At 38.6% G+C, this 57,671-nt stretch carries 50 protein-coding genes (1 of these 50 cut by a window edge); 24 read left to right on the top strand and 26 right to left on the bottom strand.

All coding sequences use genetic code 11. From position 1 onward, the window contains the following. Positions 1-488, top strand: partial view of a nitroreductase family protein gene (locus PVK63_RS05630; RefSeq protein ID WP_130043477.1) — the 3' portion only. Its footprint begins 172 nt before the window's first position; only the last 488 of its 660 coding nucleotides appear in the window; the start codon falls outside the window, past its left edge; its stop codon occupies positions 486-488. A 96-nt stretch (positions 489-584) separates the two neighbouring features. On the opposite strand, the gene PVK63_RS05635 is transcribed toward PVK63_RS05630, so the two are convergent. The 4 genes from PVK63_RS05635 to PVK63_RS05650 all read right to left on the bottom strand — a co-directional run bounded on the left by PVK63_RS05635 (position 585) and on the right by PVK63_RS05650 (position 4,433). After that, entirely contained in the window at positions 585-1,541 is a 957-nt protein-coding gene (locus tag PVK63_RS05635) for a LysR family transcriptional regulator (protein WP_130086182.1), read from the bottom strand. A gap of 137 nt (positions 1,542-1,678) precedes the next feature. After that, the gene (locus PVK63_RS05640) at positions 1,679-2,602 is read right to left on the bottom strand and encodes a Gfo/Idh/MocA family protein (RefSeq protein ID WP_130086181.1); all 924 of its coding nucleotides are present in this window, start codon (positions 2,600-2,602) and stop codon (positions 1,679-1,681) included. Positions 2,603-2,713: 111 nt separating this feature from the next. Next, the gene (locus PVK63_RS05645) at positions 2,714-3,250 is read right to left on the bottom strand and encodes a GNAT family N-acetyltransferase (RefSeq protein ID WP_130086180.1); all 537 of its coding nucleotides are present in this window, start codon (positions 3,248-3,250) and stop codon (positions 2,714-2,716) included. A gap of 4 nt (positions 3,251-3,254) precedes the next feature. Next, positions 3,255-4,433 (bottom strand): MerR family transcriptional regulator, encoded by a 1,179-nt coding sequence (locus tag PVK63_RS05650; protein ID WP_130086179.1) that lies wholly within the window; start codon positions 4,431-4,433, stop codon positions 3,255-3,257. A 135-nt stretch (positions 4,434-4,568) separates the two neighbouring features. Here PVK63_RS05650 and PVK63_RS05655 point away from each other — a divergent pair, with 135 nt between their 5' ends. Together PVK63_RS05655 and PVK63_RS05660 are read left to right on the top strand one after the other, a co-directional pair. Beyond that, positions 4,569-5,258 carry a DNA-3-methyladenine glycosylase I gene (locus tag PVK63_RS05655; protein ID WP_130086178.1) on the top strand — a complete coding sequence of 230 codons (690 nt, stop codon included), beginning with the start codon at positions 4,569-4,571 and terminating at the stop codon, positions 5,256-5,258. Positions 5,259-5,522: 264 nt separating this feature from the next. Beyond that, positions 5,523-7,304, top strand: a complete 1,782-nt coding sequence (locus PVK63_RS05660; protein ID WP_130086177.1) for a methyl-accepting chemotaxis protein — start codon at positions 5,523-5,525, stop codon at positions 7,302-7,304. A gap of 54 nt (positions 7,305-7,358) precedes the next feature. Here PVK63_RS05660 and PVK63_RS05665 read toward each other — a convergent pair whose 3' ends face one another. Continuing rightward, positions 7,359-7,481, bottom strand: a complete 123-nt coding sequence (locus tag PVK63_RS05665) for a hypothetical protein (protein WP_274440005.1) — start codon at positions 7,479-7,481, stop codon at positions 7,359-7,361. Between the two features lie 453 nt (positions 7,482-7,934). Here PVK63_RS05665 and PVK63_RS05670 point away from each other — a divergent pair, with 453 nt between their 5' ends. Continuing rightward, a complete protein-coding gene (locus PVK63_RS05670; RefSeq protein ID WP_130086176.1) occupies positions 7,935-8,420 on the top strand; it encodes a hypothetical protein in 486 nt (161 codons plus the stop codon). Here the strand turns inward: PVK63_RS05670 and PVK63_RS05675 are convergent. The 3 genes from PVK63_RS05675 to PVK63_RS05685 all read right to left on the bottom strand — a co-directional run bounded on the left by PVK63_RS05675 (position 8,412) and on the right by PVK63_RS05685 (position 11,315). After that, positions 8,412-8,840: a hypothetical protein gene (locus tag PVK63_RS05675; RefSeq protein WP_130086175.1), complete on the bottom strand. Its 429-nt coding sequence runs from the start codon at positions 8,838-8,840 to the stop codon at positions 8,412-8,414. The two genes, PVK63_RS05670 and PVK63_RS05675, sit on opposite strands and share 9 nt — an antisense overlap. A gap of 35 nt (positions 8,841-8,875) precedes the next feature. Further along, complete coding sequence (locus PVK63_RS05680) at positions 8,876-9,163, bottom strand: hypothetical protein (RefSeq protein ID WP_130086174.1); 288 nt, start codon at positions 9,161-9,163, stop codon at positions 8,876-8,878. 268 nt (positions 9,164-9,431) lie between these two features. Then, on the bottom strand, positions 9,432-11,315 hold the full coding sequence (locus PVK63_RS05685; RefSeq protein ID WP_165371149.1) for a methyl-accepting chemotaxis protein: 1,884 nt from the start codon (positions 11,313-11,315) through the stop codon (positions 9,432-9,434). A gap of 449 nt (positions 11,316-11,764) precedes the next feature. Here PVK63_RS05685 and PVK63_RS05690 point away from each other — a divergent pair, with 449 nt between their 5' ends. Beyond that, complete coding sequence (locus PVK63_RS05690) at positions 11,765-14,173, top strand: beta-mannosidase (protein ID WP_130086173.1); 2,409 nt, start codon at positions 11,765-11,767, stop codon at positions 14,171-14,173. A gap of 69 nt (positions 14,174-14,242) precedes the next feature. Here PVK63_RS05690 and PVK63_RS05695 read toward each other — a convergent pair whose 3' ends face one another. After that, the gene (locus PVK63_RS05695) at positions 14,243-14,917 is read right to left on the bottom strand and encodes a nucleoside-diphosphate sugar epimerase (RefSeq protein ID WP_130086172.1); all 675 of its coding nucleotides are present in this window, start codon (positions 14,915-14,917) and stop codon (positions 14,243-14,245) included. A 152-nt stretch (positions 14,918-15,069) separates the two neighbouring features. Beyond that, complete coding sequence (locus tag PVK63_RS05700; protein ID WP_130086171.1) at positions 15,070-16,440, bottom strand: NCS2 family permease; 1,371 nt, start codon at positions 16,438-16,440, stop codon at positions 15,070-15,072. A gap of 261 nt (positions 16,441-16,701) precedes the next feature. On the opposite strand from PVK63_RS05700, the gene PVK63_RS05705 reads away from it, so the two are divergent. Beyond that, on the top strand, positions 16,702-18,552 hold the full coding sequence (locus PVK63_RS05705; protein ID WP_274440006.1) for a M3 family metallopeptidase: 1,851 nt from the start codon (positions 16,702-16,704) through the stop codon (positions 18,550-18,552). 62 nt (positions 18,553-18,614) lie between these two features. Here the strand turns inward: PVK63_RS05705 and PVK63_RS05710 are convergent, their stop codons facing one another. The 4 genes from PVK63_RS05710 to PVK63_RS05725 are packed head-to-tail and all read right to left on the bottom strand — an operon-like array spanning position 18,615 to position 20,984. Next, complete coding sequence (locus PVK63_RS05710) at positions 18,615-19,448, bottom strand: CsgG/HfaB family protein (protein ID WP_130046755.1); 834 nt, start codon at positions 19,446-19,448, stop codon at positions 18,615-18,617. A gap of 22 nt (positions 19,449-19,470) precedes the next feature. Beyond that, positions 19,471-19,872, bottom strand: coding sequence for a curli assembly protein CsgF (locus PVK63_RS05715; protein WP_130043464.1), 402 nt, complete (start codon positions 19,870-19,872; stop codon positions 19,471-19,473). A gap of 9 nt (positions 19,873-19,881) precedes the next feature. Next, positions 19,882-20,343, bottom strand: coding sequence for a curli production assembly/transport protein CsgE (locus PVK63_RS05720; protein WP_274440007.1), 462 nt, complete (start codon positions 20,341-20,343; stop codon positions 19,882-19,884). Further along, on the bottom strand, positions 20,340-20,984 hold the full coding sequence (locus tag PVK63_RS05725) for a LuxR C-terminal-related transcriptional regulator (protein WP_130046757.1): 645 nt from the start codon (positions 20,982-20,984) through the stop codon (positions 20,340-20,342). Before PVK63_RS05725 ends, PVK63_RS05720 begins: the two co-directional genes overlap by 4 nt. A 262-nt stretch (positions 20,985-21,246) precedes the next feature. Here PVK63_RS05725 and PVK63_RS05730 point away from each other — a divergent pair, with 262 nt between their 5' ends. Both PVK63_RS05730 and PVK63_RS05735 read left to right on the top strand, forming a co-directional pair. Continuing rightward, positions 21,247-21,816, top strand: a complete 570-nt coding sequence (locus tag PVK63_RS05730) for a curlin subunit CsgB (RefSeq protein ID WP_130046758.1) — start codon at positions 21,247-21,249, stop codon at positions 21,814-21,816. Positions 21,817-21,837: 21 nt separating this feature from the next. Continuing rightward, positions 21,838-22,854 carry a curlin associated precursor, CsgA like protein gene (locus PVK63_RS05735; protein ID WP_274440010.1) on the top strand — a complete coding sequence of 339 codons (1,017 nt, stop codon included), beginning with the start codon at positions 21,838-21,840 and terminating at the stop codon, positions 22,852-22,854. A 79-nt stretch (positions 22,855-22,933) separates the two neighbouring features. Here the strand turns inward: PVK63_RS05735 and PVK63_RS05740 are convergent, their stop codons facing one another. Next, positions 22,934-23,905: an esterase/lipase family protein gene (locus PVK63_RS05740; protein WP_274440011.1), complete on the bottom strand. Its 972-nt coding sequence runs from the start codon at positions 23,903-23,905 to the stop codon at positions 22,934-22,936. 424 nt (positions 23,906-24,329) lie between these two features. Between PVK63_RS05740 and PVK63_RS05745 the strand changes: the two genes are divergently transcribed. From PVK63_RS05745 to PVK63_RS05775, 7 genes are all read left to right on the top strand, one after another. Then, positions 24,330-24,854, top strand: coding sequence for a pilus assembly FimT family protein (locus tag PVK63_RS05745; RefSeq protein ID WP_274440013.1), 525 nt, complete (start codon positions 24,330-24,332; stop codon positions 24,852-24,854). Then, the gene (locus tag PVK63_RS05750; protein ID WP_274440014.1) at positions 24,844-25,392 is read left to right on the top strand and encodes a type IV pilus modification PilV family protein; all 549 of its coding nucleotides are present in this window, start codon (positions 24,844-24,846) and stop codon (positions 25,390-25,392) included. The genes PVK63_RS05745 and PVK63_RS05750 overlap by 11 nt, the downstream gene beginning before the upstream one ends. After that, positions 25,392-26,186 (top strand): PilW family protein, encoded by a 795-nt coding sequence (locus tag PVK63_RS05755; protein ID WP_274440015.1) that lies wholly within the window; start codon positions 25,392-25,394, stop codon positions 26,184-26,186. The genes PVK63_RS05750 and PVK63_RS05755 overlap by 1 nt, the downstream gene beginning before the upstream one ends. Further along, complete coding sequence (locus PVK63_RS05760; RefSeq protein ID WP_274440017.1) at positions 26,158-26,589, top strand: MSHA biogenesis protein MshP; 432 nt, start codon at positions 26,158-26,160, stop codon at positions 26,587-26,589. The genes PVK63_RS05755 and PVK63_RS05760 overlap by 29 nt, the downstream gene beginning before the upstream one ends. After that, entirely contained in the window at positions 26,582-30,994 is a 4,413-nt protein-coding gene (locus PVK63_RS05765; protein ID WP_274440046.1) for a DUF6701 domain-containing protein, read from the top strand. The genes PVK63_RS05760 and PVK63_RS05765 overlap by 8 nt, the downstream gene beginning before the upstream one ends. 36 nt (positions 30,995-31,030) lie before the next feature. Beyond that, entirely contained in the window at positions 31,031-31,951 is a 921-nt protein-coding gene (locus tag PVK63_RS05770) for a M14 family metallopeptidase (protein WP_274440018.1), read from the top strand. 264 nt (positions 31,952-32,215) lie between these two features. Further along, on the top strand, positions 32,216-33,691 hold the full coding sequence (locus tag PVK63_RS05775; RefSeq protein ID WP_274440019.1) for a peptide MFS transporter: 1,476 nt from the start codon (positions 32,216-32,218) through the stop codon (positions 33,689-33,691). Positions 33,692-33,758: 67 nt separating this feature from the next. Here the strand turns inward: PVK63_RS05775 and PVK63_RS05780 are convergent, their stop codons facing one another. After that, positions 33,759-35,495, bottom strand: coding sequence for an ATP-binding protein (locus PVK63_RS05780; protein WP_274440020.1), 1,737 nt, complete (start codon positions 35,493-35,495; stop codon positions 33,759-33,761). 19 nt (positions 35,496-35,514) lie between these two features. Then, entirely contained in the window at positions 35,515-36,048 is a 534-nt protein-coding gene (locus PVK63_RS05785; protein ID WP_274440021.1) for a heme NO-binding domain-containing protein, read from the bottom strand. 295 nt (positions 36,049-36,343) lie between these two features. Here PVK63_RS05785 and PVK63_RS05790 point away from each other — a divergent pair, with 295 nt between their 5' ends. The 6 genes from PVK63_RS05790 (at position 36,344) to PVK63_RS05815 (ending at position 43,313) form a co-directional block, all read left to right on the top strand. After that, on the top strand, positions 36,344-36,808 hold the full coding sequence (locus tag PVK63_RS05790; protein WP_274440022.1) for a hypothetical protein: 465 nt from the start codon (positions 36,344-36,346) through the stop codon (positions 36,806-36,808). A gap of 133 nt (positions 36,809-36,941) precedes the next feature. Continuing rightward, on the top strand, positions 36,942-37,124 hold the full coding sequence (locus PVK63_RS05795; protein WP_146864443.1) for a hypothetical protein: 183 nt from the start codon (positions 36,942-36,944) through the stop codon (positions 37,122-37,124). 9 nt (positions 37,125-37,133) lie between these two features. Beyond that, positions 37,134-38,342 carry an MFS transporter gene (locus PVK63_RS05800; RefSeq protein WP_274440023.1) on the top strand — a complete coding sequence of 403 codons (1,209 nt, stop codon included), beginning with the start codon at positions 37,134-37,136 and terminating at the stop codon, positions 38,340-38,342. Positions 38,343-38,584: 242 nt separating this feature from the next. Continuing rightward, complete coding sequence (locus tag PVK63_RS05805; protein ID WP_274440024.1) at positions 38,585-40,795, top strand: TonB-dependent receptor plug domain-containing protein; 2,211 nt, start codon at positions 38,585-38,587, stop codon at positions 40,793-40,795. A gap of 2 nt (positions 40,796-40,797) precedes the next feature. After that, entirely contained in the window at positions 40,798-41,379 is a 582-nt protein-coding gene (locus PVK63_RS05810; RefSeq protein ID WP_274440026.1) for a YfiR family protein, read from the top strand. After that, positions 41,376-43,313 carry a diguanylate cyclase domain-containing protein gene (locus tag PVK63_RS05815; RefSeq protein WP_274440027.1) on the top strand — a complete coding sequence of 646 codons (1,938 nt, stop codon included), beginning with the start codon at positions 41,376-41,378 and terminating at the stop codon, positions 43,311-43,313. The genes PVK63_RS05810 and PVK63_RS05815 overlap by 4 nt, the downstream gene beginning before the upstream one ends. Before the next feature lie 22 nt (positions 43,314-43,335). On the opposite strand, the gene PVK63_RS05820 is transcribed toward PVK63_RS05815, so the two are convergent. Together PVK63_RS05820 and PVK63_RS05825 are read right to left on the bottom strand one after the other, a co-directional pair. Next, a complete protein-coding gene (locus tag PVK63_RS05820; RefSeq protein WP_274440029.1) occupies positions 43,336-44,637 on the bottom strand; it encodes a diguanylate cyclase domain-containing protein in 1,302 nt (433 codons plus the stop codon). A 146-nt stretch (positions 44,638-44,783) separates the two neighbouring features. Then, positions 44,784-45,674 carry a LysR family transcriptional regulator gene (locus tag PVK63_RS05825; protein WP_165367112.1) on the bottom strand — a complete coding sequence of 297 codons (891 nt, stop codon included), beginning with the start codon at positions 45,672-45,674 and terminating at the stop codon, positions 44,784-44,786. A 164-nt stretch (positions 45,675-45,838) separates the two neighbouring features. Here PVK63_RS05825 and PVK63_RS05830 point away from each other — a divergent pair, with 164 nt between their 5' ends. Beyond that, on the top strand, positions 45,839-46,558 hold the full coding sequence (locus PVK63_RS05830; RefSeq protein WP_130087920.1) for an SDR family oxidoreductase: 720 nt from the start codon (positions 45,839-45,841) through the stop codon (positions 46,556-46,558). A 136-nt stretch (positions 46,559-46,694) separates the two neighbouring features. Here PVK63_RS05830 and PVK63_RS05835 read toward each other — a convergent pair whose 3' ends face one another. The 4 genes from PVK63_RS05835 to PVK63_RS05850 all read right to left on the bottom strand — a co-directional run bounded on the left by PVK63_RS05835 (position 46,695) and on the right by PVK63_RS05850 (position 52,506). Continuing rightward, on the bottom strand, positions 46,695-47,111 hold the full coding sequence (locus tag PVK63_RS05835) for a VF530 family DNA-binding protein (RefSeq protein WP_130045962.1): 417 nt from the start codon (positions 47,109-47,111) through the stop codon (positions 46,695-46,697). A 198-nt stretch (positions 47,112-47,309) separates the two neighbouring features. After that, complete coding sequence (locus PVK63_RS05840; protein ID WP_130087919.1) at positions 47,310-50,372, bottom strand: efflux RND transporter permease subunit; 3,063 nt, start codon at positions 50,370-50,372, stop codon at positions 47,310-47,312. After that, positions 50,372-51,433, bottom strand: a complete 1,062-nt coding sequence (locus PVK63_RS05845; protein WP_130087918.1) for an efflux RND transporter periplasmic adaptor subunit — start codon at positions 51,431-51,433, stop codon at positions 50,372-50,374. Before PVK63_RS05845 ends, PVK63_RS05840 begins: the two co-directional genes overlap by 1 nt. Continuing rightward, a complete protein-coding gene (locus PVK63_RS05850) occupies positions 51,433-52,506 on the bottom strand; it encodes an efflux RND transporter periplasmic adaptor subunit (RefSeq protein ID WP_130087917.1) in 1,074 nt (357 codons plus the stop codon). Before PVK63_RS05850 ends, PVK63_RS05845 begins: the two co-directional genes overlap by 1 nt. Before the next feature lie 242 nt (positions 52,507-52,748). On the opposite strand from PVK63_RS05850, the gene PVK63_RS05855 reads away from it, so the two are divergent. Then, positions 52,749-53,477, top strand: a complete 729-nt coding sequence (locus tag PVK63_RS05855; RefSeq protein WP_130087916.1) for a TetR/AcrR family transcriptional regulator — start codon at positions 52,749-52,751, stop codon at positions 53,475-53,477. A gap of 334 nt (positions 53,478-53,811) precedes the next feature. Here the strand turns inward: PVK63_RS05855 and PVK63_RS05860 are convergent, their stop codons facing one another. Further along, on the bottom strand, positions 53,812-54,651 hold the full coding sequence (locus PVK63_RS05860; RefSeq protein WP_130045969.1) for a LysR family transcriptional regulator: 840 nt from the start codon (positions 54,649-54,651) through the stop codon (positions 53,812-53,814). A 255-nt stretch (positions 54,652-54,906) separates the two neighbouring features. Between PVK63_RS05860 and PVK63_RS05865 the strand changes: the two genes are divergently transcribed. Further along, the gene (locus PVK63_RS05865; protein ID WP_130045970.1) at positions 54,907-55,743 is read left to right on the top strand and encodes a delta-class carbonic anhydrase; all 837 of its coding nucleotides are present in this window, start codon (positions 54,907-54,909) and stop codon (positions 55,741-55,743) included. A gap of 189 nt (positions 55,744-55,932) precedes the next feature. Here PVK63_RS05865 and PVK63_RS05870 read toward each other — a convergent pair whose 3' ends face one another. Both PVK63_RS05870 and PVK63_RS05875 read right to left on the bottom strand, forming a co-directional pair. Continuing rightward, positions 55,933-56,970 (bottom strand): alkene reductase, encoded by a 1,038-nt coding sequence (locus PVK63_RS05870; RefSeq protein WP_130087915.1) that lies wholly within the window; start codon positions 56,968-56,970, stop codon positions 55,933-55,935. Positions 56,971-57,078: 108 nt separating this feature from the next. Continuing rightward, positions 57,079-57,615, bottom strand: coding sequence for a nuclear transport factor 2 family protein (locus PVK63_RS05875; protein WP_130046024.1), 537 nt, complete (start codon positions 57,613-57,615; stop codon positions 57,079-57,081). Positions 57,616-57,671: the final 56 nt, after the last annotated feature.

Raw genomic sequence — 57,671 nt, forward strand, 5'->3', positions numbered from 1 at the left:
CAAAAGAGCGTTTCCACGGTACGTTTGCGAATATGTTCCAGTTTAACCAACCGCACGCAAAAGAAGCATCACATACCATTTTATTTGCACACAACCCTAAATTTGATAAAGACCAATACCGTAAAGTGGTTGATGCTGAAGTAAGCTCTGGTCACCTTCCTGCTGAGCGTTACAACGACATGCTTGATGGTGCTTACGGTTTTGTTGAGTTGAATACTGATGAAAATGGCTTTAATGGCAACTGGACTAAAGCACAATCTTACATCGCTTTAGGTAATACGCTGCACACACTTGCACGTATGGGTATTGCTTCTACTTCTATGGAAGGCGTTGATGCTCAGCTAATTGGCGAAGAGTTTAAAGACGAACTTGGTGGCTATGTGTGTGACTTTGCTCTTGCTCTGGGTTATCACAAAGAAGTTGAAGATTATAACCACGGCCTTCCAAAAGCACGTTTAGCGATGGAAGATGTGATTACGGTTCTTTAAGAACGAATACCAATCTACATAAGTATTTGATCATTCTTGCTTGTTAACACAACCCTGCTCTTTTGAGTGGGGTTGTTTTTATTTATTGAGCTGTTTCTATTTATTGATCTGATACATGGTATCGAAGTTTGGGATATGTTGCTCCCAACGAGGTGGTTCGCCTATATACTCCTTCACGGCTGCAATAAACTCTCTCACTAACGCGGTCTGCTTTCTGTGCGGATATAAGGCATAAACCGCAAGCCCCTTATTGCAAATGGCATAGTGTGTTAATAACGGTTTTAGATTCATCTCTTCAATTGAACATGCCAAATTAGAAGACGCAATTGCGGCATAACCTAACCCATCTTTCACCCCTTCCAATAGCGTTCTTACGTCATTCACTTTGTAATTCCCCTTCATCTTGTAGTTTTTAAACTGCTTTGAATCAGGGCTTTCACTAAACCTAAGTGTATCCACCGTTAAGGTACCGTTGCTGTAGATAACCGAAGGTAGGCTAACTAACTCTTCTGGTGTGCTTGGTTCGCCATATTGTTCAATGAATTCATGGGAGGCTAAAACAATCGCACGAGTGTCTGCTATTTTTTTTGCAATCAAACTTGAATCATCTAAACGACCTAAGCGAAAAGCAACATCGAAGTGTTCGCTTATAATATCAGAGCGTTTGTCGTCCATTAGCAGCACAATCTCTACATCTGGGTACGATTTCATGAATTTACTGATCACAGGTTGCAGATACTGTTGCCCAATGTGCACAGGGGCAGTAATTCGAATACGACCTTTTGGCTCTGCATGATAAGAATCAGCAATAGTTTGTACATGGCCGATAGTATTAACCAATTGATGAGCTTGCTCTAAGATCTCTTCGCCGGCAGGAGTTAAAGAAAAGGAACGGGTGGAACGGTTGAGTAGTTGCACTCCAAGCTCTGTCTCTAATTTTTTGATCTGCTTAGAAAGCGTTGAATTGTCCATATCATGCAGCGCAGCGGCTTTGGTAAACGAGCCTTGTTGTACAACATCAATAAAGAGTGAAAGCTGATTAACCAGAGACATGACGGATCCTTTGTTTAAATAGAGAGGCGTTAACTAATGACATTATAAATCATTAACTAAAGCCTATTATACTGGTCTAAGAGTGAGATGGTATCAACGTATTAGCAGATAAATGACATTTATAGCTGTCTTCTATTCTACTTAGCAAGGATCTTTTGATAAATGCGTTCTGCTAATTGATGGCTGGCAATATTACGTTCTACCGTTGTTGTGGCTAACTTCCCTTTCTCTACAACACTGATCCAATCTTGGATCATATTCTCAAACCCTTTACTGGTTAGCATTGGCGTCCAATCTTTAAGAGAAAGCTTTTGCTCTGTATTATTTTGCCAGGTTTTCCCTTCTACAAAAGAGCTAAATTCAACGGCTTGATTCACATAACTTGCCGATACTCGCTCTGTTGTGATGCCAAAATGACGATCCATTGAAGCATGTAATAAAGTCTCACCAACTTGCCATTGCACATCTAATCTTGCTAGTTGATTGCCTTGCATTTGATGCGTGATATACAGATCATCTATCGTCGCCTGAGCGTTTAAGTTGATACTGTCTAATGGATGGATAAAATCATCAAAAATAAAAGTGCGAAGATCACCCGGCAAAGCATGACGGTGTTTCTCCCAGCGCAGTGAGCGTAGCTGACCTACTTCTCCGTTTGCCAACTCTGGTAAATATTGATTATAGAGCGGGATGTGGCGACGATTAAAACCAACATAAAGTGGCTGATTATGCTTGGCAGCAATAGAGTAAAGTTGCTCAACCTCTTCTGCTGAATCCGCTAACGGCTTATCTACAAAGGTAGGAACCCCGTTTTTAAGAAAGAAGGAGGCGATATCAAAATGCACCTGAGTAGCCGCATGGATCATTACCGCATCAACGCCCAAAGTTAATAGCTCTTGGTAATCTTCACAATATTGATCCACACGATATTTCTGTGCCAATTGTTTAAGTACTTCAGGATTACGAGTACAAAAAACCGGCTGAACATTCTCAAGCTGTGTGATGATAGGCAGGTACGCTTTTTGAGCAATATCACCCAAGCCAATGATTCCAATCTTCATGATGGTCCTTGTTTAAATACGATAGGTATACTGCAACGCTATCACAACTTTATAAGGCTGCCATCATTTATCAAATAGAAAATTAACGCTAACGAATAACAAAAACTACAATCACCAAAGTTCTGGTTTATTAAACGCTGGAACACATGAAGAGTCACCATCAATCCCGATCAGCTCTTGACCACTTAGAGATTGTGCTAACCAACCATGAGGGTAGCTAAGTGTAAGCGGTGCTTTAAATTGCGCTTCTGTTACTGGTTGGAAAGCCACTTTTGAATAAAAGCTAGGATCACCATAAGTAAACGCTAATTCCACACCTTCTTTTTTCATTGCTTGAAGGCCAAAATTAATCAGCGCCTGACCAACGCCTTTGCCTTGATAATCCGTATGTACAGCGACTGGCGCAAGTAAGAAGACACTGATAGCCGCTTCAAAAGTCAGTCTGGTGAATAAAATACTGCCTATCACTGTCTCATTTTCTGTTGCGACAAATACGTATAAGTCTTCAGCTTTAGTGGTTCCAATAAGGTCTTCTACTAGCTGACCAATTAACAGCCCCTCTTGCTCTCCTTCTGAGTCAGAAAAGGTTTTAGTAAATAGTGCGTTAATCTCGTTTGTTTGTGCTGCTGTATATAAAGAATATTTCATTGTCTTATCCTATCTTTGAATTTTTTAATATAAACATTTGGTAATCATATTCACCGGCTCTTTGGTGAAAGATTGCGATTTCACGCTCGATATCAGTCAAAACAGAAGAGCCGTATAATTCTTCTTTTAGCTCGTTTAATCTTGCTTCTAATGGGCGGTAATAGGCTTGCCAAGCTTCTTCACTGAGTGCGAAAGTATCAATCAATTCATAACCCGCGGCTTCTGCCTGCTTGATGCGATCAGCCGTAGTTGTCATGTCTGGATACTCTTTTTGCCAAAAATCGACGCTCTCTTGCTTTGGCTTATCAACGCTCCATACGGCGTCACTTAATACAAGTACACCGTCTTCTTTCAGTAATGGTTTCCACGCTTTTAGTGCCGCTTCAACTCCCATGATATAAGCACTGCCCTCTGACCAAATAAGATCAAAACTTGCAGCCTCACAAGGTAGGCTTGTCATGTTGGCGCAAAGCGTTGAGATCCTATTATCGAGGCCTTTTGCTTTCATTTTTTGCATTAACGCGTCTAGGGCAAACTCTTCATTATCTACCGCTGTGATTGTGGCTTGGGTATTCTCTGCTAATATCTGAGTCGCGATACCTTGCCCACTCCCAATCTCCAGTATGGTATCAATTTGGTTCGGTACTGTATTTAATGCTTTTAACGTATCTGCTTTACTGCCTGGCCCCCACGTTTCTAACGCTTCAAATACCAAGTTAAAATCTTGCATATAACGATCATGTTCATTCATGTCTTTTGATAACCACTTTAATCTCATGGCTTGTTTTTCATCAAACCCTTGTTTTATTAACCACTCTAAATGTGCTGAAGGCGCTTGTTGCTCAATGGTTTGATGCCACTCTCTCATTGAATTCATGCCAAGCATTGAGGATAGAAGATCTCTCGCTTTTTGTTTCTTTGCGATTTCATCATCTAATACGTCTAATCTATGCAGCAGCTTCTCTCTGTCTATTTTTGCCTCTAAACAAGCCTGACACTCTTTTAGTGACAAACCTCCTGCTTGCAGTTGCTGCAATAGCACTAGACGCTGAAGATCGTTTTCTGAATAGCTGCGATAACCATTGGCTTGTCGTTTTGCTGAAATAAGACCTAACTTCTCGTAATACAACAAGGTTGAACGACTTAATCCAACGTGCTGCGCTAACTCAGAAATACGATACATAAACTCTTTCCTCTTGGTTGATAACAAACACTATAAACTATGAAGCTTTAGACAGGTCAAGCGTTCACTCTTTTTAATACAAAAATAGATCCATTTATGCTTCAATCTCTTCATGCTTTTAAATCAGAGACAATCATGACTATTGAAAAATTTGAATCCATTTATCAACGAGCGGCGCAGCGTAAAGGTGGGGAAGCACAACTAGAGCTGATGCTACATAGGCCATTATCACCAGAAGAATTAGCCGCGATTCCGGATGATCGTTGGTTAGCAGTGTTTACAGAAAAAGTTTTTCAGTGTGGTATTTCATGGAATGTAGTTCGTAAAAAATGGCCGGAATTTGAAGAGGTTTTCTTTCAATTTCGTATTCAGCCTCTATTACTTCAACCTGATGAAACATGGGAAGAGAAAGCTAAAGATCCACGAATTATCCGCCATCTAACTAAAGTAATGACTATCCCAGCCAATGCCTTGATGATAAATATGGCAAGTCTAAGATATGGTTCGTTTGGCAAGATGGTTGCAAATTGGCCTAGTGACGATATTACGGGCTTATGGGCATATCTTAAAAAACACGGGAAACGCTTAGGCGGTAATACGGGTGCTTATGCATTACGCCAAATGGGTGTCGATACCTTTATTTTATCTTCCGATGTTGAGTGGTATTTGCGTCATTGCGATATTATTGATAGTGGTCGAGATACGAAGCGAGCACTTCAAGCAGCAACTCAAGCATTTAACCAATGGAAAACAGAATCAGGACGATCTTTGTCTGAAATTAGCCAAATAATTGCTTATAGCTGTGGGGATAATCGAGTCGTGTAATTTTCTTGGTTCTTAGGGAGATCATTCTGATCTCCTCTAAATTTATTCTTATTTTGTGTTGGAAATTAAATTTATCCACATGATATATGTAAGATTATCGTCTTATTTCTAATTCAAACCGAAAAACTCTATCCATTAATTGTCTTTTCCTCCTTGCATACATTAATAAATCAGATGAGTTTAATTGCCACATTTACGCTATTGATAATTCACAAAATAGTCGGTATGGTCGCAAAGTAATCGAAATTATGGACAGCCAATAAAATGAAAATTAAACACATACTTTACTCTTTATGCCTAGTCGGCGTACTCGGTATGATCTTTACCCTTGGGTATGCTTACAAGATAAGCCAAGATTCAAATCAACTCAATCAAGCCCGTTTAGATTTAGCAGAATTAGAAATTAATTTGCTTAATATGCGTCGTAATGAAAAAGATTTTATGGCAAGAATGGATTTAAAATACCTTGCTAAGTTTGATAAAAACGCCAATAAATTCATGGATAAAAGCCAAGAGATTTCTCAAATATTTGATGATTTTGACATAAAACTTGAGCGTAATGATCTGATAAAAAAAGAGTTAGAAGAGTATCAAACTACTTTTCAGCAGTTAGTGAGTGCCTACCAAGTATTGGGGTTAACTCAACAAGATGGATTGCTTGCGAATTATCATAAAAATCGAAAAGTATTATTCTCGAAAGCGTTTCGTCAGCAAAACATCAGTTTGTTAGAAGGGATTTTACGCTTTGATGAAAGTGTTGCTAACGGTAACCCTATTACTTTAAATAATTATACGGGTGAGCTATTTTCATTGGCTTCTAATGCGAACGCTGTTATCCAACAAAACATCACATTAGGCTTAAAATACGATCAAGGATTAAAAGGCGAAACTCGTACAGAGTCTTCTGAAGTTGAAAGTAATTTCTCTCTGTTAGCTAAAGAGTTAAACGAGAAAGTGGATGAATATATTGCCTATTTAAATTGGCAAAAATACCTTGTATCTGGCTTTTTAATCATCATATTAATTGCTCTGTCTATTTCTCTCTCTTTGATGATTGTTCGCCGTATTTCAAACCAAGCTAATGTTATTAAAGAAATTACTGATACTAATAATATTTCATTACGAGCTCAAAATATGGGCAATGATGAGATCAGCCAAATAGGGTTAAGTTTTAATCAATTACTGGATAAAATTCACTCTCTGCTCGGTGATACACAACAAAAATCAGTTCACTTAGCAGGTAGCGCATCTTCAATGAGAACTCAATTGGAGGGAGTATTACGCGATTTTGACCAGCAGTCACAGCATACAATGATGATGGCTACGGCCGTCAATGAAATGAGCCTAACTGTCGCTGAAATTGCAAACAATACTGAGGCAGCAGCAAGCAATGCTACCCAATCACATCAGCATGCGACAGAAGGCCAAGAGACCTTGCATGCCGCATCTCAAGAGATCACTCAGTTATCGAGTACTCTGATCTTAAGCCAAACAGACATTTCGCATTTAAGTGGCTTAGTTGGTCAAGTAGGTAGTGTGGTTGAGATGATTCAAAGCATTGCAGAGCAAACCAATCTTCTAGCGCTTAATGCCGCAATTGAAGCGGCTCGTGCCGGTGGACAAGGCCGTGGGTTTGCAGTTGTTGCTGACGAAGTTCGTTCTTTAGCAACAAGAACCCAATCATCGACTGAAGAGATAAGAGCAATCATTGAATCCATTCAAACTCAAACCGATAAAGTAGTTACTAATATTGAGAAATGCAGCGAGCAAGGTGAGAGCTCTGTCGAGAAAGCCCGCAGTGCAGAAGCGATATTAAATAAAATCATCATTGATATGTCGACCATTTCTGACTCATCAATTCAAATCGCCTCAGCCATTGAAGAACAAAACACAACAACCAACGAAGTAAGTCAAACTATCACTGAACTTAATGACTTAACTGACAGTAACATTCACTCAGCACAAGCTTGTTTAACTGAACTGCAACAGGTAGCAGAGCAAGCTGAGGAGATGAAAGAACAAGTGTCGCAATTTAAGACCAGCTAAAAATTAATGCTAAATTAAAAAAGACAGCCATATAAAAATATCGCTGTCTTTGTTTTATTCTTTCTTATTAAGTTCAAGTAATATGCCAACAGCCAATACTGCTATCACTATTGTCACGGCATAACTCATCCATATAACAAGCTCTGTTAGCGGGCTTAACCCATCTGAGATAATCATCACTCCTCCTTGAGTAATATCTGTTTCAGAACTCTATTCTACTCTTATTTGTTACATTCAAAATGTGACGTTAGCCAAAAACATGACTAAATACCGAGCATTAATAGCTCATTTTTTAAGCTCTTGTTATTGTTACTTCTGACAATTACATAAAAACACAAGTTAACTCTAAATGAGCCTCATAGGCTCACATTTTGATTTGCTAAACTAAAATTTGATTCCATAATTAAATACAAGAATAAAAACAACAAAAGAGAAGATGATGGATAAACCGATTTGCCCATGCTGTCGCCAACAAAAAGAATGGTTTTATAGTGAAACAAGCGGCATTTGGTATTGTATTTGTGGCCATGTCATTTTTATAGCCTAACGCCAAAAATTTATAAATAAACAAGAAAAATCAATATTATCAGACTACCATTACAGCTAACCCTCTCACTTTTAGGTGTCTGAATGAAATGGATTTCACTGTCTGGTTTACTTTTAATTTTCGTTACAACAAACGCCTTTTCAACCTCTCTAGAGGTCGCTTTTTTAGGTTACAGTAACCATTATGTGGACCGAGATTATAATTACAATGAAAGCCACCAGTTAATTGGATTAAGCATCAATAATGGCTTTAGTATTGCTCATTTTGTCAACTCTTATCACAATAAGTCAACATTGATAGGTTGGAAGTTTAGAATGGATGACGAGATAAAAATGTACGATCTATCCATTCATTTAGGAGCTGTCGTTGGCGTTGTTACAGGCTATGAGCAGGACCAAATCATCACTTACATCAATGAAGATATTAGCTTGTATTTAATACCTCAGCTAATCTTTACTTACCCTATTACCGACACAATCGCCCTTTCTGTTGTAAATGGTATTGTGCCAGATTCAAAAGGCATCATTTTGATGCACCACCTGCAATTGTCTTTTGATGATTTATTTTAATTTTTTCGCTCTTACAAAAGCCGTTAATAATTTATCAAAGTCTAACCGATGAGTACTTTTTCCTATGGTTCCTTTATTTCCATTCGTTTTCTCTATCTCTAATGTGTATCCCTTACGAGAAAGATAACCTAACACGCTAAAAAAAATAAACACAACGGATGTCACGGCTTCAACTAAATAATCAGATAATTCATCCCCACTTAACGCATCTAATATTGGCAAGATTAAAAACCACCCAATGGTGTAAAACATGATGACACTAAATATGCCAAGCCCCATTCCATACTTAACACGATCTTTTCTTTGCCATTGAATTATATTAAGACCTAAAATATTCTCTAACTTTTCCTTATGGCCTTGATAGGTAAAACTGCTTTCTGTGAGCTGATATTTCTTCGAATCAAATAATATCTTATCCATGTTTGTCCCTTCTAATTTATTATTATTGCGATAAGTTATTTAACTTTCTTAGAAAAAATCATTTTATAGATAGATTGAAGAAAGACGACAAAGCCATAACTAACATCCGTTTTTCCATACTCATCAACTGCATAAATAAAGTTTGATTGAAATTTTTCTACCGCTTCTTTGGAAGAGTCTGCATAGATAACATCATCCTCGACTTCAAAGCCTTGATCTAAGATCGCAGACTTCTCTTGTAAGAACGAACTTGATGCCATATCAAGAAAGGTGTATTGCTTACGATTGCTATTGGGAATGCAAAAGAATTGATATTTAGCCATAGCTAGTTTCCTCTATTAAATAAAACGTCTCAAAAATGATTTAAAATTGGATGTGATATTTTATTATTTAGAGTTAACAAATATTTTTATAAAGCTCATGAATGAATCTATTTATTTACAGTAAAACAATCAATCAATAAATCAGTAGAAGTTGATCTAACTCTCACTATACTCAGTTTATGTATACAAAAATGCCTCCATTAAATCTTATTAACAAATAACATTATTAATAAGTTCAACAGAGGCATAAGTACTTTTTTATTAAAATCTAATATTTAAATAAGTTCACTTGGTTATTTAGCTGTGTTGTTATCTCACGTAATTCTTCTGATAATTGTTGAGAATTTTTCGCTTCAGTTGACATTTGATCAGACACGTCACTTGCCGACTGAATATTTTGACTCACTTCATCAGTCACTGATCTTTGTTCTGCTGCTGCATTTGAGATCTGCATTGCCATGTCAGATATCTGCTGGATAGAGAATGAAATCTCTTCTAATGCGGTGGTTGCATTATTCGCATCATCAACACTTGATTGAGCAAATTTCTTACTCTCATCCATGCTGTGTACTGCACTATTAGTATTGCGTTGCAGTGTTTCAATCATCTGGCGGATCTCATCCGTTGAGCTGTGTGTTCGCTGTGACAGCACCCGAACCTCATCAGCAACAACCGCAAAACCACGACCTTGATCACCAGCACGAGCGGCCTCTATTGCCGCATTTAGCGCTAATAGATTTGTCTGCTCAGCGATATCACGAATCGTTGAAAGTATCGTGTTAATTTGCTGTGCGTTACTTTCAAGCTCTTGAATTATTCCTGATGCATTATCAACTTGGTTAGCTAGGTTTGTAATTGATTCTTGATTGCGAATAATGACTTGCTTGCCTTGCTCACAACTTTGAGTTGAGCTAATTGCTGATTCTGCCGTTAGCTGCGCATTGTTAGCTACCTCTTGAGCCGTCGCTGACATTTCATGTACCGCTGCTGCAATTTGAGTAATTTCATTTACTTGAACTGCTAGGCTGTCATTGGTTTTAGATGCCACCTGCGTGCTGACTTTTGATTGAGAATTTAACTCTGATGATGACGTCGCTATGTCTTTAATTATAGTATGTAGCTTTTCAATAAAGGCATTTACATGAATAGCTAAATACCCTATTTCATCTTTTGTATCTACTTTAATACGTTGGGTTAAATCCCCTTCGCCTTTAGAAAGGTCTTCCATCGCTTTACTTAAGACATTCAATGGTGCCAGTGCTTTTTTAATCAAGAACATTGCTAAAACAGCAATGATCATTAACTGTAAAACAACCATAAACGCAGAATCACGGATCACACTACGAACCGAGGCAAACGCTAGATCTTTATCAACAACAGCGATGAAGTACCACCCAGTTTTAGATATTGCAGCAGCCGTTACAAATGCTTCTTTACCATTAACTGTAGTTTCACTCTGGCTGTTATTTTTTGATAGTTGCTTCACTTTATTTAAAGAAAAATCTGGACCCAATACTGAAACCGATTTTTGAGTCATATTGCGATCTTCATGTGCAACAAAGTTGCCTTGTTCATCAATTAAATAAGCTGAAACACCCTCTTGATTTATCGATAAAATATCATCCACAATAGTTTGAATACTAATATCAGCACCAATAACACCACTAAACCCATTCGTATGAAATGAATCAGCAATGGTCACAATAAGATTGCCAGTTCCCACATCCATATATGGGCTTGTAACAATAGGATCTGATGATTTTTGTGCCGCTAAATACCAATCTCTAATTCTTGGATCATAATCATCAGGAATGGGCAAATCACGGCTTTGATAAAATTTACCCGTTGATAAACCAGCATAAGCGATATCAAATTGACCTGATTTTTCTGCTTGAGTAAAATAGCTAATTGGTTTATCAGAATAAGAAAACGACTTTTCTGTCGCTAATAAGATCTGTATCTTTCCATCAATCCACTTCTCAATACCCGCAATACTGGATTGCGTAATGGCTAATGAGAATTGCTCAACAGACCGATGTGTTTCTTTCATCAATTGCTTACCTGTCATATAAGTTTGAATTGATGCCATAAACAAAATAACCACCACAAACATGAGAGTTAACTTATTTTTTATTGATATATTGTTGTACATGATCGTGCCTAATTACTATAAATTCCATTTAAACTCAAAATAACAGCGCTCTGCTACTTCATTTTGGACTACACCAAATAAAATCCTGAATGTCTTATACAACTGACAGAGAACGAATGCATTCACTAGAATTATATATCATGATTTACATCAATAAGATTAAATTCGAAATTGAACCAAGAACACATTCAAGCAATTTATACTTCCAAACAAGTCTATTAATTAGGCTAGTATATTGCGTCCCGCCCCAAAAAACAACACACCACTCCGTTTATATTAAGGGTAGATAATAAACAACACACATTTGAATTGTGGTTACGCTCTAATTTATTAAAATTAATAATAAAATTTCCATCTTATCCGAGAATATAGTCACATATTTTCTTTTATTACAGACATACACTCCTTGCCATTCTCTCTTTATTAATACGGCATCAGAAGGATTTTTTATGTCGCAAGTTTCTCTCAATGGCGATTGGACACTAACTTCACCTACGCACCCAACAATTTGCATTCCGATGGTCATTCCTGGTGATAATTATCAAGCCCTTTATCGCGCTAACCTTATCCCTCACCCTTATCAAGACACAAACGAACAAGATGTACAGTGGGTTAATCAATGTGATTGGCACTTATCTCGCACCTTTTCTTTATCTCAATCTAACCTAGACGCCTCTTCGTTACTTTTGAATTTAAGCCGTTTAGATACCCTTGCTGATGTTTTCATTAACGATGAACTCGTATTACGCAGTTCTAACATGTTTCAACTGCATCGCATTGATATCACTCCATTTGCTGTTTTAGGTGAAAATAGGATCTCGATTCATTTACATCGAGTTGATGAAGAAGCAAAAAAACGAGCAGAGACCTTACCTATGCCAATTCCATGGGCTATCGGTAATAATCAAATCCCACATATGAATTTAATCCGTAAAACACAATGCCACTCTGGTTGGGATTGGGGGATCTGTTTATTGGTTTCTGGAGTGTATGACCCTATCACGATTGATGTGATTAACTCTATCGCCTTACATTCTGTGCACACAGAGCAAATTTGGCATCAAGGCAGTGTCGATGTTGTGGTTTCCATTAGGCATGAACCCATTGCGGAACAGCAATTGACAATAACTTTTGCAGAACAAACTCAAACACTACTTAGCAATAGTAGTGGTGAAAGTAGCACGATTTTTCATATTGAAGATCCAAAGCTTTGGTGGCCCGCAGGCTATGGAGAACAACCGCTTTATACACTGAATGTTGAACTTGATAACCAATCCATATCTAAGAAAATTGGGCTTCGTCAGTTAGAGTTAAATAATAAAGCAGACCACATAGGTTCTGCGATGGAGTTTGTTATTAATGGGTTTCCTATTAATTCAAAAGGGGCAAATTGGATCCCGATGGATGCCATGCCAAGCCTCGAATCAGAAGCTCGCTATCGTGAATTATTAAGCAGCGCAAAAGACGCGAATATGAATATGATCCGCGTGTGGGGTGGTGGGCAATATGAATCAGATATGTTCTATAATATCTGTGATGAATTAGGGCTAATGATTTGGCAAGACATGATGTTTGCTTGCTCACTATATCCATCAACTGAAACTTTTATGAATGATGTTGAGCCCGAGATCCGCCAACAAATTCAGCGTTTAAAAGATCACCCCTCTATTGTGCTTTGGTGTGGCGATAACGAAGTAATTGGTGCCATTGGTTGGTACGATGAATCCAAGAATAACAAAACTACCTACACGGTTAATTATGACCGTTTAAACCGTAAGATTGCTCAATGGATTGCAGAAGAAGATCCTAGCCGTCGTTTTTGGAGCAGCTCACCGTGCAATGGAGATATGGATTTTGGTGATGCATGGCACAATGATAACCGAGGCGATATGCACTTTTGGGATGTTTGGCACTCTGGTAAATCATTTAATGCGTATTTAGATATCAAACCTCGTTTTTGCTCTGAGTTTGGTTTTCAGTCATGGCCTTCTTTTGCGGAAGTAAAACGTTTTGTTCCAGAGCAAGATTGGAATGTCACCTCTCCAACCTTTGAGAGCCATCAAAAGAACGGACGCGGCAATAGCATTATCACCGAAATGTTTACTCGCTATTTTCGCTTCCCATCTAGTTTTGAGAATATGCTGTATTTAAGCCAAGTTCAGCAATCTATTGCGATCAAAACAGGGTGCGAATATTGGCGAGCTATCAGCCCTATATGTCGTGGAATGCTGTATTGGCAACTTAACGACAACTGGCCTGTCAGTTCATGGTCTAGTATTGAATACAGCGGCCGATGGAAACAACTTCATTACCACGCGAAACGATTTTTCGCGTCGACCTATGTGCCTTTTGAAGAAACAGAAACCGAGTTACGTATTCGAGCAGTTAATGATAGCCGTGATGAAAACCATCTTGATGGCACCGTTTATTGGATGGATTTTGATGGTGAGATATTAGGCCAATGGTCTATGAATTATACGATTGAAGCAGATGGTAATGATGTTATTTGGTCGTTATGCAAAGAAAAATTCCAACTAAATGCCAACAATAGTTTCTTTTTTGTTGAGACGAAAGTGAACGGTATTCAAAATGAAAATACATGGTTTGCAGCCCCAACCTTCAAACCACTTACGCTTAAAAAAGCAAAAATTGAGGTGGCACTAAATGGCCCTGAAATTACCTTACGCTCTGATAACCCTGCATTTTTTACCCACTTAGAGCACGATGGTAATGGTCGTTTCACAGATTCAAGCTTTACATTATTACCGAATACACCGCGAATTATTCACTATATTGGTGATGATATTGAAACACTTAAGCAAACTCTGCGAGTGTATGATTTATCCAATAGCTATTAAACGCTGCAATATTGGACTTTATCGATAATCAAAAGCCAATGGAATATACCATTGGCTTTTTTATACTAATTACTTTTGCAACCCAAACATCGCTTTTGATGTATAATGGTGTATGCCTCTCAGCTGATTATTTTCTAAGGCCAAACCAAGCATGCATTGAGCCACTTTTTCCCCTTCAATTGGCTTATAATTAAGTAAAAAGCCTTTCATAATAGGTGTGAATACTCTTGCTACTGCCTGCAATAATACTTCGTCTTTTCTTGGCTCATCCCTGTCTCCTGCTAATGGACCAGGTTGCATAAACGTCACACTCTCAAACCCAATGCATGATATCTCAGTTTCCATTTGTCCTTTGCATTTTAAATAGTGAGATAACGCTGAAGGTGACGCCCCGATGCATGAAACCACATAAACATGCTTAACACCTATATTATACATTTCCTTGGCAGTATTAACGACTAAGGTGAGATCAATCGCTTTTAATGCGGCTTTGCTGCCTGCTTTTTTTAGCGTAGTTCCCAAAGTAATAAAGCCTATTGTTGGTGAGGCTTCTTGTACTTGTTCTTTATTGATTTTCAACTCTGAGTCTATCATTTGAACTAGCTTTGAGCTACTCGCATCTAATGGACGACGACTGACACTGTATACGCGGCTTATATCGTCACTCTTCAATGCAAAGTTCAATAAATGGTTCCCTATGAGACCGGTAGATCCCGCAATAATAATCGATGTTGGATTAGACATAATTTACTTCTTAAGCCGTTATTACTGATACTTTTAGCCTAACCCTTAATGGCCAAGCTGTCTTGTTTTTATATAAAAAAAGCCAGCGAACTCTCTCACTGGCTTCTAAAAATGTTAATTTCAGTGCAATTACGCTTCTCGGAATGGAACGATTAAATAGCCCAACCACCCACATAGAATACAATTAAAGCAACAGTAATAGAGACAATACCCACATTCAGCTTCTTAAGCTCGCCAGCAAATACACGGCCAACAACAAGCGTCGTAAAACCAATCATGATACCCGTTACGATGTTGGCAGAAAGAATAATGAATACCGCACAAACAAGGCCAGATAATGCATCTACCGAATCTTCAAAATCCAGCTTCGACACGTTACTTAGCATCAGTAAGCCAACGTACATCAGTGCAGGAGCCGTTGCGTAAGTAGGAACTAAGTAACTAACTGGCGATAAGAAGATCATCACTAAGAACAACACACCAACAACCGTTGCTGTAAGGCCTGTTTTACCACCCGCTGCAGTACCTGCTGCAGATTCAATATAAACAGCCGCTGGTGCACCACCAACAAGACCAGCCACCATTGAACTTGCAGAATCTGCAGTTAAGGCTTTACCGCCATCAATGATCTTGCCATCTTTATCTAGTAAGTTCGCTTGACCAGCTAACGCACGAATTGTACCTGTTGCATCAAATACCGCTGTCATAACCAAAGCAATAACAACAGGAAGAATCGCAGGTGTTAATGCCCCCATGATATCCATAGAACCAATTAACGAACTGCCATCTGCGGTTTCTAAACTCGGTAAAGCAAAAAAGCCATTGTAAGTTACGCTTGGATCGAAGATTAAGCCGATAACGGAAATAGCCACAATCACCAACAGAATACCACCAGGAACACGCTTCTTCTCTAAACCAAAAATAGCAGCAAGACCAAGAACAGACATGATCACAGAGAACGACTTAATGTCACCTAACATAATAGGTAGGCCTGCGTGTGCATTTTTTACGATTAAGCCTGTACCATCCGCAGCAATCAGCAATAAGAACAGACCAATACCAATACCAGTACCGTGAGCAATACCTGATGGCAGGTTATTTAAGATCCACTGACGAACGCCTGTCACCGTAATAAGCGTAAACAAAGCCCCCATGATAAATACAGCACCAAGCGCAACCGGAATACTCACCCCTTGCCCTAACACCAGACTAAACGCGGTAAATGCCGTTAATGAAATAGCACAGCCAATCGCCATTGGAAGATTTACCCATAACCCCATTAGCAATGAACCAAATGCCGCTACTAAACAGGTAGCAACAAATACAGCACCGGTATCAAACCCTGCGGCACCTAACATGCTTGGCACAACGATAACCGAGTAAACCATCGCTAAAAATGTCGTTAGACCTGCGATCATTTCTGTTTTCACGCTGCTGCCACGCTCAGAGATCTTAAAAAAGCCATCAAGTTTTTTATCTAAATTAGATTGTGGTGCCGTACTCTGTACATTGCTCTGCGACATTAGAACATTCCTTAAAATAGGTAACCGTAAGTGGAGTTAATTTTCTGCGCGCATTTTTGCATAAACTGAGAGAAATATAAATAAGCAATCGTTACCGTCTCAGTATTGCAATGAGTTACTGTAAAATATTCTAATTTTTTATAACATCTTAAAATCTGATCCTAACCTTTAAATAAACGAGCTTTTTAAAGCCTACTTATAACTTGTATCTTATCTGTGTCATAATTCATCTCCTACAAGTCTGTATTTAAAGGGAAGAAAATGACTGCTACTGCTTATCTTAATGACTTAAACCAACGTTATTTATCAATTCATCGCACTAAAGAAAACTTCTTTTGGGACACCTATATGGGGTTAAGTGATGATCACCAAGGCTCTACTGAGGCCGAGACTTCATGGACTAAATTTTTAAGTAATGCAGAGCAAATAACTGCAATTAAAGAACAAATCACTCTTGCAGACACAATAGAAAATATCGAAGAAAAAAAACAAACTCTAATTGGGTTAGCGGGGTGGTTAGACACTTTTGAATCTCATGCAATTGAATCTGAACAAGCTCAAACTCTAAAGTCAGAGTTAATTAAGTTTGAAGCTGGGCTGTTTGAGAAAAAACAAAAACACACCATGACGTATGTGAACGAAGAAGGAAAAACAGTTGAAGGTTCTCTTCCTGTGCTCGCTTCTGTTGTTCGCACTAGCTCTGATGAAAATACCCGCCAGTCTGCACACCAAGCGTTTCTTGGCTTAGAGCAATGGCTATTACAAAACGGATTTATTGAATTAATTAAACTACGCAACAAATTTGCTCGATCTCAAGGTTTTGATACTTTCTTTGATTACTCAGTAACCAAAAAAGAGAAAATGAGTGCAGATGAACTGTTTGCCATTTTGGATGATTTTGAAATCCGTACTCGTGATTGTAATCAAACCAGTTTAAATCAACTCGCCTCAGATAAAGGCGATAATGCGTTACTGGCTCATAACTTTGTATTCTCGTTTGCTGGCGATGTCATGCGTGAATTAGACCCTTATGTGCCGTTTTCTAAATCGCTGCGTCGTTGGGTTGAATCATTCGGACGCTTAAACATCGAATTCTCTGGCGCAGAATTAACCCTTGATTTATTGGATCGTAAAGGCAAATACCCAAATGGTTTCTGTCATGGTCCTATCCCTTCTTTTTATGATGAAAAAGGTGAATGGGTTGCTGCAAAAGTAAACTTCACTAGTAACGCTAAACCAGACCAAATAGGCAGTGGTTATGATGGTATGAACACCTTATTCCATGAGGGCGGGCATGCTGCACATTTCTCTAATGTAAAAATGAATGCTCCGTGTTTCTCACAAGAGTTTGCACCAACATCAATGGCCTATGCTGAAACACAATCTATGTTCTGCGACAGCCTATTAGAAGATGCCGATTGGCTAAAACAGTATGCTCTCGATGCCGATGGCAATTCAGTTCCTGATTCAATAATCAAAGCGATGATCGACAGCAAACAACCTTTCCGTGCATACCAAGAGCGCAGTATTCTTGTTGTTCCTTATTTTGAACGAGCGCTTTATCAATTATCGGATGAAGAGTTAACGCCAGAAAATATTACGGCACTGGCTCGTGCAACAGAGAAGAACATTCTTGGCCTAGCGTGCAGCCCACGTCCATTAATGGCAATCCCACACTTGGTTTCTGATGAAGCCGCTTGCGCATACCATGGTTATTTACTTGCGCACATGGCGGTATATCAAACTCGTGCTTATTTTACAGAGAAATTTGGTTACTTAACCGACAACCCTAAGATTGGTCCATTATTAACAAAACATTATTGGAATGCCGGTAACAGCGTTAGCCATAATGAGTCAATTATTGCTTTAACTGGTGAAGGTTTTAACGCAAAGTATCTCGCTGATAAGTGTAATTTATCGGTTGAAGAGGCATGGAAGTCGGAGCAAGAGAAGATCGCAGAATTAGCTTCTCGAAGTCAAGCCGAGGTAGCGCCATTAAACGCTTCTATCACTATTATTGATGGCGCTAAAACGCTAGCAAGCAATACAGATTCAAACGCAAAAATGTGTGATGACTTTGAGGCCTATATTATGGAAACATACGGTCGTTAATATAGATAAGTAATCCGTTTATCATCACATAATGGTAAACGGATTACCTCACAATGCCGGCATTATAATACTTGGTGAGTTTCTGAAGCGTATTTAATGAAAATAGGATTGTCTTTACTGTCTTGATTTTCTGGACGCCACAGCCCTTCCTCTATTCCTTTCACAATTAAGTGAATAACAGCAGAATCAATCGCTGACATTAAGGCGATATTTACAGGCTCGTTGTTGGTATAACCTAGCTCAACCTCTAACAACTCCTTGTAATCTACAAACCGAAAAGCACCTGCTGATACTTCATAAGACAATATGGTTTTACTGGTTGTGACACTCGTTAAAATCTTACCGCTACGCACATCAACCGCTCGAATATTTACCGTCACTTGATCCGCTCTATATTGCCCTGAACCTCCAATACCTAAGTATCTAGCCCCTGCACCACCTGTTTTAATATTTGAATCATACGCTACGATTCCCCCCTCAATCATAACATTTGCAGATAATAAAGATGGAAGCGTAGAACCATGATTAGAAATCGATTCTTGCTTTTTTTGAGCCGCTCTAATAATTTTTCTTTCCGTTAATAAGTTTTGCAATCCTTGACGCTCTAGCGGGTGAAACCATTCTGAGTCCAGTAATGCCATCGTTAAAAGCGCTGTCCCACCTTGTGGTACTGCCGTTGAGAAGTTACTGTTTGGTTGTGGTTTATACTGTCCCGTTTGGTCTCTAAAATCATATACAGAGACAAAAATTTTCCCTCTTGGTTTAGGTAAAGAAATAAGGTCTACATAGCTCGCACCGCGCTGCATTAATGTTGGCGATTCTGAAGTTTCAGGCACGTCAATAGAATTAGAACAACCCGAGATAATAAAAAGTAATAATAATATTGAATATTTCATTGCTGATTCCTTAGCTTAGAAATTAATCGGGAGTAAGACCACTCACTTGTATTTCTGAGGTTTCACCGGTTTCTTTGTCTACAATCTGAATCAGTAAAGCGCCAGAATCATCAACAATGTTTAATATAAAATCATCCGTAATAAGCTGTCCTGTATTACCATTACCTACATCCGCTAATAGCTGACTTATTAGACGAGATTCCAAACTAGAAGTGAGGCGATCTAGTGCCGATTCTTGCTCAAATAATGAATCATCTTGCGGACCTTTATAATCATTAATTGCATTAGCACCAGCAAAAAGGTGCGATGTATTTAATGGGTTTCCACCAAAATTAGGATTCACAGGTGTGTACACTAATTCACTGGCTTGGCTTAACGGTATAAAGCTAGCTATTATGATGAAAAATATATTCCTTATGGCCATATTAACCCCTTAGATCTCAGGAAGTTCAAGATCATATGTATCTCTAAATAATTTCTCAGTTTGCCATTTTATGATGTATTGATTTACAGCCTCTATCGCTTGATCCGCTTTTTCGTCTGCTTGCCTTTGCCCTGGAGAAAGCGCTCCTCTGTAAACCACTTTATCAAAATGATAAACCCCTATAATGCTGCCAGATAAGGCCGTCGGCCTCTCCTTTACTGTCAAATTCACATCTATATCGTCATATTTGCTGTTCATTTTCATCGAAAAAGCAAAATAAAAATCACGGCCTAATCGCGTTAATGTCCGGTCAATGATCAAGCCTTCAATCTCAATTAAGTCATCAGACTCATCCACCTTATTGGTTTCTAATGGTGTTTTTGATTCGAGAGTGTCTTGAGCGTTTGATGCATTAGAAAACAATGACGTAAAGAACAACAACATGATTAAGAATATCGAGAAAAATCTCATAAAAAATCCTCTTTAAAATCAAATCCTTTGGCCCACATCATTGCTTGTAATCGGTTTTTAACATTTAGTTTTTTAAATATATTATAAAGGTGTGTTTTAACTGTATTTTCACTAACAAAAAGTTCGTTTGCTATATCTATATTTGACGCACCTAGTGATAACAACTTTAATATTTCCTTTTCTCTGCCTGTCAATGATATCGATGTTGACAATATTCCATTTTGTTTCTCTCGATATGAAAATATAATTTCTTTGGTGATTTCTCTAGTAAGCCACATTTCACCACCTATTATTTTTCGAACCCCTTGAGAAATAACATCAATGTTATCAGTCTCATAAAAAGCACCAACAACATTTGGATACTTCATTATATCTTTAGACATATTAGAATCAGTAACATTAAATAGAATCTCTTTAAATCTTAATTTTCTTTTATTAATAATAGATAAGTAGCGTTTGTATTTTTTATCTGTTTGATTTTTTAAATCTAAAATTATAAAAATATCTTCACTGGACTCACCTATCGAACTTAATTCATCAAAACTTAGCGCAACGATATTCATACACGATGATTTCTCTATTAAATCAACAAGTAACGAAGAGTATAAAGTTTGACATGATGATAAGTAATAAAAACTCATACCGAACCCCCGCGATGAATGTTATTTAAATCTAGTTTCATAACTCAACTATATCCAATAAATAACTAATAAACTAATGACTACCTACACCAAAGTCTCACTATTGAGAATACTATAAGAGCAGTAAAAATGAGGGGCCTAATACTTTAGTTTGTTTTTATTTATTCTAAATATCATAAAAAAGTTCATGGTTGTTATTTCTTTAAAAACCATACTTTTTAGGTAACAAAAAACATATTCACAAGAAAAGAGGGATACTGATATGATAAAATTATCAGTAAGTTATCTCTATTTATTACTAGCTGTAAGTAGTTATACCTATGCCACTGGTGATCTAGGAATTAATGAATTTAATGCGCCTGATGAATTGACTCTATTATCTGAACTAAACACTGGTCATGATAATAATGCCATCGTTGAGCTTACTAATTCGACTAATTCTCGGGTAATTATTTTACAGCATAACGTGAATGGAGCAGGAAGTAACAAAGCTAAAGTACAACAAGCAGGTTACAACAATAATGCCAATATAGTACAGCTGGGAAGCAATAACACAGGCCTAATTTCCCAAAATGGAACAAATAATAGTGCTTCTCTTGAGCAATGGGGAACAAACCATGAAGGTGCTATTTTACAAAATGGGAATGACAATATCGCTCATTTAACACAAACGGGTAACGGTAAACAAAATGTAGTAAATCAGACAGGTGATTCAAACATTGCAGCGGCAGTAAATAAAAATAATGGAGCAGGTTTTTCCATTAATCAAACTGGCAATCAAGGAATTATCTTAGTCAATGGTATGGATAGATTTATATCCATCATAAATTAAAGTATTTCAAGGAAGTTTATTATGAAAAATCTAGCTATCGCAATCTCAACCATCTTACTTTCTGGTGCGGTATATGCCGGAAACACGGCCGATGTTGAATTAGTTAACGCTGATGATAACACTGTGGATATTTTCCAGATGTCACCAGCACTAGGTAATGATGCTGACGTATTAATTAAAAACTCAGATGATAATAACGTTGATGTTTATCAAATGGGCCGTCATAACGATGCTGTCGTTAGAGCTCGTAATAACAGTGATGACAATGATCTATTCATTGGTCAACAAGGTCGACACAATGAAGCAGTAGTAAAAGCTCGTCGTCATAGTGATGACAATAACCTTGCTGTGGAGCAACAAGGTCGTCGTAATTTCGGTAAAATTGAAGCATACGACAGTGATGATAACATGGCACTGATTGACCAAGATGGACGCCATAACGATGCTCTAATTGATATGGATTACTCTGATGGCAATATGGTTAATACTATTGAACAAGATGGTCGTCGAAATGATGCGGCTATTTATCTAGATGGTGCCGATGACAATGCGAGTAATACCATTGTACAAGATGGTCGTCGAAATGATGCCACCATTGGTATTTATGGTGGTTCTAGTAATGATTCTCTTGCCATTGTACAAGATGGTCGCCGAAATGACTCAACGATTAGTGTTTATGGTGGTTCAGGTAATACTGCTTTAACTGACATCGATGGTCATGATAACGAGACTTATACTGCCTTTTATGGTGGAGCATCGGATAATGACACTGAAATCCTACTAGAAAATGGAGCACTAGAGAATACAGTTTACGCCGTTGTTGTTGGCGGAAATGATAATGAGGTAGATGTACTTATTGATGCCAGCCACGATAACTTTGCTATGGTTAATCAATGGGGCAGTGATTCTGATGCAACCATTAGCCTAGTTAATGATTCTAACAGTAACTTTATTATGGTTAATCAAACTAACAACGATTCAGCAACTGTTATGGCAGATAATAGTAGTGGTAACGGTGTATTTATTACACAATTCTAATTCCATGTTGATAAGTTAATATAATTACAATCCCTATCTATTTTGATAGGGATTTTTATTGTAGAAGCATTAATGATGTTTAATCCAAGTACAATTGTTGAATTAAACGCGCTTGCTCTAATTGATCAATAGTTCCATTATCAATCAGCAATTGTTGATCTTTTAAAATACTAATTAAATCTGTCGGCACAGAATCTCCATTACCAACAATTTCTACGTGACCTGCTTGTACCGTTACCAAATCCGTATTAGCCCTATTATCTACCTGATTATTTGATTGCTCATTGACGCTGAATACATAATCATCTTCAAGGCAAACACCTTCATCATTGGTTCTTCGGCACGTATTACGCTCATCTGTTTTGATAACTAAATGTTGAGATACAGAAGCAACAAGCTCTCCCGGTTGCTCAATAAAATCAGCATTAGGGGGGATCTGTTGGTACTTCTCTCCAGTAACTGCATAACAAATTAAATCGACAATCCCCAAAGAAAGAATTCTTAAAGGCGTGATACCACAATGTGACGATATTTCAATACCATTAAATGGCGAAGATATGGTTGTAAGTTGCAGTTGTTTTGTAGCGACTTTTTTCTCATCCTCTCTATCAACCGTAAGTGCCCGACGAGCGACCAAACCACCTTGACTATGTCCAATTACATGCAGGGATTGATTAGGGTTTTCATTTGATAATTTATTTAAGGCAGAAACCAGTTCGCCGGAGGTCTCTTCTAAACTTTTTCTATCATCGTATTCAAAACAAATGGCTTGTTGATCATATAAACCATAGACATCCGCTAAGGTTTTAAATTGGCCAGCAGAAGCGAAGCAGCCATGAGCGATAATGGTTAACGGTTCATCTGGATTTAAGTGAATGCGATTATCACTCGTATTATTACAATGCTTTAAGCCATCAATCTGTAAGGTTTGTTTGGTTAACATGGTTGGTTCTTCAACCTTATCAATATCATTGACTGAAGCTGACGAACAACCAACCAGACCGAAGAATACTCCAACGCTGGCACATCGCAAAAAGTCGATTTGATTCATTAAGTTCATCCATAAACACAATATAAAATAATAATAGAGTATTTTTTATTCCATTATTACCCTTAGATGAAGAACATTAACAAACTATTCGACAGCTCTCTTGTTATTGCCGCAGATCAAAGCCAAGAAGGTAACAGCCCAATAACTCTAAATGGGGATGAAAAGCTCACCTCACGCTTTCTTTCTATTTATTTCTAAAACTAATAAATACCCATTGACAGTTTATAAAAAGCGAGTATTTTCAATGAAGTTAATTTTTTGAAGTCAATCGCAAAAAAATTTAGTAAAAACAATGAATTTTTACATTAATAAATCATAAATCACATAAAATATCCATTTGATTAGCGCTTATTTTACTTCCATTAAAAACTTTTATCCGTACACTAACCGACCTATTTACAGTTAATGTTTTGTAACATAAAAAATGACTCGAAACCATACATCAGGATTCACTTTAATTGAGCTAATTGCTGTCATTATTTTGCTCTCAATCATATCAATTAGCGCAAGTAGCTATTTCTCTGGAATTAGTAGCGTTTCTGCGCATACATTACAAACTGAATTACTACATTCATTACGCTTAACTCAAACTCGCGCCATGAATAGAAACGGTTACTGTAACCGGTGGTTAATTAATTCAAACCGAGCTCAACAAGTTAGCCTTGATAAAACAATTGAATGCGCCAGCTCCTTTCCAAATACCCAACGTAGTAATAAGTATCTTGAAAACGAAGACATTACTTATGTGGCTATTTTAGAAAAACAAAGTGCCGACTTCGCCTTACAGATAGGGACCCAATACAATGCATTAGCAACACCTTTTGCTTTTGATTTTGATGTTATGGGGCGAGTAAAGCAGTGCAAAAACACAGTTTGCAAAATTTTCATTAATGCTAAATCACAAACTAAAATCTGCATTGAAAAAGAAGGATATATTCATGCTTGCTAAACACCAAAAAGGATTTAGCCTGGTTTCAATTGTTCTCTCAATTGTTCTAATGAGTTTTGCCTTAATTATCGTAACCACCTCACTCGTTCCTCGTTCACAACATAATGCCGAACTAATGTACTCAACAAAAGCCGCTGAACTTGGTGCCGCGGTAATGGATGAAATTGTAGGTCGCCAATTTGATCAAAAAAGTGGCCCTAATGGCGGGTTACCTGTATGCGAACCGACCAAAGAACCTTTTTGCACAACTCCTGACAAATTAGGACCAGATGAAGAAGCTAACGAAGATAAAACAACACGAACGCTCTACAACGACGTCGATGATTTTGATGAGTTAACTGGCTCTGTAAAAGATGTGTTAGGCAATGATTTAGCAGGTATCTACCCTAACTTTTCTCTTTCTATTGAGGTTTTCTACGACGCTAATTTAGATGGAAAACCGGATGCTATCAGCGGAAACTTAAAGCGTATAGTTGTCGATGTGGTAGACCCATCAGGTCAGCATTACGCTTTTTCAGTAATTCGAGGTAATTTTTAATGAAACGCTCCCTTGGGTTTACTCTACTTGAAATGATTGTTTCAATTGTCTTATTGGCCATCGTTGGGCTTTCTCTCAGCGCGATTATTCAGCACAGCATGTCTATTTATACCGATACAACCACCCGTGAAGAGTTGCTATTACAAGGCCGTTTTGTCACAGAGCGTATGCACAAAGAAATTCGTGATGCCGTACCAAACAGCGTACAAATCAACCAAACAACACAATGCATTGAATGGTTACCAATCACCAATACCGCAGTCTATGAAGCACTACCATTAGCACCAGAATCTGCAAATACGATGAGAGTATTACCAGAGCATGGTTTTGTTCAATCAGAGCGCGTGGTTATTATGCCAATTAATACTCAAGACTTACTTGATGATATACCAAGCAATGGCGTAGATCGCGTCGCTGAGATTAAAAACAATATCGATTTTACGCCAGCCCCTGAAGCTACAACCGTAGAAATTGAGTTTACTCAAGAAACCAGTTTTACGGCAAACTCCCCTGCCCATCGCTTATTTGCCTACAAAACCCCTGTGGCTTATTGCTTAGAAGGCAGCCTATTATATCGTTATGCAAATTATCCGTTGTCTCGCAGTGAACTTTCTCCTGCTGAATTAAGTGCGGGAGATCGTGAGTTAATGGCTGAAAAAATCAAAAGTGTTCAATTTGATGTTAAGCAAGCTTCTCTCGTGCGTAATGGCTTAGTAAAACTGCAATTTGTCTTTAGTGATAATAATGAAGAAGTGAGGTTGGATCATGATGTCCTTATCGCAAACACGCCTTAGTCGTCAAAATGGCTCAGCACTTATTCTTACTGTTTTTGTTATCGTTATTGTTGGTTTTCTGGCTCTTATGGCAACGAAAAACCAACAGAAAATGAGTACGCATATCGTGACTTCTATTATGGGCACGCGAACTAATATGGCAGCTCAATCTGGCTCTAAAATTGAGATCAGTCGTTTCTACATGGATAAATCAGGTAGTTGTTTTACTACTGATAATCCAGCAAGTATTTATACATTTAAAGGCGAAGGCTTATCGCAATGTACAGCAGAAGTAAAATGTACACCTATTGGCAAACTAGATTCAGGTAGAGCTGTGTATAACCTAACCAGTACAGCAACATGTAAATTTGGAACCACCACCTTACAACGTATTATTGAAGTAGGTATTCGCAGTGATGACTAAACTTTTCTCTCGCTCACTCATTATTTCAGTCTTTAGCTTATGTTTGATGCCACTGAGTGCATTTGCTTTTCCGACCATAAATCCAAATACTTACTTTCCGGGGATTGCACAAGGGCACTCAATGAAATGCTCTAATCCAAAGCAGCTAACCATGTATAACGATGCCAAAATCGAGGGTACTCAAGGCCATAGCTTAGATTTTTGTTCAAGTATTAGTCATTACGAATTACCTGATGATAGTTGCGATAATGGTAATGGTGGCTATCACCAATGTTCAATCACTGGAAAAAATACACCAGCCCTACCGTTACCTTCTTTTCAATTAGGTAATTCAAAAAAGGATCAAACGTGTGACTCTGGAGTACTGACTCTTAATAATAGAAAATATAGAAATATAACAATCCGAAACACCTGTGATGCCAATATACCAACTCATAGTGGTACAACGTATATCCATAAACTAACGCTTGAAAGTACAACTATTACACTAAATGCTGGTGACTATTGGGTCGAAAATTTATATATGTTTGGATTTGCAAACATTAACGTGACAGGCAATGCACGTTTATTTGTAAAAAATGACATTGAATTAAACAACGATGCAAAAATAACAAAAACAGGAAACGGCTCACTTTTCGTTGTTGGCTATGATGATATTTCCCTCCACGATAACAGCTATATCGAAGGCTATGTTTATGCGAATGATAAACTCACATTAAACAACCAGTCTCATATTGATGGTCGAGCTTCTAGCCGAAGTTTATTTATGGAAGGTGATGCCTATATTAATAAAACACTAACCCCTCCTCCAACCCTTCCAGCTGCGGCATTATCTCTACGCTTAGATGAAGACTCGTGGAACGGTTCGATTGGTGAGGTTAAAGACAGCTCTGGCAACGGCTATGACGGTATCGCTATTAATAACCTTGCTCCTCAAAAAGACAACCCAGCCCTACCTATCGATGTAGCCAAGATGGGGACTTGTGGCTATGGCGCTTTTAATAAATCACAACAACAATACATTGAAGTTCCGAATAACAGTAAACTGTCTAATGAAGATACCATTACGGTCAGCGCATGGATAAACCCAAGCTCATACCCTTCTAGCGGTCGCCTTAATACTATTGTCTCGAAAAATGGTAATTATGAATTTCATTTAAACTCACATGGCCAAGTCAATTGGTATTGGGAGTTAAAAAACTCTCGCTACCCTATGAACCTAACGACGACACAAAGTATTCCCAAAAATCAGTGGTCGCACGTTACCATTCGTTATAACGCTCACGATAGAAATAAAGCCTCGATTTTTATTAATGGCGAAAAAGTAAAATCCATTACTGAAGACGTCTCTCCACTAAAGCACTTACAGGTAAATAATCAGCCACTACAAGTAGGTAATGATTATGATTTAACTCGTACTTTTAATGGCTTAATTGATGAAGTAAACGTATTTGAACAAGCCTTATCTGACGAGCAAATTGAACAACTATACGAGCAACGCCACCCATGCCCTGATGTGGTTTTACCTACTTGTTATGAAGATAATTTTAATAGTGGAAATTTAGACAGCAATTGGGTGACGAGCTCTAGTAGTGGCAGTTTTATTCCTAAAATAATCAATGGTCGATTACAGTTAACTCAAGCAAGAAGAGCACAATCAACGGCTTCTTCTTATCAATATTTATACCCTGCTCTTGGTAACAAGATAGAGGTGGAGTTTGATTACATGGCGTATGGCGGCAATGGTGCTGACGGCCTTGCTATTGTATTTTCTGATGCAGAAATCACCCCTCAAGCAGGCGCATTTGGTGGGCCTTTAGGTTATGGATTCAAGAAGAACTCAGAAGCGGTAAAACCTGGTTTTGCTGGTGGTTGGTTAGGTATTGGTTTAGATGAATACGGCAACTATTCAAAAGAAGGAGGGTCAAAAAACCACAACTCTTACTATACTAATCAATCAGTTGTACTTCGAGGATCAGGCCAGCAATACTCTGGATATAACTATATAGATGGAGAAAAGGTTTCTCCAAATATTGACGGAAATAATGGCAACTATAATACCCATCGTTATCGTATTACTATCGACTCAAGAAGTAATAATACAGCTAATGTAACCGTTGAACGAAGTGTAGAACCTAAGGGAAACACTCCTCGTTTTAACAAAATCATTGGACCGATAAATGTACTGAGCTCTCAATACAATCAAGATGAAACACCTGAAAATTTCATCATGTCTTTAACTGGTTCAACAGGGCAGTTATATAACACTCATGAAATAGATAATTTCAAAGTGTGTGCTCTGTATTCAAAACCGATTGGAGAGCAAATTGACCATTTTGAATTTGACCACTCAGGGCAAGGTTCTACTTGTGATGTATCTAACGTAACATTGCGAGCGTGTGCTGATGCCTCTTGCTCAAGCTTATTTACCGATGAGATTGATGTCACTCTTAATACCAGTAACTTAAGCTCAGATGGTTATTGGCTTGGTGGAAACAATATCACAATGAAAAATGGTATTGCGAACCTGTCCATAGGTAAACCAACTCAAGGGAATGTGAGCTTGAATGTTGATAGCTCATCTCCCTCAACAAAACCATTCAGCAACACCTTATGCAGTATCAATGGCGGTTCATTAAGTAGCCCAAACTGTACTCTCAATTTCAAATCTGAGGGGTTAACCGTTACTGTTCCTGACAAATTAGCCAATAAACCCGTGACAGCAACCATTAAAGGCTGTGGTAATTCCTTTACGGGCACAAAGAACATTCAATTATGGTCTGATTACATTTCACCAACTAAACAAAATATTATTGGTTCACCAAGCCTATATGGACTCGTTAATAATTCATGGCGTGAGATAGGAAAACAAGAAGCGTCTCCCACTACATTCACGTTAAACTTTGCCAATAACGAGGCTCAAATTGCGTTAAATTATATCGATGCTGGGCAACTGCAACTCAATGCTAAATACGCAAAATCGTATAACCAAGATATTGAAGGGAGCGATCAATTTGTCAGTTTTCCTGTTGGCTTAAGTGCGTCAGTAAGCGATAAAAACAATTCAAATTCTAACAGTCGTTGTCAATCAGAAGACACAAGTTGCTCCATTTTTGCTCATGCTGGTGAAGAGTTTAACTTAAACATTAAGGCTCACGCATGGGAGAAGGATAACGACACCAATTTAACTGATAATCCAGTAACTCCAAACTATGCTCAAAATAATTTAATATTAGACCACACACTTATTGCTCCTGCCCAAAACATTGGTGGCAATACAGGGAATTTATTGGTTAATACTTATAATCATGCTGCAAAACAAGACAGCACAAATTCGTTTAAGCAAAGCATTAGTGAGGTCGGTGTTTTTGATATATCAATCACGCCACCACCCGGATACTTAGGCAGTAATGCATATCAGATTAAAGCCGCGAATACGGGGGCCATTGGTCGATTTATTCCGGCGTATTTTAGTTTATCTGCCGAACAACCTACCATCAAAAATGCTTGCAGAACTTATACTTACATGGGACAAACGTTCGTGTTTGATACCTTGCCAACGTTAGAGATAACGCCTCTCTCATACACAGGTGGTCGTTTACAAAACTACAGTATCGGCCAATGGTGGCGCTATAACAAAGAGTGGGATTTTAGAACCTATTCGGCTTCACCTTCCAATATTAAAGTGATAGACAGTGACTCGCTTTCTATCCTTGGTCGACGCGCAGGTTTTGCTTCTTCTGGTAATGTCATTAAATTGCCTCTGCAGAATAAGGTACAACTGCAAAATGCCAAACTGCGTTATAACAAACCGTTTGATCCGATATCACCAACCAATGACACCATCACTTTAGCGCTTACTGCTGAAGACATCGAAGATCAAGATGGCGTTTGTTATAAGTTAAATGCCACAGGAAATTGCCTTAATTATAATTTCCCTGCCACACCTGAGCATCAGCAAAAGTGGGGACGAATAACAATGGAAGATGCGTATGGCTCAGAGTTAAATGCACTTCAATCGAGAATTGAGACTGAATATTACGATAATGGTCGTTTCGTTCGTAACACTACTGACTCTTGCACAGAGCTTAGCCTATCTGATTTTAGCTTTAATGTGGGTAACGATCCAAATGCTCTTCCTGTAGGAAAAGGAATAACAGAAGCGAGTTTTAACAAGGCTCAAAATACTCAAGTTAAAGATGGACTTACGAGCATGGACTTCACTGCCCCTGGAAACGGAAATCAAGGGCAAGTCATTCCTACTTTGTCGTTAGTTAACCTGCCTTGGCTACAGCAAGACCAAGACAATAACGATTCTTTTGAAGATTTCATTAAAGCAACCATTCATTTTGGGATTTATCGCGGAAGTGATCGTATTATATGGAGCCATGAACAAACCAACTAAGTTCATACAGATAGCCATAATTAATAAGGAAACATCATGAAAGACGATTACAGCTACCCAATTGGAACAAAAGGCCAACCTTGGGGCGAAGCAGAAAAAGCGGCTTGGCTTGCAAGCATGACAGTAAAGCGCTCTTACCAAGAAGAAGTAGCAACTAAAATTCATGCGCTTTCTGATCGCTTCGATGTCTCTCAATATGGCGCATTATCGTATGACGAAACGCGCTTTCCATTATTGTGCATTAAAACTCGCCAATGGGATAATGCGAAACCAACACTATTAATTAGCGGTGGTGTTCATGGCTATGAAACTTCAGGCGTTCATGGTGCATTGCAATTTGTAGATACCAAAGCTGAGCATTACAGTCAATGGTTTAATATTGTCGTTGCCCCTTGTGTTAGCCCGTGGGGTTATGAAGTGATTAATCGTTGGAACCCAACAGCGACCGATCCAAACCGTTCTTTTTATGCAGATAGTCCTGCTGAAGAATCGGCAGGATTAATGGCATTAGTTGCATCACTTGGAACGCCTATTTTTGCGCACATTGATCTGCATGAAACGACAGACAGTGATGAAACAGAATTTCGCCCTGCATTAGCTGCACGCGATGGCTTAGAATATATTGAAGGTTACATTCCTGATGGTTTCTACACGGTAGGTGATACAGAAAAACCAGCAACGGCATTTCAAACAGCCATCATTGATTCTGTTCGTACCGTTACACACATTGCACCACCTGATGAGAATAACCAAATTATTGGCTCTGATGTGGTTCAAGAAGGCGTAATTGAATACCCAACGAAGAAGTTAGGTTTGTGTGCAGGTCTAACGGATGCTGATTTTGTATCGACAACTGAAGTGTATCCAGACAGCGACAAAGTAACAGCACAAGAGTGCAATGATGCACAAGTTGCCGCCATTGTTGGTGGCGTTGAGTATCTATTAGCCCAAAAGTAATAAATACCCCCTTCTATTTAGCAAATAGATGATTCGGATCAAAAAGAACACCTTTTGAATGATTCATCTATTTCCTATCAGGATATCGTACACTTAGTAATCATAAGAAAATTAATATATAGAATTATTAATAAATTGTAATATATCCCACTAAAAAACACCCTTACTTACAATATTTACACGATGAAAAAATAAAAAATTCGTATTTTGTTACATTCTCTTAATGGTAAAATACTTGGAGTAATTATCTAAAAGAGAATCCTTATGTGGAACAAATTAAATAAGTCCATGATGTTTTGCCAAATGATGTTTGGCTTATCATTTTATGGCGTAATGGTTATATTAACTCGCTTTTTCTTAGAAGAACTAAACTACAGCGAAGCTGATACCATGATGGTAGTCGGTGCCTTTTCATCTATTGGCCCTCTATTTGCTATCGCCGGTGGCTTTATTGCCGATAAATTTTTAGGCGCTTACCGCTCATTAACCATCAGCTACCTTGGTTTCTCTGTGGGTTACGCTTTACTTGTCTTAGGCTCATACACCACCAATGTTCCAATGGCATTATGCGGTATTGCATTAGCAAGTTACGGCCGTGGTTTAATGTCTCCTTCTTATCCAAGCCTTTATAAGCGCACCTTTGATACCCAGGAACATTTTGAAAACTGCTACCCTGTAAACTACTCAGTAAATAATGTAGGTGCGCTATTGGGCCAGTACTTGTTCCCTATGTTCGTACTAGTGCTTGGCTTCCACGGAAGCTTCATGTTATCTGCTATTCTTGCCTTCTTTGCATTAGCGACATTAGTGGTTTTCCGTAAATCATTATTAACTGTTGGTGCGGATATTGACCAACAACCAGTAAGTTCTAAAAACTGGGCTGCATTTTTAGTTACCTCTATTGCTATGATTGCATTGGTATTCTTCATGTTCTCAAACATGGACATTGGCCAAAACATTGTTTACGCAATTGGCCTTACCGCTATTGGTTACTTCATTTTCTTAATGATCAAATCTGAGAAATCAGACGCATTAAAAATGGGGACTATCCTTATCGTTACAGCACTGACCACAGCTTTCTTTGTTTACTACGGTCAAATGATGACATCAATGACCATGGTAACCATTAATACTATGCGTGGTGATCTATTCAACCTAATCCCAATTGCACCAGAAGCGTCAATGGCGATGAATCCATTATGGTGCATTGTCGCTGGCCCAATCATTGCGATGACATTTTCTGCTCTTGAGAAACGTGATATTCATTTCTCAACAGCAACTAAAATTGGATTTGCCTTCATTCTAACAGCCATTGCTTTTGGTATTTTAACCATGGCGGTAATGAGCGTGGGCGAAGATGTAATCATTCGTCCTGAAGTGTTCCTATTAATTCACTTCTTCCAAGCGTTTGCTGAAGTGATTGTAGGCAGTTTAGTGGTTGCATTCATTCTGTCTGTTGCACCAAAACACATCGAAGGCTTTTCTGTCAGTCTATTCTCTGTTGCGATGGCGTTAAGTGGCATTATTGGTGCGGTATTCTCAACCTCTATCGCTCAAGAGAAAGGCCAAGTGATCACCCAAGAGTTTGTGCAAACGGTTTATGGCGGTTATTTCCAGCTATTAACCATTCTAGCGGTTGTGATGGTTGCAGTTGCTTTTGTTGCTTCATTCATTATTCGTAAGATGCTTGAAAGTAGCAAACATGCAGAAACAGCAGAACTAAAAGAACAAGAAGTGTAATTTCAACCCTTTTAAATATCATAGCCTTACTCTGTATCTTTATAGAGTAAGGCTTTTTTATACCAAGCTATTTATTTACCAATTGGTTTCCCCATCGTTTCAACATCGCTTGAAGTTCTTTTAATTTATAAGGCTTATTCAACGCATCGTCCATTCCTGCAGCAATACACAAATCCACTTCCATCGATGTCGTCCCCGCAGTAAGCGCAATGATCGGCTTATTATACCCGTTCTCTCTTAACTGTTTTGTCGCTTCAAAACCATCCATTATTGGCATTCGACAATCCATCAGTACAATATCAACGTCATTCTTGTTTAAAAAATCAATGGCTTGCTGCCCATTATCGGCAAATTCTGGAGTTACATCTATCTTAGCTAACATCATCTTTAAAATTGTCTGATTCATCTTAATGTCCTCTACCGCCAAGATAGACAGTTGCTCAATTGGAAAAGAAGAACCAACCTCGTTATCATTACTCCTTTGCTGAATCGAAGGTTCATTAAGTGGGATTACTACCTTAAAATCAGAACCAACACCGTCCTCACTTGAAAACGAAATATCCCCATGCATAACCGAGACCAAAAACTGACAAATAGATAACCCAAGACCAGTCCCTTCAAACTGCCTTTGGCTCGAATTATCCACCTGACTAAAAGGATCAAAGAGACTGCTTTGCTTATCTTTAGGAATACCACATCCCGTGTCTGAAACGATTATTTGTAGTGCATTATTAACCCAAGAAACCGATAATATGATCTTGCCTTCTTTGGTAAATTTAATCGCATTACCAATTAGATTTACAATAATTTGTTGAATTCGATCTACATCACCTTGCAACATTTCAGGGAGATTTGGAGTCACATTGACTTCAAAGATCAGTCTTTTTTCTTCAATTTGGTGAGTGAAAATTTGCTGAATAGTCGATATAAGTCGACTTGGTGCAAAATTATCAACTTTAAGATCTAGCATTCCCGCACTCATCTTACTGAAATCAAGCAAGTCATTAATGATAACTCTAAGCATCTCACCTGACTGATGTACAGTCTCAAGCAAAGTACGCTGATATGGAGTAATAACGGTATCTTCCATTAACTCTGCTGACCCTAGCAGCCCGTTAAGCGGTGTTCTTAGTTCATGGTTTATCATGGCAACAAAGTCACGAGTGGCTTGTTCTGATTTCTCTGCTCTTTGCTTCTCTTTAAGTGTTTCTTCTAATAATTTTTGCCTTTCAAAAGCGGCACTGAGCATCTCAGAAAACAAGCCAAACTGATTCTCAATGGTGTCATACCATGTAGAACTCGGAGGCTGAGTAAACATAACTTGCAGCGATCCACATTGCACATCATCTTGATGAAGGTAAACAATCAACTGAGTACACTCCGCATTCCAATCTAAAGAGTGCTTAGATACAGAGAAGTGACTAAATTGAATGCTCTTATCGGTATAGAAAACACTAATATCATGCTCTTGTGTCGCTAGGCTTGAAGAAAGATGAATCGCTTGTATTGGCTCAATATTAACGAGATCTTCAAGTAATCGTTTCAATAGGCCTTTGGTTAATTTCTCTTGCAGTAATCGCTGGCTATACTCCAAAAAAAGAGCCTCAAGATAGCTTTTAAATTTCAATAGAGCCACATCATTCTCAGCCTGCTTTTGCACCATAAGTAACGTATCTTCAACTAACTTTTTGGCGCTATAAAGCTCATTACTTTTCTTTTCAAGTAAGGTTTCTGCGGCTTTACGAGCTTGTTTTTCTCGCTGAATTTTCCGATTTAACAGCTCTATCATTTTCTCACTATCCATCTTTATCCCCTTAATGAAATTACACTTTCAATAAAGTAAAACGAACTTGAGAACCATCTTCCTGAATCGCTTGCATTTGAATATCTATATTTTCATTGAAGTGCTCAGCACACCCTTGGATCAACCCAAAACACACATTAGAAAAACAACGTGCAGAGATATAATCCATCACCATTTCTGATTCTGTATTAGAAATAAAAACAAACTCTGGCGGACTTGCTTGTGCATACAACTTCTTTACTTCAAGATGAATATAACTTTCTACTTGTTTAATAAAATCAAACGTATTAGACGACTTACCTTCCAGACTTGGCATGCTGTTATAAAGAGTAAAGAAAACTGATTTCCCATAAACTTGCTGTAAATCTTCAATACTAATATTGGTTAATTTGCTTAATGACACAATCAACTTAACTAAGTCTTTATGATCATAAGTACCGACAGAGGTATAAGCTCCGTCATCATTATTATCATCTAACATTTGCTGGCACACTTCCAAGCCAAAGGTATCTTCCACTAACTCTAAAAACTCTGAAAAAATAATCCCTTTCATATTTAATCCTATTTACAAACTAGCTTTATCTAAGTGTAGGAAGTAATAACTAAATAAGGTAGGTTTATCTTTGATTAGTAAACGGTAAATCTAATAAACAGATAATGCTACTGTTTGATATCACACATTGCTCTCCCTAAAATACTGCATCAATCTCTGAGGATGCTGTATGAGTAATAAGTTGACTTTTCTGCTTCTGTTTCAGCATTTATCAAAATAAAGACACGACATTTAGCTTTAAGTCTATACACTGGCCTCAATATTTATAAAAGTTAGTATATAGAGTCCCCCTCTTATGAAGCCAACACTTCCATTAATGTCATTACTTACTCTTCTTAGCGGTTGCCAGCTAGAAAGTACTCTAGAACCAGAGGCTATTCAGTGCAGTAACAATGAGTTCTTATTGTCATTACCAGAAGACATTCCTGATTATCGTCACGCCATGGCTGAGTTTTCACAAATTGGTGGCGAAAACCCTCTTAATTCAATGAGTTTTGTCAGCCAATGCATACCTAAAACGTCTTTTAAAGACCTTGCCGAGAACAGCGCTAAAGCGATCTTATCTTCGAACTATAAAAGCGCAGGTCAAGTTGTTCATTTTAGAATTAAAAGCAATGTTGCGTACGTAGAGCTCGCCGCTCATACCAACCATTGGGCGGGCTCTTCCGCTGCACTGGCTGCGGTAGATCCTATAATTAAACGTAATCTGTTTTTAAACAGTAAAGTTGAAGACGTTATCGTTGGTGAAATTACCGACTAAATTTAGCTAGCACCTTCCTTTATTGGTAATACTATGCATAAAAATCATAGAGTCTTTGAAAAATAGTCATTTGCCTCATAGGCAGCCTTTCTCTACTATGCGCGCTCTTCTTTTTTAACCCTAAGAGCGCAGCATGTTTTCACAATCCATTTTCGCTCAATTGGTCAGAATGAGTGTGTTATTAGTTTTATCCCTTATTGCCGTTCATAACTCACCTGCTTTGTTGAATTTATTAGCTCAACAAGCCGTAAATAGTGGATGCCACCAGCAAACAGGTCAAGACGATAGCCATCACCATTCTCATCATCACCATTAAGAGCACATTATGAGTATTTTTCGTTTTCCACCACTAGTATGGCTTGGGATCGGGATTTTAATTATCAGTCTAGGGATCAGACAATCATTCGGCATTTTTATGATGCCAATTTCAGAGCACTTCCAAACCGGTCGTGAATTTTTCAGTTTTGCTATTGCCTTACAAAACCTTTTATTTGGTATTTTCCAACCATTTATAGGCATGGCATCTGACAAATGGGGCTCAAAGCGCATCATTATTATGGGTGCTATCGCTTATGCAGCTGGCCTTGCTTTAACGTCTATTGCCACTGAATCAAGTATGCTTTATGTCTCTTTAGGAGCTCTCGTTGGTCTTGGATTAAGTGCAACAAGTTATGTGATCATTTTGGGCGCGGTTGCCAAAGTCGTTCCTGCTGAGCACGCGGCAAAAGCCTTTGGCTTAACCACAGCAGCAGGTTCTTTTGGGATGTTTGCTATGATCCCTGGTGCACAAACGTTATTGCATGACTTTAACTGGCAAATTGCGATGCAAGTATTTGCGATGTTATGTGCATTGATGGTGGCTTTTGCGCTATTTATGAAAACTGCAAAACCATCATCACAAGGCGCGACAGTAGAAGACACTCAAACCCTAACAGAGGCATTAAAAGAGGCCTTTTCACACAAGGGTTACTGGTTCATACACGCAGGTTTCTTTGTGTGTGGTTTTCATGTGATGTTTATTGCAACGCATTTACCTAGTTATTTAGCAGATAAAGACTTACCCGCTTCAAGCGCAGCAATGGCATTAGCTTATGTCGGTATCTTTAATATCTTTGGCTCTTACTTTTGGGGTGTGATGGGGGACAAATTCAACAAGCGTCACGTAATGTCTGCATTGTATTTTGTTCGTACTGTTGTCATTGGTGCGTTCGTCACTTTACCTGTAACAGAGCATACAGCGGCTATCTTTGGTGGCGCCATTGGTTTCTGTTGGTTAGGAACAGTGCCATTAACCTCTGGTTTGGTTCGCCAAATATTTGGGGCTCGTTACTTATCAACCTTGTATGGTTTAGTTTTCTTTACTCATCAGGTTGGCAGCTTTTTAGGCGCTTGGGCTGGCGGTCGTATTTATGATTATTACGGTTCATATGAGCCAATCTGGTGGTCTACGGTTGTTCTGGCTTTCTGTGCGGCATTAATTCATTTACCAATTAATGATAAACCAGTAGAAAGGCTGAAATTACAAACCGCGTAAGTACGTTTCAGAACAAGGCAGCACACTACAACAAAGCCGATACTCTTCATGTGTATCGGCTTTTTTCTTAACAAGAGAAATCACAACGCAACAAAAAAAGAAATAAATTACATAAATATAGAGTTAAGTCGTAAATTTCTTTCCAGCCATTATCTTAAATATAAGAATTGAATCAAAATATACGAAATGGGTATTTACTTAGTGCCGTTCATTCATTCTTTATATGTAGTGTGTTAGATATTATGTTGATTCTTCCTAGAGCCTCACTCCTATATGCTGTATGTGTCTTCGTGTCTTTTTCTGCAGTTGCAAACATAGAGCAAGAGTTTGATGAGCTTGATGCGCTGTTAAATATGCCTTTAGATTCACTCACTGAAACAAAAGTTGTTACCGCAACCAAAACCTCTTTAAGCTTGTCGGACGTCCCTGCATCTGTTCATGTTATTACCTCAAAAGAGATTGAACGTTCTAGTGCTCGCTCAATTGCCGATGTCCTTATTCTTGCTCCCGGTCTTCATGTCGCTAAATTCTCAGATTATGACTGGACAGTCTCTGCTCGTAGTAAAAACCAAGGTGAAAACAACACACTATTAGTAATGATTGATGGAAGAAGTACCGTCAACCCGATGTACTCTGGTGTTAATTGGGATACCTTGCCCGTAAGCTTAGATAATATTGACCGCATTGAAGTCGTCTTAGGATCAGTTGGCACCATATGGGGAGGCAACGCGGTTAATGGTGTTATTAATATCATCACAAAAGATGCAGAAAATGCGCCAAAAGCTCAAGTGAGTGCAGCGGTAGGTAATTTCGATTATAAAGAATTTAAAGCGCATCACAGTGGTCAGATAAATGACTATACCCATTTATCTGGCTATATCGAATCTTTACAACACTCCCCCTTTACCGATAAAGACCCTATCTTTAATGAACTTCGCCACTTAAAAGTATTAACCGAACGTTTTGGGATGCGTGCTGACTACCAAAACCAACAAAACACCGTTTCAATGCAATTTGGCGGGATCCGCTCTCGTGAAGATTATCAATGGTTGCAATACACGCCTGCTTTTTTAGACCCAGCATCACATCAAAATGATTACGATGCTTTCTTTACTGAAATGAACTCTCAAGAGCTCTTTGCTGGCTTTCAATATTTACATGACAAACTGGATGGCGACCAATGGGAAAATCAACTTTGGCTCACTCACAGTGAATCAGACGGTACCAATGAACCCGCCAGTTTTACACGTTTAGATTTAGATACTCGATACACGTTTAATACTCAAGATTTTGGGTCGCTAACCATTGGAGCCAACGCTCGTATTATTGATGAAGAATACGCTCAATTCACAGAAAAAGAACAATACTTTTCGCCTTATATTCGCACAATTGAAGAGCATGAATTCTTAAACCAAAGTTATGGTATTTATACAAACTGGAGCATTAACGTAACTGACAGCACAGAAGTTACCCTTGGCAATCGCATACAATATGCAAACATTACCGAAGAGTGGTATTCACAACCACAAGTGCGTGCACTGCAAAAGTTAACGGATAATCAACGTCTATGGGCAGGCTGGGGTCGCGCAGTGATTACGCCTTCTCGCTTAGAGTTAGATACTCAGTTTCAAGAAAACTACTCTTGTAGTTCATGTGGTTATTATGACCCTGCAACAGGCAGCGTTTATGACAAGCCTGTAAATGGTACGATAGGCCCTGTTGATTATCTTCAAGCCTATAAATATTTAGGTAATCGTGATCTAGAAATGGAATCCATTGATACGTATGAAATTGGATATCGTTATTGGCAAGACAATCAATTCCAATTAAGTATGAGTTTATTTTACAGCCAACATGATAATGTTCGAGCTTATAAAAACCTTGGTGGCTATGTTTATACATCATCTGCTGGCTCTGATACTTCAATTGGAACTGTAATTCATGATATGTATGCCCAACTAATCGACCCACTCTCCCAAGAAACCATGGGCGGAGAAATCAGCGCTCAGTGGAAACCCATTGATGTACTGCAAGTTAACGCTAATTACAGCTACAAAACCATTAAAGGGGATTGTACTGGGTCTATCTGTGGCTCAAATGACTTACCTGTTTTAGATCTAGAAAATACTCCAAGCCATTATGCCACTTTGCATATTATGTGGGACATCCATCCAACGGTTTGGGTCTCCTCTGTTGTTAACTATGTTTCAGCATCAGAACCTGATGAAGCGCTTATTGAAGCCTATAAAGGTTATGGTGATGACTACTTAGTATGGCCCGAGATCATCACTCTTGATATGTCGGTTAACTGGCAGCACAAACCAACATGGCCAAGCATAAAAGTCAGCGCAGAAAACCTAGGCAGCGATCAACTAAAAGAATACCCAGAGCAATATGGCCCCTTTGCTAATGGTACCCAATACTACGCTGAAATCAGCTGGAACTTCATATAGCTATGCTAAATACAAAAGCACAGGCAAGTTCATTTAACTCTTTATTTTACAGCTTACGTTGTAAAATCATGGGCTGCCTGTTGCTTTTACTTATCGGTTTTCCTCTAAAAGCAAATGATAACAACATTCAAGATCATAACCTAAAAGCGGTTTATCTGTTCCGATTTGCTTTTTTAACCACCTGGGGTGAGTTTACCCCAGCTAATAAACAATTCAATTTTTGCTCAGCCGCAGAATTGGAGACGAGTAATACCTTACAAACACTCATAGAAAAAAAACCTGAACGAGCAAAATTCACACCGTACACCTCCATAAAAGAACTAGAGAAAGAAACTTGCCATCTCATTTATCTTTCAACTCAAAGCTCTAGTGTCATTCAGCAATTAAAAACGACGCAACCACACGCACTGCTTATTGGTGACGGGAAGCCATTTGTTCAATCTGGCGGAATGATTGCATTTATTAAAGTAAACAACAGAATTAAACCTTTGATCAGTTTAAATAATATTAAGCCAACCGGGCTATCTATTCGTTCGCAACTGCTTTCAGTGTCAGAAATAGCAACCAATGAGGATAAATTATGATTCATCATTGGTTTAGTGCATTACCGTTGCGTAAAAAAGTTATTTACCCAATTTGGACGTTATTAACATTAAGTACCATCATTCTTGGTGCTAGTGTCGCGCATTTTGTCGGTATTACTCACAGTGCTAATTTATATACGAGAACGTCCATTCTTGCCCAAGGGATCGCGAGCAACCTGTCTGGTGCTTTAATTTTTAATGATCAAGAAACGGGGTTAGACCAAATGAATGCCCTCTCTTTTGACCCAGAAATCATTGCTGCTCACGTTGAACATATAAATAATGAGCCCTTTGCAAAACTGGATAATTTACCAGAAAGCTGTCAGTGGAAAGGTAAAACCATTCATTGCTCTGACTCTGTTTTCTTTGCTGTGACCCATCCAATTACACTAGATAATGAACATCTTGGTAATCTAACGGTATGGGCATCCAAAGATAATATGTTTAAACAGCGTAATCAGATCATCGTTATTTTCTTAGTTACCTCAATAATACTGTCTGTTTTAGCGCTTATTTTTGCCCAGGGATTACACAAACTAATTGCCACGCCTTTGTTGTCTTTATTTTATTCAATGCAAGGGGTTATTAAGAAAGGGGTTACCAATAAACGCCTTGATGTTTTACACCCAGATGAAATAGGCATGGTGACTCACTGCTTTAATGAAATGCTCGATAACCTTAGTCATCGAGATGATTTATTGACTCAAGCATTCCAAAGTTTGGAGGATAAAAACCACTATATTAATCAAGTTCTTGACTCTATAGAGCAAGGTTTAATCGTCATTTCACCGAGTAAAGAAATTACCTATTACAACCCTGCTGCCCATCTGCTTTTTCCAGAGATTGGTAATCAAAGCTATAATAATAATGGTTCTTTAACGCCTAACTGCATACTGCATGAGTTTGAGCCAAGCGCACGTATCAACGAATTATTACAACATATTGAACAGCATAAGCGTTTGTTACCCGTTATTATCCGCCATCAACTTACTGGTGTACGCTATCAAATTTCATCATACCCAATTTCAGGTGAACAACACTCATTACTGCATATTGAAGACATCACTACACGCTATGCTGCAGAGCAACGTCAACGATTAGCCGAAACCATTTTTGACCAGAACCCAAGCTCTGTTATCGTTCTTTTACGCGACATGAGCGTTGAAACAAAAAATACGGCCTTTATTCGTTATTTTGGTGATATCAATAAATTAAACCAATTAGTTGTTCGCCACCCTGTTAAATTTTCTTATCGCATCTTAAAGCAATTACTCACTCGTGGTTCTTTTCAAATCAAAACCGATGTGTCTAGCAACGGAGAGTGGCTACCTTGCTTAATCACAATTAAAATCATTAAAAATAGCGAAAACAAAGTAGAATCTTTTGTTGTTTCCATTAATGATAAAACACAAGATGTAAAATTAAAGCAATTGAGATTTGAAGCGAATCATGACGCATTAACACATTTAGCCAATAGGCAGAATGCTCATCAAACTCTTCTTAAATATCAACAAAGTAATACACCGGTTTATATTTTATTTCTTGATTTAGATGGCTTTAAAGCCGTGAATGATACTTATGGTCACCAGTGTGGTGATGACCTACTTAAGATAATTGCACAACGATTAAAAAATAGCGTCTCTAAAGATGATTTAGTGGCCCGTTTAGCGGGTGATGAATTCTTATTAGCATTTACTTTGACAAATGATGAAGAAAAAACGCATAACCACATACATACCGTTTTAAATCGAATTTTAGATACGATAAATCAACCAATCATAATTAATCATTGTGAACCGGTAATCTCAGCAAGTATTGGGGTGTATTATTGGAAAGCAGATGAAAACGTAAGTGTTAAAGCGGCACTTAATAAAGCAGATAAAGCCATGTACTGCGCGAAAGTATCAGGAAAAAATCGATACCATATCGCTTAATGGTATCGATATCATTTACTCTTTAATCACTCTCTCTTTTAAGCATAGAGGGAGTGAATTCAGAACAAGTTGTCCCTTCCTCTTTTTTCGCTTCATACATTGCAATATCTGCGTACTTAATCAACTCCTCTCCATGCTTCCCATGATCAGGATAAATAGCGACACCCATACTCAGCGATATACTCATAGGTTCAGATCCTATAATGATTGGAGAGGTAAACTGGTCTTGTAACTTTGATGATAATCTCTTCACGCCAGAATGTTGAGCAATCTCTTGACCTATAATTAAAAACTCATCGCCCCCTAATCGATATACATTATCTCTTCGTCGTACCGCTTTAACCAACAACTGCGAAGTTTTAATCAGAACCTCATCACCAACATCATGACCAAGCGTATCATTAATCTCTTTAAATTTATTTAAATCAATAAAATAGATTGCAACCTTAGAATGAGTTCGTTCAGCGTGTTGCAGCGCATACTGAAGATCTTCATTCACCATTGTTCTATTTTTAAGTCCAGTCAACTCATCATGATGCGCTTTATAAGTTAACGCTTCTGTTTTTTCATGGACAATTTCATTCATTTTAAAGAAAGCAGATAATAGGTTGCCCATCTCATTTTGTTCAACGATGTCGGCAATATCTAATTTTTCACCTTGTTGCATTTTTTTAGTACTAGAAAGTAATAAATGAAGGGGATCAAACAAATTTCGCTTCATAAAAAAGAGAGTCGCAATGGCTAAAAAAGCCAAAAATACCATTTGTAGTTTAATGAAGGTCACTAACTTACTGCGATTTTCTTTATAATCACCCTTACGCTTTTCTAATAATATAAGCTCAATATTAATGAACTGAGTTAAGTCTTTTCTCAAATCATCCATATACGCTTTGCCTTTGTCTTCTCTGACAATAACGAGCGCTTGAGCCTGTTGGTTATTTTGCGCTAATTCAATTGTTTCTTTTAACTCATCGAACTTCAGTTGCATCACTTCGGAAAGATGATCAAGGGCAGCTTGCTGATCTTTGTTATTTCTAGTCAGTTGGTATAAATATTCTAAGATGTTTCGGGCTTCTGATTCCCCCATATAATATGGCTGAAGATAGCTGACGTTATGGGTTAATAAAAAGCCCCTTTGCCCCGTCTCGGCATCTTTAAGACTACTGAGTAGTTTTTCTGAATTTGTTATTACATCATGAGTATGAATAACCCATTCAAGTTTTTTATCACCATAGGCCTCTAACTTAAATGTCAGAATTGAACTGGTAATAGATACTGAAAACAGCACCAATAAATATAACGCTAGCTTTAATCGAACACTCATATCATCCATGACCTTTTACTGCGAACCACTATAGTGAATAGTAGACGTTATAAGAAAAAATGCCAAAACTCTTTTTAATAAATGGCTCAATATCAACCTTTAGAGGTAATAAATTTATTAATCGCTCAGTTAACGTATTAAAGTAACTAAGGCTGACAAGCTTTCGCTATAAACTCAATAAAGGTTCTTAATCGTTTGGGTTGATAACGGTCACGATGATAAAGGGCTGAAAAGTCGACACTTGGTATCCCCCACTCCTCAAATACTTGCTCAAGCTTGTTATCATCTAACTCTTGCTGACAATAAATTAGTGGAACACGAATAATCCCATTACCTGCTAGCGCACCAGACACCAATACACGACCATTTTTACACTGTAAATTACCTTTCACGGTAACGTCATAATGCTCTTTATTTTTAAGAGATTGAAAATGCCATTTTCGTACCGACCCCGTTAAACAATGATGTTGATTCAGCTCTTTTGGGTGAGTCGGCCTTCCACGTTGAGCCAAATAAGAGGGGCTTGCTAATGTTCCCATTTCAATATTCAACAGCTTTTTAGCGACAAATCCTGAATCTTCAAGGGCTCCCATACGAAACGCAATATCAAACTCTTCTTCGATTAAATCAACACGGTTACTACTGAAATCTAAACTCACCGATACATCAGGATATTGCTGCATAAAATCATTTACTAGCTCAGCAAGAAACACCTCACCTAAATAACCACCAACACAGTTTATTTTTATCTCTCCTTGCACTTTTTCGACATCATCTACAGCAGATAACAACGCTTGGTCTATAGTATGAAGAGCTTGTTCACATTGATGATAAAAATGCTTTCCGGCCTCTGTTAAACGAAGCGTGCGCGTTGTTCGTATTAATAAAGTCACGCTCATCTGTTTTTCTAAGCTACTTATTTGGCGTGATACGTGCGAACGAGAAACATCAAGCGTTTCAGCAGCTTTAGTAAAGTTACCCAAACGAGCAATAAGAACAAACGAGCGAATATCAGTAAGGTTAATGTGATTGATCATAATAGTGGTTCAATAGTTATCGACGCTCTATTGTTGCAGTACAGCAACAGAGTTTCAAGTAAACGACTATATATCAACAATACAAGTCACAGTAATATATCTCCATCGCAACGAAGCAGGGCTCTGACTTCGATTGTTCATTGAATTTATTAAGGAAATAGAAGATGAAAAAATTAGTTGTTATTACAGGTGCAAGCTCTGGTATTGGTGAAGCAATCGCTCGTCGTTTAAGCGATGAAGGTCATCCTCTGCTGCTTCTTGCTCGTCGTATTGACCGTCTTGAAGCGCTTAACTTACCAAACTCTCTATCTGTAAAAGTAGATGTAACAGACAAAGACTCTTTTGATGCTGCAATCGCTCAGGGTGAAGCAAAATTCGGCCCTGTTGATGCGCTAATCAACAACGCAGGCGCTATGCTTCTTGGTCAAATCGACACTCAAGATGCACAAGAGTGGAAGAGAATGTTTGATGTGAACGTTATCGGCCTTCTAAATGGTATGCAAGCGGTTTTAGCACCTATGATGGCGCGTAACACGGGTACTATTATCAATATCAGCTCTATTGCTGGTAAGAAGACATTCCCAAACCATGCGGCTTACTGCGGTACTAAGTTTGCGGTTCACGCTATCTCTGAAAACGTACGTGAAGAAGTGGCTTTATCAAACGTCCGTGTTACAACTATTGCACCGGGTGCAGTTGAAACTGAACTTCTGTCTCACACCTCTTCTCAAGAGATTAAACACGGCTATGGTGAGTGGAAAGAAAACATGGGCGGCGTATTAGCTGCTGACGATATCGCACGCGCAGTGTCTTTTGCTTACCAACAACCTCAAAACGTATGTATCCGTGAGATTGCACTGGCTCCTACTAAGCAGCAACCATAGTAGGTACTAACTTACTTAGCGAAATCATCGTTAAATATTAAATACAAAAAAGCCAAACTTGGATTACCCAGTTTGGCTTTTTTATTTCTAGCGAGAAACCATCTTCAATTAACAGCCGTTCATTTAGCTATAATGATTAACGGCGGTAGTTACCACCACGATTAGAAGTACGTTCTTTATGAGCAGATGCCGCTTTTGCTTGTGATTTTAAAATCGAATCTACCGTCAATTCCATTGGCTCTTTTGGCTCAAGACCGTGTGGGAAAGTACGTGAACGTGGCGGCTTATCAAACTCAAGATTAGACGCACGTGGCATACGCTTAAAACGGTATAAGTAGAAGTTTTCTAACTTCTCTCTCGCCCATTCTGTTTTCTTCAAGTATTTAACACTACTCGCAATCGACGGGTTAGTGTTAAAGCAATTCAAACGCATTGCAGTATCTAGAATTTCCCAACCGTAAAAATCAACCAACTCTTGCAGTAAGGTTTCTAACTTAAGACCGTGTAATGGGTTGTTTTGTTGCAGTTCAATTCTTTCTTCATCAGTCATCATAACGAATATCCTAAGTGTTAGTTGTTCAAACAGGGTGAATAGGCGGCGAATTATACAGGGTTATCACTCAAAATATAGTATTAACCCGTGAAATATAAGTAACTATCTTTAGGGTGATTATAACGTAAAAAACCAACCACAATAACCCTAAGGCCATTGTGATTGGTGAGTAAAAATAAACTCAAAGACAGTATTTATTTATGCGTGGTTTGGTGCTGGCTTAATCTTAAATAAAATCGCGTACATTACTGGCACTACAATCAAAGTAAGGATGGTCGCAAAACCTAAACCCGCCATAATCGTAATAGCCATTGAGCTAAAGAACGCATCAAACAATAATGGAATAAGCCCTAGTATTGTCGTTAACGCCGCCATACTCACAGGACGAACACGACTGATCGCACTGTCCACTATCGCAATGTACGGATCTTTTCCTGAGGTCAATTCAATGTTGATTTGATCAAGCAACACAATCCCGTTTTTCAAAATCATACCACTTAAACTTAATAACCCTAAGAACGCGGTAAAGCTAAACGGCATATTGGTACTCAATAAACCAAACGCCACACCAATGATAGAAAGCGGAACCGTAAACCAAATCACTAACGGCTTTTTAAACGAGTTAAACAGCAGCATAGTGATGATAAACATGAACAAGTAACCCATTGGCAATGAACCAAATAGAGACTCTTGTGCATCTTTTGATGATTCATATTCACCACCCCATGTAATTTCATACCCTTCTGGTAACGGCATCTCCAACACTTTTGGTTGAACACGCGCTAACAAACTAGCAGGCGTATCATCACTTAATAAATCATGATCAGCCATTACCGTAATGGTACGTTTTCTGTCGCGACGCTGGATAAGAGGTTCACTCCAATCTAGGTTCACGCCATCAATCACCTGGTCTACTGGAATGTAGCTTTGCAATGATGGGCTCCAGATCTTCACGTTTTGCAGTGATTCAAAATCCACACGCTCTACTTCTGGCAAACGCGCCACAATCGGCAATGTATGTGTACCATCACGCAGCATTCCTAATGTATTACCACCAAATGCCATTTGCAGCGTATTTGATAAGTCTTCTTTTGAGATCCCTAAACGACGCGCTTTCGACTCATTAAACTCAGGCGTTAGTTCTTTAGTACGTTCACGCCAATCATGTCGAATGTTTCTTGAGCCTGAATCCGTCGCTAGAATGTCTTCAACATCGGCCGCTAAATCACGCAAGATTTGAGGATCTGGCCCTGAAATACGCACTTCAATCTTAGACGCTGGCGAAGGACCAAATTCCATCATTTTGAATTGGAAGGTAGGCTTCTCAAAGCGCTTATCTAATGAGTTGGTTAGGTTTTCTAACAAGCTAAACATTGATTCGCGATCCGTCGTTCGGATCTGAAATTGTGCATACGCTTCATAGCTTTTTTCTGGTTGGTAAGTTAGCGCAAAACGCTGCATACCTTGACCAATCGACGCTGATACAAACTCAATGTTATCTTGCTTATTAATATAGCTCTCAACCGCTTCTGATTGCTTAATTGTCTCACGAATATCAGTGCCTTCTGGCATCCACATATCCACGTAAAACATTGGCGTGTTTGATGCAGGGAAGAATTGCTGCTTCACATTACCAAACGCCATTACCGCAACGACAAGTAAACCCACTAGTGAGATAACCGTTACCCAACGGAAGCGTAAAGCCAACTTAAGTGATGAACCAAACGCAGTAAATAAGAACCCTTTGTATGCGTCTTCTTCTTCACCTGTGTTTTTATCTTCTTCTTTCAATAACAAGTCAGCTAAGAATGGCGTGATTGTAATAGCCGTTACCCAACTTAAAAACAGTGAGTAACACAACACCCAATACAAGTCGCCCATGAACTCGCCAGTGGCATCTTCAGACAGACCAATCGGAGCAAATGCGGCAATCGCGATCACTGTTGCGCCCAATAAAGGCCACTGTGTTTGTTTTACAATGTCCGCAGCTGCTTGAACCTTGGTGCGTCCTTTTTTGAGACCAACTAAAATCCCCTCAACCACTACAATGGCATTATCTACCAGCATCCCTAGCGCAATAATTAATGCACCCAATGAGATACGGTGAAGGTCAATGTTGTTGTAGCTCATTAAGATAAACGTGCCGAATACGGTCAGTAGTAACACCACACCAATAATTAGGCCGCTTCGCATACCCATAGCGAACAGTAGAACCACAATAACAATCGCGACCGCTTCACCTAAGCTGATAATAAAATCACGAACTGACGTATCGACTTCTTGCGCTTGGTTATAGAAATAACTTAACTCAAGTCCCGCAGGTTTGATCGATTCTAGATAGGCTAATTCGTCTTGTACACGTTGACCAACTTCAACCACGTTTACACCAGAAGCGAACGATAAACCGATATTTAACGCATCTTTCCCGTTAAATCGGATCACATTGCTTGGTTTCTCTTGCGTGCCACGGCTAATGGTTGCGACGTCTTTTAAACGAATTAGATTGCCCGTATCACGACCATGAATAATCAAATCTTCTAACGATTCAATCGTGGTTAACGTACCGCTTGGACGAATGGTCAAGCTCTCACCATTCACCAAGACTTCACCCGCCTGCACCACGTTATTTTGTTGGTTTAATAGGCCGGCCACGGTGTTCATGTCTAGGTTCAGTGCCGCTAAGCGATCGAGAGAGATCTCAACAAACAGCATTTCTTGTTGATCGCCCGCGATAGAGACTTTACCTACGCCATCAATCAGTTCTAATTCGCGCGTTAATGTGTCGGCATAACGTTTTAACTCAACATAGTTATAATCGTCACCCGTTAGCATCATCATTACGCCAAACACGTCACCAAAATCATCAATGATCTGTAAAGATTGAACCCCTTGAGGAAGAGTTGGTTTCAAATCATTAATTTTACGACGCATTTCATCCCAGATCTGTGGCAACTCATCTGGACCGTAATCCATCTTCATGCTCACCATGATCTGTGACATTCCATTAGAGGAGGTCGATGTAATTTTATCGATGTAAGGTAATTTACGGATCGCTTTTTCTAACGGATACGTTAACTCTTCTTCTACTTCTTTTGAGGTTGCCCCCGGATAAGTAGAAATAATCATCGCATCTTTAATCGTAAAAGCAGGATCTTCTAAACGACCTAAATCTAAGAATGAGGTGATACCACCAATAGTTAAAATAACAATGAATAGCCAGCTAATGACTTTGTTTTTTATCGAATATTCAGCAATGTTCATTATTGTTGATTCTCCACTAACGTTACTTCTTTGCCTTCACGTAATTTTCGTAAACTTGAGTTGGCAAGAACATCACCTTGAGTAATACCAGAAGCCACAATTGCTCCTTCACCGTTTATTTGGCGAATGGTTACTGGTACTTTGATTGCTTGTCCATCACGTATGATCCAAACATAAAACTGACCTGCTTTTTGGCCTGCTTGCAATACCGTCACTGGTACATGGTAGCCATCAATTGAGGTTATTCCGGCTTCTACCATGTCCACATTCACCGTGGCACTGGTACCAGGCAAAATCTCAATACTCGGTTGAGGCATGGTTAAGTACATCTCATAGGTTTGAGTTTGCGCACTCGGCTCACTAGTGTGCTCTAAATACTCCATAGAATAAGAGTCTGATAAACCTACAAATGTGGTCATTGGATGATAAGAGTCTCGATTGGTTTCAGGGTTTATCATCGCTAACACGTTATCTGACAGATCAATACGTACGTACACTTTATCGTTTTGGTACAAATTAAGAATAGGCTCGCCTGCCGCTGCGCGTTCAAACTGCTCTTTATAAACATCAAGCACTTTGCCGTTAAATGGTGCAACAAGATGAGTATAAGTTAACTGATTTTTAGCTGAACGATATGTCGCTTGAGCCAATTCTCTATTCGCAAATAACTCGTCTAATTCTGCTTTTGAAATCATTTCACGGCGGTTCAATTCTTTACCACGTTGGTACTGTTTTGACGCGAGTGTGTATTGTGCTTTCGCATCATTTACCGCTTGTTTTGCTTTACTGTTTTCTAGTTTTGCAATGATCTGGCCTTGTTTAACCACATCTCCCGCTTTAACTAAGACCTCTTGGATCTCACCGGTAACGCGAAACGCAATAGGGGTTTGCTCAGCAGGAACCACTTGACCTTTAAAAGAGCGAAATTGTTGGGTCACAGGCGAACCAACTGTAAAGCCAGAGATATAAAGTGGTTCACTGGTTTCAGTTACCGTTTCTTCTTGGCAACCCGTTAGCATAAAGAGGCTCAGTACCAATAATGAATATAATGAACGCTTCATTAAATACCTTCCTCACGCTGCCATGCTTTTACTGTTTGACCTTCAACAAGGCTATCAACGCCGGCAATCACAACATAATCATTCGCGTTTAGGCCTGATATCACCAACCCTTGCTCGTTTAACGGTAACGTCGCTTTAGTGACGGTGTTTGTTTCTTCATTCATTAACCACACTTGCCCTTGGTTGGTGTTTTTACTTACCCACGCACTTTGGGGAAGTTGCAAATAATCAGAGCTTTTCTGTTTGGGAATATGAACTTGTCCCGTCATGCCCGTTAATAAATTGCGCCCTTCAGGCAAGGCCATCGTTACAATCGCTTCATAACTGTTCGTGTCTAAATTAGGCTGCGTTGAGATCTCTTTAAATCTACCATTAATTTGATTGTTAGGCTCATTATCCATGGTTACCCACATATCACTGCTAATTAATGCAGGAATAGAAACTGAGTCTACGTAGCTAATAGGTAAGGTTACCGACACATCCAATGTTGTGTTATCAATCAGGTTTAAGATCTCTTGCTTCTCACCCACAATTTGATGTGGTTTTACATAGGTATACGAAATAATTCCCGAGAACGGCGCGTGAATTTCGGTATAACTTAAATCTGTTTTTGCTTGCTCAAAGTTTGCCAATGCCGCTTGGTATTGCGTTTCACGTTGGTCATAATCATTGGTGCTGATTAGCTTCTTACTGTACAAACTCTTAGCGCGGTTCCATTGTGTCTTCGCTAGTGAGAACTGTGCTTTCGCTGCATCCCATGCCAGTTGTAAATCATTTGGATCCAGTGATGCCAATAACTCACCTTTAGTTACCGCTTGTCCCATTTTTACTTTGATATCAGAGACTTCACCACCTACTTGAAATGACAACTGTGCTCGATACGTAGCGTCAATGCGTGCAAGGAACGCATCAGAATCAGCAACAGCGAGATCTTTTACCGACAATAGTTTTACAGGCTTAACTGTCATATCTGTTGTTTCAGATATAGCTTTTTCACAACCAGTTAGCATTCCTGACAGACTTAATGCCATTACAGCACCTAGGAATGTGCGCTTTATATTTAGTTTTCGCACAAGTATCTCCACTCATATTATTTATTACACACCTGTGCAGTATAGTTTTAATTTGAAGTAGATCAATATATTTTACACCTGTGCAGTAAAATAGTTGAAAATTGCATTTTTAAGTACGCGTTAGGCGCTGAACTTGGTATGCTTAGGCCATCAATACGTATCCGGCTGCTCAGAAATCAAAGCGATTAGCAACACTTAATACGTATATATTGGTAATTAAGAGCACAAACTAAGGGTGAATAATGACAGAGAAAAAGCAGGGAAAAAGAAGTACCGAAGCTGCTGAACAAACAAAATGTCAAATCTTAATGGTTGCGGCAACGATGTTTGGCGAGCTAGGTTACGAGCGTGTATCACTGCGTAATATCAGTGAAAAAGCGGGCGTTTCCCACAGTCTTATTCGTCATCACTTTGGTAGTAAAGATATGATTTGGAAGGCGATTTGTGATGCCTGTGATAAACATATGCAGAGCTACTTAGATGCTATTATCGAGTCACTACCAACCGATAAAACACCCAGCTATCGTATTTATCTCTTCATCGTTAAGCTGTCTGCGTTTACCTTGATGAACCCACAGCCAATTAAAATGATCGCCGATGCCATTCGCCAAGATGACAACGCATTACTTGAGTACTTCTTAAAAACTAAGTGCGAGTTTGAAGCGATATTTAAAGATCTTTTTGAAGAATACAATGAAGCCAACCCTGATGGAAAACTCGATATTTGGGAAACCAAGTGGCAAATGCTAATTTTTGCTCATGGTGCATCAAGCTTAACTCCAATGATGTCTGAAACCTGGCCACAATTTGCAAATAACCATGAAAAACTGTTACTGCAGCATTGGAATCTATTTAATCAAAATATGGCGGCTAAGTTCTCAGTAGCGAAAGAAGATATGCTGTGTCCAGCTAAACTTAATGAGTTATTAATTGATGTAGAATGCCCGTTAGAGCATAAGATTAAGGTGTAATTATTTAAGTGGGAGAAAAGCAAAAAAGATAATAAAAAGAAGGTTTTTTATTATCTTAATTCAAAAGCAGTATCAAATTTTCTCTTGCTATAATTTTTACGTTACACATTAGGTGCAATAACCAAAACGGCAATAATAGCTGCAACTAATGTACGAGGAATAAGAACATCTTTATCAATTTTCATCAAATAACTCCGGTTTACCTATCATTCAAATAAATCTAATTTTTCATTAAAGATGAATGAATTAGACTCTAATCAGGTAATACTATGATGCTTGATAACGAGAAACTATCGGTCACTGACTATTCGATGTATAGTTTTTATCTATGTATTTATTGATGCAGCTCACTTAGTCTAGCTTTAATCTGCTCACGTACATATTGATGCGTTTTATTGCTTATATTACGGCGATGATAAATAAGCTTAATTTCATACGGTTGAAGTGGAAAAGGTGACTCCAATACCTTTAGACCGAGCTCTTGGGCTAAACCAAACATACTTTCAGCCACAATACAGATCGCATCCGTGTGTCTAACGCTTAACAATAAATTAGATGGCCCACTGACTTCACGAACAATGTTACGCTCAAATATCTCATCAGGACGCGTTTCAAATGCCCCCATATTCTCATTTTTCAATTTAAGCATGACATGCTCAGCTTGATTAAATTGCTCTAAACTTAATGAATTCCCAGTAATACTTGGGTGATCGCATCGACACGCAAAGGCGATATCCAATTTACCTAAACTCTCACTCACAAAGGTATAGTCCGTCACGGTAATATCATCAATCAAGATATCGACTTCACCCGAGCGAATTTTATCAAGCATTTGGTACTCAACCGCTGGGCTTTCTGTCAGCAACGCATCGTCCATATCAGGCAAAGATTGCAATACGATTTCTGGCGCGCTGATTATCAAACGACGTGGAGATTCCAACGCCACCACCAATTGCTCCATGATAGGTCTAACTTGATAGGCTAATGAATGAGCTGCATCGGTTGGCTCTAGAGATCGTCCTACTTTTAGAAATAACGGCTGCCCGTAACTCTCTTCAAATTTTTTAATCGCACTGCTCATTGAAGGCTGGGTAATATTCAAATGATCCGCGGCTTTTGTCACGCTACCAAAGTCATACACCGCTAAAAAATGTTTGATAAAATTTAAATTCATTTCGCTTCCCTACTCGATATCTCGATTTAATCGACATCAGCACTCTATTAGCATTGGTATTTTTTGTAAGATAATGAACTATTTACAACAAAGTATGTATTTTATATAGAAATATATTTGCAAATAATAGATAACCATCAAATCACTTACATCTGTAACATTGTGTACACCAATGTTACATTCTTTTCGTTTTATAATATCTAATTATTATGTAAATTTATTTTGATAATGTTATCACGATAAGGTATCTATTTTATGAAAGCAAAACTACTGGTTACTTCACTTGTTTTTATGAGCACTACTGCCGCAGCGTTTACAGACACTAATAAAACCGTTAATGATAATATCATTACTGAACAGAGAGCAGCTCTAGCAAAGAATACTGATGGTAAAGGATTTGGCCCTCAATCTCCTAGAGATATCGATAACTTAACTGGCAATAATCAACGTCTGTTTGGATTAGCGCCAGAATATACTCAAATGAATTTATGTAATATTCATTTCCATAAAAATGCGGAACATAAAGGTGGCGAATTTACTACCTACGTTGGCAATGGCGATGGAAAAGGCAGCAATACTGGCTATGCGTATAACGGCAAGCTAAGTAAAGCAGAACTAAAACCATTTAATCACAAAAATAGTACACTGCAATCTGGTGACACCATTGAAGTGCATTATGTTCATACCACGGCTAACGTTAAACCAGGCCCAACACTTGGTGCATGTTTATCTGACTCAATTGGCAACCCACAATTACGTGTAGAAACACAAGTGTATGTTTTAGTTAATGATAATTCAGCTCAGGATTTTGAGTATTTAACTGAATACGCTAAAAAGTCGGGGTATTACCAAGCAGTGAACATTCCAGTTAATACAGGAAAGCCAATTCAATACGCAGGTTCAACAACAGGGCCTAGCTATAATGAGCAAGGATCACCTTTACAAGTAACTTGGAGCGTTAGACCACAAGTGACTAAAGTTAATATTAGTTCTGTCGCTGAATGGTTAACAGAAAATGATTTTGAAGAAGATCATGCTCATGGTGTAAGAAACCTAGTGACTAATCCAGATCTACTTTCTTCTGGGCATTAACTTTTACCCTATCTATTTAAAGCTAAGGGGAAATAGCTAATTTGCTATTCCCCTCAGTTTGTTTCAAGTATCTCTGTTTGGGTTATCCAAAATAATACAAAACGCTTGCGATAGAGAAAACCTGAGAATGAAATCAACAATACTTATTTTATAGAATAGAAATAAGGTACTTTTTGCTAACCTTACCATCTAGACAAGCTCATTTAGCATTTCAACCCTATACTCTGTGAGTGGTTTATTAGCACGCACTTTTTCAATATAATCTGGATTAGCGATCAACGGACGGCCTATTGCTATCAGGTTAGCATCCCCACGACGCAGTGTGTCACGAGCACTTTCAGGACTATAGCCTCCACAGGCAATCACTGTACCTTGATAAACACTGCGTATGTATTGAGTCACTGTACCGTTAATGTATTCAAAGGGGATATCATTGTGCGATCCCGTATGAACATAGGTTAGGTTATATTGATTTAATCGTTGCAGTACGTAATCCGATATTATTTTGTCGTCCTCATTAAGCTCTAGGTGCTGATGCCCTACCGGAGATAAGCGAACAGCGACATGGTTAATTTCTTTCTGAACCGCATCAATGACGTCAAATAAAAAGCGCGCCATTTTTTCTGGACTTCCGCCCCATGCGTCATTACGTCGGTTGGTTTCCCAATGCAGAAACTGATCCAACAAATAACCGTTGGCAGCGTGAAGTTCCACCCCATCAAAACCAGCCTTTCGGGCGTTTTCCGCGGCCTTAGCAAACTCCTGAATCACCTCAAAAATTTCAGTTTCAGATATTTCGCGCGGCATGCCATATTGTAGACCGTTACCGCGAGGTACACGGCCATTTAATGTTACCGCTGAAGGTGCTACTGGCTGTTTTCCATCTAGATAATAAGGGTGAGAAACTCGACCACAGTGCCAAAGTTGGGCAAAAATTTTACCTCCGTTCTGATGAACCTTGTCAGTAACTTTCTTCCACCCCTCAATTTGAGCCTCGTTATATAGACCTGGAGTATTTGGATAGCCCTGTGCCATTGGCGAAATGATAGTGGCTTCCGCAACGATTAAACCCACGTCAGCACGGCGTCCATAGTAATCTGCCATCGCGTTAGTTGGTATTAATTCCTCTGTCGCCATTGATCGGGTCATCGGTGCCATAACAATACGGTTTTTTAAGCTTAGGTCATCACTAAGATTAATGGTGTCAAACAGGATATCTTTGTTCATACTTTAGTCTCTACTTGATTCTTAATAAGAAAGTTCCACGGATTAGATAGTTTTATTCTCGGGATTACGAATAAACTCCAATTCATAATTATGGTTAGAATCTAAGGCTTAGTTTTCAATGTAATTGTAGCTAGCATCTGTACGATCACGTTGACCGAAGTATTTATCTTCAAAGTCTGGAGACCAAACCGATGAAGCATCTTGGTTCTGGTTCCAGTCGAACGCTGTTAGGCGATGAACCATTTTCCAAACACCGTTACGGCGCTCAAACTTGTAGAAGTGGCGACCACCTAAAATCCCCTCTTTTTCCACGCCATCTTCTTCGTGAACGTGGTAAGCCCACACATAGCTTTCAGCCGTTGCCGTGTCACCATCTACGTTGATAAGGACGTTACTAATGCGGTGTTGAGTTACTTTAAGCGCTTTAAAACCTTCCATTGCAGGCGTAACAAAATTATGAGCATTGTCGTTGTAGAAGAATAGATCCGGATAGATAGGGTCTTGGTGTTCTTCAATCGCGTCTTCCCAGTAGGTCGACTTCATAAGTTCACTGTCCATACGGTCTAGCGAGCGTGCATGGCGATAAATGACTTCAGTAATATCTTGCTTGTCTAATAAAATTTGTAGCTTTTGTTGCATATCCATAAGGATCTCCTACATCGACATTTCAGCCTTCTGACTGAATGCAATATTCATTAACT

Origin of the sequence: Aliivibrio sp. S2TY2 (assembly GCF_028765525.1) — a bacterium.
Taxonomy (GTDB): domain Bacteria; phylum Pseudomonadota; class Gammaproteobacteria; order Enterobacterales; family Vibrionaceae; genus Aliivibrio; species Aliivibrio finisterrensis_A.

Bases quoted from the DNA above. Each gene is read 5' to 3' on its own strand.
- PVK63_RS05870 (WP_130087915.1), bottom strand. From the start codon at position 56,970: ATGAACAAAGATATCCTGTTTGACACCATTAATCTTAGTGATGACCTA.
- PVK63_RS05755 (WP_274440015.1), top strand. From the start codon at position 25,392: ATGAAACGCTCCCTTGGGTTTACTCTACTTGAAATGATTGTTTCAATT.
- PVK63_RS05795 (WP_146864443.1), top strand. From the start codon at position 36,942: ATGTTTTCACAATCCATTTTCGCTCAATTGGTCAGAATGAGTGTGTTA.
- PVK63_RS05710 (WP_130046755.1), bottom strand. From the start codon at position 19,448: ATGAAATATTCAATATTATTATTACTTTTTATTATCTCGGGTTGTTCT.
- PVK63_RS05765 (WP_274440046.1), top strand. From the start codon at position 26,582: ATGACTAAACTTTTCTCTCGCTCACTCATTATTTCAGTCTTTAGCTTA.
- PVK63_RS05875 (WP_130046024.1), bottom strand. From the start codon at position 57,615: ATGGATATGCAACAAAAGCTACAAATTTTATTAGACAAGCAAGATATT.
- PVK63_RS05660 (WP_130086177.1), top strand. From the start codon at position 5,523: ATGAAAATTAAACACATACTTTACTCTTTATGCCTAGTCGGCGTACTC.
- PVK63_RS05830 (WP_130087920.1), top strand. From the start codon at position 45,839: ATGAAAAAATTAGTTGTTATTACAGGTGCAAGCTCTGGTATTGGTGAA.
- PVK63_RS05705 (WP_274440006.1), top strand. From the start codon at position 16,702: ATGACTGCTACTGCTTATCTTAATGACTTAAACCAACGTTATTTATCA.
- PVK63_RS05790 (WP_274440022.1), top strand. From the start codon at position 36,344: ATGAAGCCAACACTTCCATTAATGTCATTACTTACTCTTCTTAGCGGT.
- PVK63_RS05820 (WP_274440029.1), bottom strand. From the start codon at position 44,637: ATGAGTGTTCGATTAAAGCTAGCGTTATATTTATTGGTGCTGTTTTCA.
- PVK63_RS05640 (WP_130086181.1), bottom strand. From the start codon at position 2,602: ATGAAGATTGGAATCATTGGCTTGGGTGATATTGCTCAAAAAGCGTAC.
- PVK63_RS05655 (WP_130086178.1), top strand. From the start codon at position 4,569: ATGACTATTGAAAAATTTGAATCCATTTATCAACGAGCGGCGCAGCGT.
- PVK63_RS05635 (WP_130086182.1), bottom strand. From the start codon at position 1,541: ATGTCTCTGGTTAATCAGCTTTCACTCTTTATTGATGTTGTACAACAA.
- PVK63_RS05840 (WP_130087919.1), bottom strand. From the start codon at position 50,372: ATGAACATTGCTGAATATTCGATAAAAAACAAAGTCATTAGCTGGCTA.
- PVK63_RS05670 (WP_130086176.1), top strand. From the start codon at position 7,935: ATGAAATGGATTTCACTGTCTGGTTTACTTTTAATTTTCGTTACAACA.
- PVK63_RS05730 (WP_130046758.1), top strand. From the start codon at position 21,247: ATGATAAAATTATCAGTAAGTTATCTCTATTTATTACTAGCTGTAAGT.
- PVK63_RS05860 (WP_130045969.1), bottom strand. From the start codon at position 54,651: ATGAATTTAAATTTTATCAAACATTTTTTAGCGGTGTATGACTTTGGT.
- PVK63_RS05785 (WP_274440021.1), bottom strand. From the start codon at position 36,048: ATGAAAGGGATTATTTTTTCAGAGTTTTTAGAGTTAGTGGAAGATACC.
- PVK63_RS05735 (WP_274440010.1), top strand. From the start codon at position 21,838: ATGAAAAATCTAGCTATCGCAATCTCAACCATCTTACTTTCTGGTGCG.
- PVK63_RS05845 (WP_130087918.1), bottom strand. From the start codon at position 51,433: ATGAAGCGTTCATTATATTCATTATTGGTACTGAGCCTCTTTATGCTA.
- PVK63_RS05695 (WP_130086172.1), bottom strand. From the start codon at position 14,917: ATGTCTAATCCAACATCGATTATTATTGCGGGATCTACCGGTCTCATA.
- PVK63_RS05775 (WP_274440019.1), top strand. From the start codon at position 32,216: ATGTGGAACAAATTAAATAAGTCCATGATGTTTTGCCAAATGATGTTT.
- PVK63_RS05855 (WP_130087916.1), top strand. From the start codon at position 52,749: ATGACAGAGAAAAAGCAGGGAAAAAGAAGTACCGAAGCTGCTGAACAA.
- PVK63_RS05805 (WP_274440024.1), top strand. From the start codon at position 38,585: ATGTTGATTCTTCCTAGAGCCTCACTCCTATATGCTGTATGTGTCTTC.
- PVK63_RS05675 (WP_130086175.1), bottom strand. From the start codon at position 8,840: ATGGATAAGATATTATTTGATTCGAAGAAATATCAGCTCACAGAAAGC.
- PVK63_RS05740 (WP_274440011.1), bottom strand. From the start codon at position 23,905: ATGAATCAAATCGACTTTTTGCGATGTGCCAGCGTTGGAGTATTCTTC.
- PVK63_RS05825 (WP_165367112.1), bottom strand. From the start codon at position 45,674: ATGATCAATCACATTAACCTTACTGATATTCGCTCGTTTGTTCTTATT.
- PVK63_RS05810 (WP_274440026.1), top strand. From the start codon at position 40,798: ATGCTAAATACAAAAGCACAGGCAAGTTCATTTAACTCTTTATTTTAC.
- PVK63_RS05715 (WP_130043464.1), bottom strand. From the start codon at position 19,872: ATGGCCATAAGGAATATATTTTTCATCATAATAGCTAGCTTTATACCG.
- PVK63_RS05700 (WP_130086171.1), bottom strand. From the start codon at position 16,440: ATGTCGCAGAGCAATGTACAGAGTACGGCACCACAATCTAATTTAGAT.
- PVK63_RS05800 (WP_274440023.1), top strand. From the start codon at position 37,134: ATGAGTATTTTTCGTTTTCCACCACTAGTATGGCTTGGGATCGGGATT.
- PVK63_RS05745 (WP_274440013.1), top strand. From the start codon at position 24,330: ATGACTCGAAACCATACATCAGGATTCACTTTAATTGAGCTAATTGCT.
- PVK63_RS05665 (WP_274440005.1), bottom strand. From the start codon at position 7,481: ATGATTATCTCAGATGGGTTAAGCCCGCTAACAGAGCTTGTTATATGG.
- PVK63_RS05780 (WP_274440020.1), bottom strand. From the start codon at position 35,495: ATGGATAGTGAGAAAATGATAGAGCTGTTAAATCGGAAAATTCAGCGA.
- PVK63_RS05650 (WP_130086179.1), bottom strand. From the start codon at position 4,433: ATGTATCGTATTTCTGAGTTAGCGCAGCACGTTGGATTAAGTCGTTCA.
- PVK63_RS05750 (WP_274440014.1), top strand. From the start codon at position 24,844: ATGCTTGCTAAACACCAAAAAGGATTTAGCCTGGTTTCAATTGTTCTC.
- PVK63_RS05725 (WP_130046757.1), bottom strand. From the start codon at position 20,984: ATGAGTTTTTATTACTTATCATCATGTCAAACTTTATACTCTTCGTTA.
- PVK63_RS05680 (WP_130086174.1), bottom strand. From the start codon at position 9,163: ATGGCTAAATATCAATTCTTTTGCATTCCCAATAGCAATCGTAAGCAA.
- PVK63_RS05835 (WP_130045962.1), bottom strand. From the start codon at position 47,111: ATGATGACTGATGAAGAAAGAATTGAACTGCAACAAAACAACCCATTA.
- PVK63_RS05720 (WP_274440007.1), bottom strand. From the start codon at position 20,343: ATGAGATTTTTCTCGATATTCTTAATCATGTTGTTGTTCTTTACGTCA.
- PVK63_RS05690 (WP_130086173.1), top strand. From the start codon at position 11,765: ATGTCGCAAGTTTCTCTCAATGGCGATTGGACACTAACTTCACCTACG.
- PVK63_RS05760 (WP_274440017.1), top strand. From the start codon at position 26,158: ATGATGTCCTTATCGCAAACACGCCTTAGTCGTCAAAATGGCTCAGCA.
- PVK63_RS05770 (WP_274440018.1), top strand. From the start codon at position 31,031: ATGAAAGACGATTACAGCTACCCAATTGGAACAAAAGGCCAACCTTGG.
- PVK63_RS05865 (WP_130045970.1), top strand. From the start codon at position 54,907: ATGAAAGCAAAACTACTGGTTACTTCACTTGTTTTTATGAGCACTACT.
- PVK63_RS05645 (WP_130086180.1), bottom strand. From the start codon at position 3,250: ATGAAATATTCTTTATATACAGCAGCACAAACAAACGAGATTAACGCA.
- PVK63_RS05815 (WP_274440027.1), top strand. From the start codon at position 41,376: ATGATTCATCATTGGTTTAGTGCATTACCGTTGCGTAAAAAAGTTATT.
- PVK63_RS05685 (WP_165371149.1), bottom strand. From the start codon at position 11,315: ATGTACAACAATATATCAATAAAAAATAAGTTAACTCTCATGTTTGTG.